Source organism: Pseudoduganella sp. R-43, assembly GCF_049913255.1.
Classification (GTDB): Bacteria; Pseudomonadota; Gammaproteobacteria; order Burkholderiales; family Burkholderiaceae_D; genus Rugamonas.
On sequence record NZ_CP183988.1, the window covers coordinates 2821076 to 2877924 of the forward strand.

The 56849-nt window shown below is 62.1% G+C and carries 53 protein-coding genes (3 of these 53 only partly in view); 29 read left to right on the forward strand and 24 right to left on the reverse strand.

Annotated features, from left to right (window positions below):
• Positions 1-10, forward strand: partial view of a hypothetical protein gene (locus ACN9M3_RS12975; protein WP_426322916.1) — the end only. The gene continues 629 nt to the left of window position 1, outside the view; only the last 10 of its 639 coding nucleotides appear in the window; the start codon falls outside the window, past its left edge; it ends in the stop codon at positions 8-10.
• Here the strand turns inward: ACN9M3_RS12975 and ACN9M3_RS12980 are convergent.
• The 3 genes from ACN9M3_RS12980 to senB all read right to left on the reverse strand — a co-directional run.
• Positions 1-656, reverse strand: partial view of a flagellar brake protein gene (locus ACN9M3_RS12980; RefSeq protein ID WP_426322918.1) — the 5' portion only. 13 nt of this gene lie to the left of the window's left edge; 656 of the gene's 669 nt are visible here — the first part of the coding sequence; the start codon lies at positions 654-656; the stop codon falls past the left edge of the window. The two genes, ACN9M3_RS12975 and ACN9M3_RS12980, sit on opposite strands and share 23 nt — an antisense overlap.
• A 212-nt stretch (positions 657-868) precedes the next feature.
• Positions 869-1918 carry a selenide, water dikinase SelD gene (gene selD / locus ACN9M3_RS12985; protein ID WP_426322920.1) on the reverse strand — a complete coding sequence of 350 codons (1050 nt, stop codon included), beginning with the start codon at positions 1916-1918 and terminating at the stop codon, positions 869-871.
• An 11-nt stretch (positions 1919-1929) separates the two neighbouring features.
• Positions 1930-2901 carry a selenoneine biosynthesis selenosugar synthase SenB gene (gene senB / locus ACN9M3_RS12990; RefSeq protein ID WP_426171268.1) on the reverse strand — a complete coding sequence of 324 codons (972 nt, stop codon included), beginning with the start codon at positions 2899-2901 and terminating at the stop codon, positions 1930-1932.
• A 36-nt stretch (positions 2902-2937) separates the two neighbouring features.
• Between senB and senA the strand changes: the two genes are divergently transcribed.
• Entirely contained in the window at positions 2938-4140 is a 1203-nt protein-coding gene (senA, locus tag ACN9M3_RS12995) for a selenoneine synthase SenA (RefSeq protein ID WP_426322922.1), read from the forward strand.
• 65 nt (positions 4141-4205) lie between these two features.
• On the opposite strand, the gene ACN9M3_RS13000 is transcribed toward senA, so the two are convergent.
• Positions 4206-6269: a prolyl oligopeptidase family serine peptidase gene (locus ACN9M3_RS13000; protein WP_426322924.1), complete on the reverse strand. Its 2064-nt coding sequence runs from the start codon at positions 6267-6269 to the stop codon at positions 4206-4208.
• Positions 6270-6345: 76 nt separating this feature from the next.
• On the opposite strand from ACN9M3_RS13000, the gene ACN9M3_RS13005 reads away from it, so the two are divergent.
• A complete protein-coding gene (locus ACN9M3_RS13005) occupies positions 6346-8172 on the forward strand; it encodes a DUF885 domain-containing protein (RefSeq protein ID WP_426322926.1) in 1827 nt (608 codons plus the stop codon).
• Positions 8173-8256: 84 nt separating this feature from the next.
• Here ACN9M3_RS13005 and ACN9M3_RS13010 read toward each other — a convergent pair whose 3' ends face one another.
• From ACN9M3_RS13010 to ACN9M3_RS13030, 5 genes are all read right to left on the reverse strand, one after another.
• The gene (locus ACN9M3_RS13010) at positions 8257-9489 is read right to left on the reverse strand and encodes a malic enzyme-like NAD(P)-binding protein (protein WP_426171274.1); all 1233 of its coding nucleotides are present in this window, start codon (positions 9487-9489) and stop codon (positions 8257-8259) included.
• Positions 9490-9595: 106 nt separating this feature from the next.
• Positions 9596-10879, reverse strand: coding sequence for a Glu/Leu/Phe/Val family dehydrogenase (locus tag ACN9M3_RS13015; RefSeq protein WP_426322928.1), 1284 nt, complete (start codon positions 10877-10879; stop codon positions 9596-9598).
• Positions 10880-11117: 238 nt separating this feature from the next.
• A complete protein-coding gene (locus tag ACN9M3_RS13020; RefSeq protein ID WP_426171276.1) occupies positions 11118-12080 on the reverse strand; it encodes a LysR substrate-binding domain-containing protein in 963 nt (320 codons plus the stop codon).
• A 10-nt stretch (positions 12081-12090) separates the two neighbouring features.
• Positions 12091-13344, reverse strand: coding sequence for an MFS transporter (locus tag ACN9M3_RS13025; protein ID WP_426322930.1), 1254 nt, complete (start codon positions 13342-13344; stop codon positions 12091-12093).
• 2 nt (positions 13345-13346) lie between these two features.
• Positions 13347-13769, reverse strand: a complete 423-nt coding sequence (locus tag ACN9M3_RS13030) for a MarR family winged helix-turn-helix transcriptional regulator (protein WP_426322932.1) — start codon at positions 13767-13769, stop codon at positions 13347-13349.
• 98 nt (positions 13770-13867) lie between these two features.
• Here ACN9M3_RS13030 and ACN9M3_RS13035 point away from each other — a divergent pair, with 98 nt between their 5' ends.
• A complete protein-coding gene (locus ACN9M3_RS13035) occupies positions 13868-14404 on the forward strand; it encodes a DUF882 domain-containing protein (protein WP_426171281.1) in 537 nt (178 codons plus the stop codon).
• A gap of 1 nt (position 14405) precedes the next feature.
• On the opposite strand, the gene ACN9M3_RS13040 is transcribed toward ACN9M3_RS13035, so the two are convergent.
• From ACN9M3_RS13040 to ACN9M3_RS13080, 9 genes are all read right to left on the reverse strand, one after another.
• On the reverse strand, positions 14406-15170 hold the full coding sequence (locus ACN9M3_RS13040; protein ID WP_426322934.1) for a M23 family metallopeptidase: 765 nt from the start codon (positions 15168-15170) through the stop codon (positions 14406-14408).
• Positions 15171-15180: 10 nt separating this feature from the next.
• A complete protein-coding gene (locus tag ACN9M3_RS13045) occupies positions 15181-16080 on the reverse strand; it encodes a L,D-transpeptidase family protein (protein WP_426322936.1) in 900 nt (299 codons plus the stop codon).
• Between the two features lie 103 nt (positions 16081-16183).
• Positions 16184-17905: a DEAD/DEAH box helicase gene (locus ACN9M3_RS13050; protein WP_426322938.1), complete on the reverse strand. Its 1722-nt coding sequence runs from the start codon at positions 17903-17905 to the stop codon at positions 16184-16186.
• 383 nt (positions 17906-18288) lie between these two features.
• On the reverse strand, positions 18289-18708 hold the full coding sequence (locus ACN9M3_RS13055; RefSeq protein WP_426322940.1) for a hypothetical protein: 420 nt from the start codon (positions 18706-18708) through the stop codon (positions 18289-18291).
• Positions 18709-18908: 200 nt separating this feature from the next.
• Positions 18909-19100: a hypothetical protein gene (locus ACN9M3_RS13060; RefSeq protein ID WP_426322942.1), complete on the reverse strand. Its 192-nt coding sequence runs from the start codon at positions 19098-19100 to the stop codon at positions 18909-18911.
• A gap of 6 nt (positions 19101-19106) precedes the next feature.
• The gene (locus tag ACN9M3_RS13065; protein WP_426322944.1) at positions 19107-19967 is read right to left on the reverse strand and encodes an SPFH domain-containing protein; all 861 of its coding nucleotides are present in this window, start codon (positions 19965-19967) and stop codon (positions 19107-19109) included.
• A gap of 205 nt (positions 19968-20172) precedes the next feature.
• The gene (locus ACN9M3_RS13070) at positions 20173-22491 is read right to left on the reverse strand and encodes a hypothetical protein (protein ID WP_426322946.1); all 2319 of its coding nucleotides are present in this window, start codon (positions 22489-22491) and stop codon (positions 20173-20175) included.
• 241 nt (positions 22492-22732) lie between these two features.
• Positions 22733-23524: an enoyl-ACP reductase FabI gene (fabI, locus tag ACN9M3_RS13075; RefSeq protein ID WP_426171296.1), complete on the reverse strand. Its 792-nt coding sequence runs from the start codon at positions 23522-23524 to the stop codon at positions 22733-22735.
• A gap of 96 nt (positions 23525-23620) precedes the next feature.
• Positions 23621-24934 carry a transglycosylase SLT domain-containing protein gene (locus tag ACN9M3_RS13080; protein WP_426322948.1) on the reverse strand — a complete coding sequence of 438 codons (1314 nt, stop codon included), beginning with the start codon at positions 24932-24934 and terminating at the stop codon, positions 23621-23623.
• Between the two features lie 172 nt (positions 24935-25106).
• Between ACN9M3_RS13080 and ACN9M3_RS13085 the strand changes: the two genes are divergently transcribed.
• Positions 25107-25667: a DUF1415 domain-containing protein gene (locus tag ACN9M3_RS13085; protein ID WP_426322950.1), complete on the forward strand. Its 561-nt coding sequence runs from the start codon at positions 25107-25109 to the stop codon at positions 25665-25667.
• On the forward strand, positions 25667-25861 hold the full coding sequence (locus ACN9M3_RS13090; RefSeq protein ID WP_426171300.1) for a DUF1289 domain-containing protein: 195 nt from the start codon (positions 25667-25669) through the stop codon (positions 25859-25861). Before ACN9M3_RS13085 ends, ACN9M3_RS13090 begins: the two co-directional genes overlap by 1 nt.
• Before the next feature lie 172 nt (positions 25862-26033).
• On the opposite strand, the gene ACN9M3_RS13095 is transcribed toward ACN9M3_RS13090, so the two are convergent.
• Positions 26034-26549: a DUF1993 domain-containing protein gene (locus ACN9M3_RS13095; RefSeq protein WP_426322952.1), complete on the reverse strand. Its 516-nt coding sequence runs from the start codon at positions 26547-26549 to the stop codon at positions 26034-26036.
• 87 nt (positions 26550-26636) lie between these two features.
• Here ACN9M3_RS13095 and ACN9M3_RS13100 point away from each other — a divergent pair, with 87 nt between their 5' ends.
• Together ACN9M3_RS13100 and ACN9M3_RS13105 are read left to right on the forward strand one after the other, a co-directional pair.
• The gene (locus tag ACN9M3_RS13100; protein WP_426171302.1) at positions 26637-29753 is read left to right on the forward strand and encodes an EAL domain-containing protein; all 3117 of its coding nucleotides are present in this window, start codon (positions 26637-26639) and stop codon (positions 29751-29753) included.
• Positions 29754-29763: 10 nt separating this feature from the next.
• Positions 29764-32031 carry a molybdopterin cofactor-binding domain-containing protein gene (locus tag ACN9M3_RS13105; protein WP_426171304.1) on the forward strand — a complete coding sequence of 756 codons (2268 nt, stop codon included), beginning with the start codon at positions 29764-29766 and terminating at the stop codon, positions 32029-32031.
• On the opposite strand, the gene ACN9M3_RS13110 is transcribed toward ACN9M3_RS13105, so the two are convergent.
• Positions 32017-32439 carry a thioredoxin family protein gene (locus ACN9M3_RS13110; RefSeq protein ID WP_426322955.1) on the reverse strand — a complete coding sequence of 141 codons (423 nt, stop codon included), beginning with the start codon at positions 32437-32439 and terminating at the stop codon, positions 32017-32019. The genes ACN9M3_RS13105 and ACN9M3_RS13110 overlap by 15 nt on opposite strands.
• Before the next feature lie 40 nt (positions 32440-32479).
• On the opposite strand from ACN9M3_RS13110, the gene tsaB reads away from it, so the two are divergent.
• The 4 genes from tsaB to ACN9M3_RS13130 are packed head-to-tail and all read left to right on the forward strand — an operon-like array spanning position 32480 to position 35862.
• Complete coding sequence (tsaB, locus tag ACN9M3_RS13115; protein ID WP_426322957.1) at positions 32480-33178, forward strand: tRNA (adenosine(37)-N6)-threonylcarbamoyltransferase complex dimerization subunit type 1 TsaB; 699 nt, start codon at positions 32480-32482, stop codon at positions 33176-33178.
• The gene (gene rimI / locus ACN9M3_RS13120; protein WP_426323748.1) at positions 33178-33648 is read left to right on the forward strand and encodes a ribosomal protein S18-alanine N-acetyltransferase; all 471 of its coding nucleotides are present in this window, start codon (positions 33178-33180) and stop codon (positions 33646-33648) included. The genes tsaB and rimI overlap by 1 nt, the downstream gene beginning before the upstream one ends.
• Entirely contained in the window at positions 33645-34901 is a 1257-nt protein-coding gene (locus ACN9M3_RS13125) for a uracil-DNA glycosylase (protein WP_426322959.1), read from the forward strand. The genes rimI and ACN9M3_RS13125 overlap by 4 nt, the downstream gene beginning before the upstream one ends.
• Positions 34885-35862 carry a DUF1853 family protein gene (locus ACN9M3_RS13130; RefSeq protein ID WP_426322961.1) on the forward strand — a complete coding sequence of 326 codons (978 nt, stop codon included), beginning with the start codon at positions 34885-34887 and terminating at the stop codon, positions 35860-35862. The genes ACN9M3_RS13125 and ACN9M3_RS13130 overlap by 17 nt, the downstream gene beginning before the upstream one ends.
• On the opposite strand, the gene lplT (ACN9M3_RS13135) is transcribed toward ACN9M3_RS13130, so the two are convergent.
• Both lplT (ACN9M3_RS13135) and lplT (ACN9M3_RS13140) read right to left on the reverse strand, forming a co-directional pair.
• On the reverse strand, positions 35859-37118 hold the full coding sequence (gene lplT / locus ACN9M3_RS13135; protein ID WP_426171313.1) for a lysophospholipid transporter LplT: 1260 nt from the start codon (positions 37116-37118) through the stop codon (positions 35859-35861). The two genes, ACN9M3_RS13130 and lplT (ACN9M3_RS13135), sit on opposite strands and share 4 nt — an antisense overlap.
• Positions 37119-37122: 4 nt before the next feature.
• Positions 37123-38385, reverse strand: a complete 1263-nt coding sequence (lplT, locus tag ACN9M3_RS13140) for a lysophospholipid transporter LplT (protein ID WP_426322963.1) — start codon at positions 38383-38385, stop codon at positions 37123-37125.
• 126 nt (positions 38386-38511) lie between these two features.
• On the opposite strand from lplT (ACN9M3_RS13140), the gene alr reads away from it, so the two are divergent.
• The 4 genes from alr to fliD all read left to right on the forward strand — a co-directional run bounded on the left by alr (position 38512) and on the right by fliD (position 42688).
• The gene (alr, locus tag ACN9M3_RS13145) at positions 38512-39600 is read left to right on the forward strand and encodes an alanine racemase (protein WP_426171316.1); all 1089 of its coding nucleotides are present in this window, start codon (positions 38512-38514) and stop codon (positions 39598-39600) included.
• 4 nt (positions 39601-39604) lie between these two features.
• Positions 39605-40981, forward strand: coding sequence for a DNA repair protein RadA (radA, locus tag ACN9M3_RS13150; RefSeq protein WP_130313671.1), 1377 nt, complete (start codon positions 39605-39607; stop codon positions 40979-40981).
• A gap of 66 nt (positions 40982-41047) precedes the next feature.
• Positions 41048-41368, forward strand: a complete 321-nt coding sequence (locus tag ACN9M3_RS13155) for a PilZ domain-containing protein (protein WP_426171317.1) — start codon at positions 41048-41050, stop codon at positions 41366-41368.
• 27 nt (positions 41369-41395) lie between these two features.
• Positions 41396-42688, forward strand: a complete 1293-nt coding sequence (gene fliD, locus ACN9M3_RS13160) for a flagellar filament capping protein FliD (protein WP_426322966.1) — start codon at positions 41396-41398, stop codon at positions 42686-42688.
• Positions 42689-42978: 290 nt separating this feature from the next.
• Here the strand turns inward: fliD and sixA are convergent, their stop codons facing one another.
• Together sixA and ppk1 are read right to left on the reverse strand one after the other, a co-directional pair.
• Positions 42979-43446, reverse strand: a complete 468-nt coding sequence (gene sixA / locus ACN9M3_RS13165; protein WP_426171320.1) for a phosphohistidine phosphatase SixA — start codon at positions 43444-43446, stop codon at positions 42979-42981.
• A 21-nt stretch (positions 43447-43467) separates the two neighbouring features.
• Complete coding sequence (gene ppk1 / locus ACN9M3_RS13170) at positions 43468-45534, reverse strand: polyphosphate kinase 1 (protein WP_426322968.1); 2067 nt, start codon at positions 45532-45534, stop codon at positions 43468-43470.
• Positions 45535-45669: 135 nt separating this feature from the next.
• Between ppk1 and pstS the strand changes: the two genes are divergently transcribed.
• The 13 genes from pstS to carB all read left to right on the forward strand — a co-directional run.
• A complete protein-coding gene (gene pstS / locus ACN9M3_RS13175; protein WP_426322970.1) occupies positions 45670-46713 on the forward strand; it encodes a phosphate ABC transporter substrate-binding protein PstS in 1044 nt (347 codons plus the stop codon).
• 248 nt (positions 46714-46961) lie between these two features.
• Entirely contained in the window at positions 46962-47927 is a 966-nt protein-coding gene (pstC, locus tag ACN9M3_RS13180; protein ID WP_426171326.1) for a phosphate ABC transporter permease subunit PstC, read from the forward strand.
• The gene (gene pstA, locus ACN9M3_RS13185; RefSeq protein WP_426171327.1) at positions 47924-48781 is read left to right on the forward strand and encodes a phosphate ABC transporter permease PstA; all 858 of its coding nucleotides are present in this window, start codon (positions 47924-47926) and stop codon (positions 48779-48781) included. Before pstC ends, pstA begins: the two co-directional genes overlap by 4 nt.
• 12 nt (positions 48782-48793) lie before the next feature.
• The gene (gene pstB, locus ACN9M3_RS13190) at positions 48794-49558 is read left to right on the forward strand and encodes a phosphate ABC transporter ATP-binding protein PstB (RefSeq protein WP_426171328.1); all 765 of its coding nucleotides are present in this window, start codon (positions 48794-48796) and stop codon (positions 49556-49558) included.
• A 24-nt stretch (positions 49559-49582) separates the two neighbouring features.
• Positions 49583-50281, forward strand: coding sequence for a phosphate signaling complex protein PhoU (gene phoU, locus ACN9M3_RS13195; RefSeq protein WP_426171329.1), 699 nt, complete (start codon positions 49583-49585; stop codon positions 50279-50281).
• Positions 50282-50974 carry a phosphate regulon transcriptional regulator PhoB gene (gene phoB / locus ACN9M3_RS13200; RefSeq protein ID WP_426322974.1) on the forward strand — a complete coding sequence of 231 codons (693 nt, stop codon included), beginning with the start codon at positions 50282-50284 and terminating at the stop codon, positions 50972-50974.
• The gene (gene phoR / locus ACN9M3_RS13205; RefSeq protein WP_426171332.1) at positions 50971-52284 is read left to right on the forward strand and encodes a phosphate regulon sensor histidine kinase PhoR; all 1314 of its coding nucleotides are present in this window, start codon (positions 50971-50973) and stop codon (positions 52282-52284) included. The genes phoB and phoR overlap by 4 nt, the downstream gene beginning before the upstream one ends.
• Before the next feature lie 75 nt (positions 52285-52359).
• Positions 52360-53340 (forward strand): patatin-like phospholipase family protein, encoded by a 981-nt coding sequence (locus ACN9M3_RS13210; protein WP_426322976.1) that lies wholly within the window; start codon positions 52360-52362, stop codon positions 53338-53340.
• Between the two features lie 18 nt (positions 53341-53358).
• Positions 53359-53763 (forward strand): heme-binding protein, encoded by a 405-nt coding sequence (locus ACN9M3_RS13215; protein WP_426171335.1) that lies wholly within the window; start codon positions 53359-53361, stop codon positions 53761-53763.
• A 49-nt stretch (positions 53764-53812) separates the two neighbouring features.
• Positions 53813-54499 (forward strand): substrate-binding periplasmic protein, encoded by a 687-nt coding sequence (locus ACN9M3_RS13220; RefSeq protein ID WP_426171337.1) that lies wholly within the window; start codon positions 53813-53815, stop codon positions 54497-54499.
• A 2-nt stretch (positions 54500-54501) separates the two neighbouring features.
• On the forward strand, positions 54502-55143 hold the full coding sequence (locus tag ACN9M3_RS13225; protein WP_426171339.1) for a hypothetical protein: 642 nt from the start codon (positions 54502-54504) through the stop codon (positions 55141-55143).
• A gap of 187 nt (positions 55144-55330) precedes the next feature.
• A complete protein-coding gene (gene carA / locus ACN9M3_RS13230) occupies positions 55331-56494 on the forward strand; it encodes a glutamine-hydrolyzing carbamoyl-phosphate synthase small subunit (RefSeq protein WP_426322979.1) in 1164 nt (387 codons plus the stop codon).
• On the forward strand, positions 56495-56849 hold the 5' end (the start) of the coding sequence (gene carB, locus ACN9M3_RS13235) for a carbamoyl-phosphate synthase large subunit (protein ID WP_426171342.1). 2864 nt of this gene lie beyond the right edge of the window; only the first 355 of its 3219 coding nucleotides appear in the window; the start codon lies at positions 56495-56497; its stop codon lies off the right edge, out of view. It begins immediately after the preceding gene.

The window sequence follows — 56849 nt, forward strand, 5'->3', positions numbered from 1 at the left end:
CCTGAAATAAGCGGCAACTGCTCGACGAGTTGCGCTGTGGCCTCTGGCGTCATGTTGATGAATTTGCAGCCTATATGAAGCTGTTCGCCCAACAGGAAGGAGCGGAAACCTCGCGTGAAGCGCACTTCCAGCTCGGTGGGAATCTCAATGTCCGGCCCCAGCTCCAGTACCACGTCAGGAATCTTGCGGCCCTTGAGCAAACCCTTCGCTTCGATCTTCGAGCAGCGCAGCCCGATGCCGCCTAGCGAAAAATCGTAGATCGGCAGCTCATATGTGTGGCCGTTCAAGACGAACGACGCCATGAAGTTGGCGCCCAGCGGCGTTTCCACCCGCTCGGAGGCACGCCGGTCCAGCACCGCACAGGTCTCCGGGAATGTCATTGGAATCAGATGCGGCTTGCCGGGCACCGGACTCCATTCCTGGTTGGACAGGCGGAATTGCAGCTTGGCGGTACGCAGCCAGCTGACAAAAGTGACCTTGCCAGGCTGGAGGACGCCGCCTTCATTCAACTCCATCACGAAATGCGGCAATTCGGGATCGACCGACAGGATGCGCCCCAGCACCGCGTCACGGCTGCCGGCCGCGTACATCGAGATCGCATCGCCGCTCGCCGCCAAGAGGGTCAAGGCATCGCCGATATCATCCTCGCTCGTCATTTCGTACGAGCTTGCCGTAGCCAGGAAGGGGGCTAGCGCGTCTTGTGGCCGCGGTGGTCCCTTGCGAACCGGGACGGCATGGTGCTCATGGAGCTGCATAGCGCACGTTTATGAGGATGGCATGAATCCATCATAGGATGCGAATTGCCAAATAGCAACCTCTTTTGAATCCCTGAAAAGAGCCTTGAACCATCCTGTCATTCGAAGCGTTATCAGGCTGCGACTTGCACGCGCGCTTCGCCGGCGGCCATTTCGCCGATGACGGCGGCATGCTCGAAGCCGTGGCTGCGGAACAGGGCCAGTACTTCGTCGACGCTCGCCGGATCGCAGGAGACCAGCAGGCCGCCGGAAGTCTGCGGGTCGGTCAGCAGGGTATGCTGCGGCTGGGTGATGTTCGGCGACAGCAGCACGTCCTTGCCGTAAGCATCCCAGTTGCGGCCCGAAGCGCCGGTGAAGAAACCGTCGTGCGCCAGCTTCTCAACCCCTGGCAGCAGCGGTATTTGCGACATATTCAGCTTGGCGGTCAGCTTGGCGCCTCGCGCCAGTTCCAGCAGGTGGCCAAGCAGGCCAAATCCGGTGACGTCGGTCAACGCATGCACGCCCGGCAGTTCGGACAAGGCCTTGCCCGGCTTGTTCAACTTGGTGGTGTTGTCGATCATGGCCTGGTAGCCTTCATCGCCGAGGACGCCTTTTTTCAGCGCTGCGGACAGCACGCCCACGCCCAGCGGCTTGCCCAGCACCAGCACGTCGCCGGCCTTGGCATCCGCATTGCGTTTCACTTTGGATGGATGCACCAGGCCCAGGACCACTAGGCCGTAGATCGGCTCCACGGAATCGATGGTATGGCCGCCGGCAATCGGGATGCCGGCTTCGTTGCAGATCGATTCGCCGCCCTTGATGATCTTGCCGATCACCTCGATCGGCAGTTTGTTGACAGGCATGCCGACCAGGGCTAGCGCCATGATCGGAGTGCCACCCATGGCGTAGACGTCGGAGATGGCGTTGGTAGCGGCGATGCGGCCGAAGTCGAACGGATCGTCGACGATCGGCATGAAGAAGTCGGTGGTGGCGATCAGGGCCTGCTCGTCGTTCAGTTTGTAGACGGCAGCGTCGTCGGCCGTTTCGATGCCGACCATCAGTTCCTTCGGCACTGGGAAGCCGTTGGTGTTCTTCAGGATCTCGGACAGCACGCCGGGCGCGATCTTGCAGCCGCAGCCGCCGCCGTGGGAGAAGGAGGTGAGTTTGATTGGTTCAGTGCTCATGATGGGGTCTTTCAGTTCGTATGGAGCAGATTATCCACCAAGTCGAGCAGGGCTGCCTGCTCGGCTTCGGGAGTGAAAAGCCTGGCGCGGCGGGCGCATTGCTCTTGCAGCCTGGCGTACCAGCCGGCGTCGTCGATGCTTTTGTCAACCAGGGCTGCCAGCGCTCGCGCGTCGCCCAGCGGGAAGTAGCCGAGGTAGTCGTCGCCCAGCATGCCGCGGTTGCCGCTGATATCGCTGGCCAGCACGGGCACGCCGCTGGTGACCGCTTCGATGATGACGTTGGCGCCCCCCTCCATGCGCGAGCAGATGGCCATGGCGTGGGCAGCTTTGAGCCGCTGGCGCGTTTCGGCATGGGGCAGGGGACCAAGCCAATGGTAGCGTCCTGGCCAGGCCGCATTGGCTGCGGTGGCAGCCTCGCCTAGCGCGGGATCAAGCACGCCGCCGATATGCACCAGGCGCGCGCTGCGGGCGGTGACGTGCGAGGCGGCCAGCATGAACGTGCGCGGGTCTTTTTCCTCGCGCAGGTGGCCGACCATCAGGATGTCGTGGTGATGCGGCGCCGCGGCACGGGCGGCCGGCTGGAGCGAGGGCGCGGATTGATAGATGACGCGGGCCTTGGCGCGCAGGTGCGGCGGCAGCTCGTCCAGGCCGGCCGGCTGCAGCAGGACCAGCGCGCTGGCGCGCTGCAGCGAAGCTTGCGCGTCGGCGTCGACGCGGATGTCGCGATACAGGTCGGTGCCGGTCAATACCAGGACCGTTGGACGCTCGGGATGCGCTGCGCAAAAATGCGCCAGCGGCGCCGCCGAGCGGCGCGCATGAAGGGCGATCAGCAGGTCCGGCGCGGCCTCGGCAGGCCAATCGGAAGCGATGTCGGCCTGGTAGCGCGGGCGCAGGAATTGCGCCCAGCGGCGCGCTGTTTGCCAGTTGCCGTTGTTGGCCTGTGCCAGCGCCGGGCTGACGATGCAGATTGTCTGCTTGCTCACTGGTGTAATTCGCTCAAATATCGCTACAATCGACCCATGAATGCCATCCATGCCTCGTTCCGCGCCGCCCGAACACAGCAACTTGCCGATGCCTTGCAGGCTGCGCGCAATTATACGCTGAGCCTTTTCGAATGCTTTGCCGCCACCGGCATGGATGTATCGATGCGCGTGCCGCAGATGCGCATCGTCAATCCGCCGTTGTGGGAACTGGGCCATACCGCCTGGTTCGCCGAATGGTTCGTCTTGCGCGAAGCGATTTCCAGCCATCCGGCCGACGCTTTGTACATGTCCTTGCTGCGCAAGGGCGATGACTGGTTCGATTCCAACATGGTGCCGCACCGCAGCCGCTGGAGCCTTGACCTGCCCAGCACGGGCGGCGTGAAGACCTACTGCCACGAGGTCCTGGACCGCGTCCTGGACAAGCTGTCGCGCGAACCGAACACGGACGAAGCGCTGTACCCATACCGGCTGGCGCTGGCCCACGAAGACATGCATGGCGAGGCCTTCCTCTACACCTTGCAGACGCTGGGCTTGCAGGCGCCGGCGCACCTGACCCACGACGAACGTGCATCCGGCGCTCCCGGCGATATTGCTTTCCCAGGCGGCACGCTGCAACTGGGAAGCGCGCCGGAGACGGGCGGCTTCATCTTCGACAACGAAAAGTTTGCGCATCCCTGCTACGTGGCGCCATTCCGGATGGATGCCACGCTGGTCACCAACGCCCAGTATGCCGACTTCGTGGAAGATGGCGGCTACGAACGACGCGAGTTCTGGAGCAATTCGGGCGCCGACTGGCTGCTGCGGCAGGAGCGCTCGGCGCCGCGCTACTGGCGCCGCGACAACGGCCAGTGGCGCACGATGCGTTTCGGCCGGCTCACGACGCTGGCCGCGCACGAGCCTGTGCGGCACGTGTCCCTGTACGAAGCGCAGGCCTATTGCGCCTGGGCCAATCGCCGCCTGCCGACCGAGATGGAGTGGGAGTACGCGGCCTTGCACGGCCATCCTGCTTTCCGCTGGGGCCAGTTGTGGGAATGGACGGCATCGCCGTTCGAACCGTATCCCGGTTTTGTGGCAGACCGCTACCGCGAATATTCGGCTCCGTGGTTCAGTACCCACCAGGTACTGCGCGGCGCATCGTTCGCCACGCCATCCCGGCTTGGCTCCGCCAAGTTCCGCAACTTCTACCTGCCGGAACGGGACGACATCTTCAACGGCTTCCGCACTTGCGCATTTGAATAAGAAAGTCGGGGTCGGCAATTAAAATGGGGACGTACCCTTTGAACGGGTACGTCCCCATTTAATTGTTACTTCTTCAGGTGGTCATCCAGCCAGCCGATCACGGTGTGGTGCCACAGGATCGAGTTGGCGGGCTTCAGGACCCAGTGGTTTTCGTCCGGGAACACCAGCAGCTTGGACTCGATGCCCTGGCGCTGCAGCGCCGTGAAGGTGCCCAGTGCCTGCGCGGTCGGGATGCGGAAGTCCAGGTCGCCCTGTACCACCAGCATCGGGGTCTTCCACTTGGCCACGTGGTGAACCGGGTTGAACTTTTCGTAGCCGTTCGGGTTGGCGTAGTAGGTACCGCCATTGTCCCATTCAGTGAACCACAGTTCTTCGGTGGAGTAGGCCATGCCGCGCTGGTCGAACACGCCGTCGTGGTTGACGATGCACTTGAAGCCGTCGCTCCAGTTACCTTCGATCCAGTTCATCATGAAGCCGCCGTACGAAGCGCCCAGTGCGCAGGCGTTCTGGCCGTCCAGGAAGTCATACTTTGCCACGGCTGCCGCCAGGCCTTTCTGCAGGTCTTCCAGCGGCTTGCCGCCCCAGTCGCCGCTGATCGAATCGGTGAAGCCCTGGCCGTAGCCGGTCGAACCGTGGAAGTCGATGAACACCGAGGCGTAGCCTGCGCCGGCATACACCTGCGGATTCCAGCGGTAGCTCCAGCTATTGCCGAAGCTGCCCTGCGGGCCGCCGTGCACCAGGAAGGCGACCGGATATTTCTTGCCCGGCTCGTAGTTCCATGGCTTCATCACGTGGCCGTACACGGTCTCGCCGTTTGCGCCCTTGAAGGAGAACTGTTCGTACTCCGCCATCTTCACGTCTTTCAGGCGTTCGGCATTGGCCCAGGTCAGCTGCGTGCCTTTCTGCTCGGCGCCATCGGCCTTCAGCTTGACCAGTTGTGCGCCGCCGCCCAGCGAGGCTTGCGCGGAGATCACGGTGTCTTTCTGCACGTCGAACTCGCCGGCGTAGCCTTTGCCGGTCAGCGCGGTGACCTTGCCCGAGGCGACGTCCAGCGAGAACAGGCGGTGGTTGCCGATATCGTCGGCATTGGCCAGCAGGGCCTTGCCGTCAGGGCGCCATTTGTAGTCGGCGATGGAACGATCCCATTCCTGGGCCAGCACGCGCTTCTTGCCGGTGGCGACATCCATCAGCACCATATGGAAGCGGTCGGCTTCAAAGTTTGGGCGCTTCATCATCAGGTACGCGAGGGTCTTGCCGTCCGGGGAGAAGGATGGTTTGGCGTCCCATGCCGGGTTTTCGCCAGTCAGGTTGCGCGGGGCAGTGCCGCCGGCCGCAGGAACTTCGTACAGGTCGAAGTTGGTGGACCAGGATTCGGCCTTGCCGGCCACGCGTGCCGAGAACACGACCTTCTGGCCGTCCGGCGAGAACTGGTAGTCGGCGTTGTCGCCGAAAGGCTTGGAATGGACGTCGCCGTCCAGCGCGCCGCTCAGGCTGACCGGTGCACCAGCCTTGCCGCCGGCGTCGATCGGTGCCGAGTACAGCACATTGCGGCGGCCGTCGGCCCAGGTATCCCAGTGGCGCACGAACATTTCGCTGTACAGCATGCCGGTGGCCTTGTTCCTGGACTTGTCGTCCAGGCGCTTTTTGGTGCAGGCCAGGTCGGCGCAATCGCGGAACACTTCGAAGGCCATGGCCAGGCGGTCACCTTTTGGCGACAGGCGGAAGCTCTCCACGCCCAGCGGGTAATCGGTGACGCGCACAGCTTCACCGCCGGCGTTCATTGGCAGGCGCCACACTTGCGCGGAGCCCGAACGGCCGCTCACGAAATAGAGCGCGTCGCCCGAAGGGGACCATTGCGGCTGGCTGCTGCTGGCATCGTGCTGGGTCAGTTGGACCGGGGCCGGCTTGGCGGCCTTCAGGTCGATCATCCACAGTTGCGTGATGCCGCGGTTCTTTTCCATATTGGTGGCGCGGACGGTATACACCACGCGGCTTGCGTCCGGCGACAGCACAGGGCTGCCAACACGGTCCATGCTCGCCAGGTCTTCGATGGTCAGGCCGCGCGGGGCGGCAACGGCATTGGTTGCCGCTGCGATGGCGGCGCCCAGTACCAGCAGGCGTAAGGTCATTCGGGATCTCCGGTCTGTTATCAAATCTGCCAGCGGGTGGCTGGCCAAGCGGGCATGATACTGTAATATTTCGCGCATGGAGATCAACACTAAGAAAATCGCGGTCTGGGGATTGACCGGCGCGACGGCTGTTTTGTGCGCCGGCGCCGTGCTGTTGACGCAAACGTGGTATTCGAAACCGCTCAAGCTCGAATGGTTTTACATGCGCGGTTTTGCAGCGGCCGCGCTGAAAAGCCCGGAGATGATGTCGCGGCTTCACGTGCTGCCGGGCTGGCTGGATTTTTCCAGCTCGCGGCTGGACGACGAATCGCCCCGGCGCCGGCATGAGTTTTACCAGGACATGAAAGGTAACCTGGCCATGCTGGAGCGCTACGACCGCAATGAGCTGGGGCGCGAGGCCCAACTGTCCTACGATACGCTGCACTATTACCTGAACACCGTGACGGAAGGCGAGCGCTTCCAGCTTCATGAATTCCCTGTCAATCAGGTGCACGGCCTGCAAAGCGCGCTACCTGAATTCATGGCCGACGTGCACAGCGTGAGCTCCCGCAGCGAGGCCGAGAGCTATATCGCCCGCCTGCAGAAGTTCCCGCTCAAGTTCGAGCAGTTGATCGAGAGCCTGCGTGCGCAGGAAGCTGCCGGCATCTTGCCGCCGCAATTCCTCGTCGAGAAAGTGCTGCTGCAGATGCACGGCTTCGCGGGACGCCCGGCGCGCGAGAACATGCTGTACACCACCTTCAAAGCCAAGCTGGATGCGATCCCGCTGTCCGGCATGAGTGAGAAGGTGCGCAGCGAATTATTGCAAGGCGTGGGCGACGCAATCCAGAAAAGCGTCTATCCGGCTTATGCTGAACTGATCCGCCACTTCGTCGAATTGCAGGGGCGCGTTCGTTCCAACGACGGCGCCTGGTCGCTGCCAAACGGCGATGAATACTACGCCTGGTGCGTGCGCTATCACACCTCGACCAACCTGACGCCGCAGCGCGTGCACGACCTGGGACTGGCCGATGTCGATCGCCTCACCGGCATCATGGACCGCCTGCTGCGCCAGATCGGGTTGGAAGATGGGAGTATTGGCGAGCGGATGCAGCAACTGCAGCGCGATCCGAAATACCGTTACCCAGACACTGAGGAAGGCCGCAAGGAAATGCTGGCCGACTACCGCGCCATCATGAAAGAAGCCGATGAAAAGTTGACCGGGGCCTTCCTCAAGCACCCCAAGGCTGCGATCGAAGTGCGTCCGGCGCCTGCCGAATCGGCCGCCACCGCGCCGACCGCCTATTACATGCCGGGAGCGATGGATGGCTCGCGTCCTGGCGTGTTCTATGCAAACATGCGCTCACTGAAAGACACGCCGAAGTACGGCATGCGCAGCACGGTATTCCACGAAGTCATGCCGGGCCATCATTTCCAGATATCGCTGGCGCAGGAGATGAAGGGTGTGCCGTTTTTCCGCCGGGTGATCGGTTTTTCTGCATACCAGGAAGGCTGGGGGTTGTACGCGGAACGGTTGGCGTCTGAAATGGGCCTGACGCCCGATCCGGTCGACCAATTAGGCCGCCTGCGCGACGACATGATGCGCGCCGCAAGACTGGTGGTCGATACCGGCATCCATTACAAACGCTGGTCGCGCGAAGAGGCCATCGACTACATGATGGACAACACCGGCATGGGCGAACAGGAAGCGACGGCGGAAGTGGAGCGCTACATCGTCTCGCCGGGCCAGGCGCTGGCATACAAAGTTGGCATGCTGTCGATCCTAGGCTTGCGCGAGAAGGCGCGCGCCGAATTGGGCGACAAATTCGACCTCAAGGAATTCCACAACGAAGTCCTGGGCCACGGCGCATTGCCGATGACCGTGCTGGAGCGTGTGGTGGACGACTGGATCGCCCTGCGCAAATGAAAGTCGGGGTCAGGTCTGGCAATCCGCCACATTTTTCGCCATGCGAAAAATGTGGCGGATTGCCAGACCTGACCCCGACTTTAATTACAGGAGCTGCTTGCCGAGCGCTTCCAGGCGCTCGAAGTAGGCGGTCATGTCCAGCTCTTTACGGGCTACGCCGCTGCGCATTGCTGCTTGCGCGATTTTCGGGGTGACGGTTGGCAGCAGGCGGTCGTCCAGCAGGCCGGGGACCACGTAGTCCTTGCCGAAGCGGGCGTCGCTATGCGCCAAGCCGGCCAGGGCGGTTACGCAGGCGCGCTTCATTTCCTGGTTGATCGTGGTGGCGCCGGTGTCCAGCGCGGCGCGGAACAGGTATGGGAAGCACAGTGCGTTGTTGATCTGGTTCGGGTAGTCGGAGCGGCCTGTGGCGATGATCGCATCCGGCGCCACTTCGCGTACCAGTTCAGGGCGCAGTTCAGGCTCGGGATTGGCCAGGGTGAACACGATCGGCTGCTTCTTCATGCGCTGGACGTCGGCTTGCGACAGCACGCCAGGGCCGGATACGCCGAGGAATACGTCGGCGCCTTCCATCACGTCGGACAATGTGGTGGCAGTGGTGTCCTGCGCCCAGTCGGCTTTTTCGCCGGTCAGGTTGCGGGCCTTGGTCAGCACGCCTTTGGAGTCGCACACGAAGATGTTCTCGCGGCGCGCGCCGATGTCCACCAGCAGTTCCAGGCAGGCGATGGCTGCGGCGCCGGCGCCGGAGCAGACGATCTTCACGTCGGCGATGTCGCGGCCAGTCATTTCAACGGCGTTCAGCATGCCGGCGCCGACCACAATCGCGGTGCCGTGCTGGTCGTCGTGGAATACCGGGATCGACAGGCGTTCGCGCAGCTTGCGTTCAATGTAGAAGCACTCCGGCGCCTTGATGTCTTCCAGGTTGATGCCGCCGAAAGTAGGGTGCATGGCGGCGATGATGTCGACCAGCTTGTCCGGATTGGTTTCGTCCAGTTCGATGTCAAAGGAATCGATGCCGGCGAATTTCTTGAACAGGATGGACTTGCCTTCCATGACCGGCTTGCCGGCCAGTGCGCCGATATTGCCCAGGCCCAGCACCGCGGTGCCATTGGTGATGACTGCCACCAGGTTGCCCTTGGCCGTGTATTCGTAGGCCAGTGCCGGGTCACGCGCGATTTCCACGCAAGGCGCCGCTACGCCCGGCGAGTAGGCCAGGGCCAGGTCGTCCTGGCTGCCAACGCTCTTGGTCACTGCAATGGCCACTTTGCCGGGCGTGCCGGCTTTATGGTATTCCAGTGCCTTTTGTTCAAGACTGCTCATTCTGTGCTTCTCCTTTAGTTCTGCGAAAAACGCCCGCTACAGGCCAGTTTAGCCTGTGCGGGCGTGCTTTGCAGGGCGCTACGCGGGCGCCCGGCTCAGTATTTGATTATGGATACAGGCCACGTACTTCGCGGGCAGCCAGCACGCGGGTGCATGCCAGGATGAAGGTTGCGGTGCGCAGCGATACCTTCTTCTCTTGCGAGACTTCCCACACGGAGTTGAACGCGTCCTGCATGATGCGGGTCAGGCGTGCATTGATTTCTTCCTCGCTCCAGAAGAAGGAGGAGAAGTCCTGCACCCATTCGAAGTAGGACACGGTCACGCCGCCGGCGTTACACAGCACGTCCGGAACGATCAGGATGTCTTTGTCGTTCAGGATGTCGTCCGCTTCAGGAGTGGTTGGGCCGTTGGCGCCTTCCAGGATGATCTTGGTGCGGATCTGGCCTGCGTTCTTGGCGGTGATCTGCTGTTCCAGCGCTGCCGGTACCAGGATGTCGGACTCGATGCCCCAGAAGGAATCGCGGTCCTGGGTCGCTTCTGCGCCTGGGAAGCCGGCCACGCCGCCGGTTTCGGCTACGTGCTTGTGCAGTTCAGCCACGTTCAGGCCGCCCTGGTGCACCACGGTGCCGGTGTGATCCTGCACGGCGATGATCTTGGAACCCGCTTCAGCGAACATGTTGGCAGCGATGCCGCCCACGTTGCCGAAGCCCTGGATTGCAATGCGTGCGCCCTGGATTGCTACGCCGCGCTGTGCAGCCGCTTCACGGCCGGTCACGAACACGCCGCGGCCGGTTGCTTCGCGACGGCCCAGCGAGCCGCCCATCGAAATTGGCTTGCCGGTGACAACGCCGGTCGACAGGTTACCTTCGATCATGGCGTAGGAGTCCATCATCCATGCCATCACCTGTTCGTTGGTGTTGACGTCTGGTGCAGGGATATCCTTGGTCGGGCCGATGATCAGGCTGATCTCGCTGGTGTAGCGGCGGGTCAGGCGCTGCAGTTCACCTTTGGACAGGGTCTTTGGATCGACACGGATACCACCTTTTGCGCCACCGTATGGCACGTTGACGGCGGCGTTTTTCACCGTCATCCATGCCGAAAGGGCCATCACTTCCGACAGGGTGACATCCTGGTGGAAGCGCACGCCGCCCTTGCCTGGGCCGCGAGACATATTGTGTTGAACGCGATAGCCTTCGTAGTGGGCGATCGAGCCGTCGTCACGTTCGATCGGAACGTCGACAACGAGGATGCGCTTAGGGCGCTTCAGGGTTTCAACCCAGCGGGACAGGCCGCCCAGGTGAGGGGTGACGCGATCAATTTGTTTCAGGTACTGGCCCCAAGGACCGAGATCTTCAGCGTTGAGGTAAGACGGCAAGGCGTGGTTGGTCATTGTGTGACTCGCTCAGGTTGTTCGGTAACGCGGCGAATCTTATTCCTGTGCAATTGCCGAGGCCAATGCCGAGTGCGCATCCGGTTATGCAAAATTTGCATAACCTGTCTTTTTGGTATCGCTTGGTAGGCAAACTACAAACCCGTGCCCCAGTGTCTGACCCGCGGGGTCAGACACTGATACGCGGCCGCTGCAGGCTAGTGTCAGACCCTGTGGGTCGGACACTGGTTTACCGGTTCTATCGGTCCGAAGCCGGCACGCGCCGCTTCGCCGAAGCCGGCTTTTGTTTTTCCGCCAAATGCTCCCAAAGCCGCGCCACCACGGCCTTCCCAGGCCGCGCCGTGCTGGGCCGCTCGCGATAGAGCCGAATCTCCATCTCGATTTCCCACTCCGCCCGCCCGCCATCGGCCGGTGCCAGCAGCTTCTGTTTCACCTCGCGCGTCACCGCCGATTCGGGCAGGAACGCGATCCCGCGCCCCTCCAATGCCATCATCTTCAACCCTTCCGCCATATCGGTCTCGTAATGGGTCTCAAGGTGCAAAGCCTGCTTGGCATCGGACATGATCAGGTCGACCATGCGACCCAGGTAGGCATTGGTCGTGTAGGAAAGGAAGGGCAGGGGCGACGTCTTCCGCCCCGGCAGCACGAACTCCGGCTGCCTGGCCTTGTCGCAACGCGCATAGGCACGCAAAGCCTCGCGCCCCAGCACCAGCATGTCGTAGCGCCCCGGATCAAGCTGCACCGGCTGGCGCGGATGGTGGTAGCAAAGCAGCAGGTCGCAGCCGCCTTCCACCAGCTGCAGCACCGCATCGTGCACGTTCAGCGCCATCAGGCGCGAATTGATCGGCGCGAATTCCTCCTCAAGCTGCGCGATCCATTTCGGGATGAAGGTCAGCGACAGCGTGTGCGGCACGGCGAGATCGATGCTGTTCTGCGTCGCCGCCCGCTTGCCGCGCAACAGCTCGCGCACGCCGTTGATCTGGCTGAGCATTTCCAGCGCCTGTTCGTAGAACACCAGCCCCGCCGGCGTCACGCGCGTCGGGTAGGAGGTGCGGTCGATCAGGTCCATGCCCAGCCAGTTTTCCAGTGACTGGATGCGCCGCGAGAACGCAGGCTGCGTGACGTGGCGCAGTTGTGCGGAGCGGCTGAAGCTATTCGTTTCAACCAGGGAGATAAAGTCTTCCAGCCATTTTGTTTCCATGAACGAGATCCTAAGCAGCGGTTGCGATGCGGCGCATTGGCGTGAACAGCAGCGCAAGCGTAGCGCATACCACCAGGATGACGCCACCTCCAAAGAACATCTGCGGCAAGGTCGCGCTCTGCATGATCCAGCCGGTTGCGGCGGATGACAGCGGCGCCAGGCCGAACATGATGAACATGAAGATGCTCATCACACGTCCCATCATCTGCGGCGGCACACGCTTCTGGATCCAGGTGAACACGGCCACCTGCACCAGCCCGACCAGCGCGCCAAGCGAGAGCAGCAGCAAGCCGCCTTGCCACGCCGTGGTAATCAGGCCGAGCGGCATGATCAGCAGGCCGGCCATCGCATCGACCGACAAGGCGAGCAGGCCAATGCGCACCGGCTTGCCGGCATTGTACTTGGCCGTCATGCCGGAGAAGGCCATGCCCGCCAGCATGCCTGCGCCATGGGCTGCCATCAGCATGCCAAAGGCCGAGCCGTCGTGCAGGCGCTCCTTGGCCAGCACCGGCAAGGCCACCTGCATGGTGCCGCCGATCAGTACCGATACCAGGCCCCAATAGGCGAAGCAGGTGCGCATCTCCACGTCGCGCCATACTGCCAGCAGGCCTTCGCCGACAGCATGCAGCACGTTTTGCGGCACCGCAGGTGCGCCGCCTGGCAGCGGCACCACGCGCGACAGGGTCCACGCGGAGACCACGAAGCTCAGGCTGTCGAACGCGAAGGCCATGCCCAGTGCGCGCATGCCGCCATCGGAGCCGCCGGCGTCGCCGATCGCCAGCAGCAAAGCGGCCAGCAAAGGACCCGCAAGCATGCCGACCTGGCGCACGCCCATGATGGCGCCGTTCGCTGCCTGCAGCAGGTCCGGAGGAATGGCGCGCGGCATGATCGAACTGCCGGATGGATAAGCAAACGCCTGCGCCAGCCCGATGCCTAGCGAGAGCGCATACACCAGCGGCAGCGTAGCTGCGCCGGCCAACGTCAGCACAGCCAATGCGCCTACCAGCAGCGCGCTGGCGTGCTTGGTCAGCATCAGTACGCGCTGGGGCGAATGGCGGTCCACCACGGCGCCGCCAATCAGGATGAAGATGGCGCGTGGTGTGCCCAGCAGGGCGAGTACCAGTCCGAGCGACAGCGGATCGCCGGTCAGTTTAAGCACGAGCCAGGGCAGGGCGATCAGGGTGAACTGGTCGCCTAGCATGGACAGGATGCCGCCGCTGAGCAGCCAGCGGAAATTGGCATTGTTTTTAAGGGTGGGTGTCATTATCAGGGGCCGATCAAGTTGGCGAGGACGGCGTTCAGCGGCGCCAATTCTTCATCCTTTGAATGGCGCAGCAGGTCCGCAGCGTATTCGGCGGCGGTGCGCTGGGCGTTATCCAGCAGTGCGTGGCCGGGCGCAGTGATGACGGCATAGCCGACGCGCGCATCACGTTCGTCAGCCTGGCGTGCCACCCAGCCGGTCTTTTCCAGCGGCAGCAGGGTACGGGTGACCCCTGATGCGGTCAGTCCCAAGCGGTCGGCCAGGTCGACGCGGCGCAGGCGGCCGCCTGGTGCGTTGGCCAGGCTTTGCAGCAGCATGAAGTCGCTGAAGCTCAGGCCGTGGTGGCCGCCCAGCACGGTGTCGAGGCGGCGGATAATGGTGGCGTGGGCGCGCGCAAGGCGCAGGCAGAATTCGAGTGCGTTATCCATGACTATTCATTGAAAAGTGCTTGAGTAATCAAGTATATAGAAACTTCTTGCTGCGCGCCATAAAAACTTCGAATCGGCGTCAGCGGTAGACTAGAGCCATGAATAAGCGCAGATCATTCCTCAAGAGTTCAGTCGCGGTGGCATCGGCTTTGGCGCTGCCGGCAATGGCTCGCGCTGCCATCGCTGCGCCGCACGAACGCAGCCTGCGCTTCTACAACACGCACACCGGCGAAACCTTGCGCACGATGTTCTGGGCCGAGGGGCAGTTCATTCCCGAGGCGCTGCAGGACATCAACCACCTGCTGCGCGACCATCGCAACGACAAGGTCGCAACCATCGATCCCGAACTGATCCTGCTGCTCGACCGCGTCAGTTCGCAATTCAGCAACCACGAAGTGATCCATGTGATTTCCGGCTATCGCTCGCCTGAAACCAACCAGATGCTGGCCGAAGCCAGCGGCGGCGTGGCGAAACACAGCATGCATATCGAAGGGAAGGCGATCGATGTGCGCCTCCCCGGACGCGACCTGGAACGCCTGCACAAGGCGGCGCTGGCGCTGAAGGGCGGCGGCGTTGGCTACTATCCAACCTCACAGTTCGTGCACATGGACACGGGACGCGTGCGTCACTGGTGAACTACTGGCGGCCCAGCAGCGGATAGGGATTGATTGGCTTGCCCTGCCACCAGTTCTTCTCCGGACCCAGTTCAAACATGGCGAAATGCAGGTGCGGCGCGGTGGGATCGGCATTGCCCGTGGCGCCTACATAGCCGATCAGGTCACCGCGCTTGACCTGCTGGCCTTCTTTCAGCGCCGTGGCGTAGTGGTCGAGGTGGGCGTAGTAATACGAATACTTTTCATTCGGATCGAACTGATAAATCGTCAGGCCGCCGGGCTTGCTGGTAAACAGCTTGGCGATCTTGCCGTCGGCTACTGCGTAGACCGGGGTCCCGACCGGTGCAGGGATGTCCAGCGCTTCATGCATTCGCTCCGAGCCGCGCGGCTGGGCGTAGGTGTCCTGGATCTGCTCCGGCTTCACGCCAGCCACGGGGATAAACAGGGAAGTGCCGCTGCCGCTGGCAACCAGCCCGCCGGTGCCGCTGGTGTCGCCCGCGCGCATGCCGGCCAGCGAGTCGCCGGCCTTGCCGGCACCGGCGACATGCGGCGGATCGATCGGCGCCGCCTGGGCTGGCGTGAGCACCGGGGCTGCTGTTGTTGCTGGCTCGATGACTGGCGCGGATGCCGGCACGGTCTGCGGTACAGGCGCCGGCCGGTCGCCGGGAATCGTAATGGCAGCGGTCTCTCGGTTGTCCAGTGGCACGCGGCTAATCAGCAGCAGTGTGCCGCCGGCGCCAAGGACAATCCCGGCAATCAGGGTGCCGAATGCGCCTATGGGTCTCATGGCAGCCTCCTTATTCCTGTAGCACGGCTGGCGTCCCCGGCCCTACTGCATCGGCGACGCGTGCGGCGTCCCAGTTGGCGAGCCGGATGCAGCCATGCGACTGCGTTTGGCCGATCTTGCCCGGTTCGGGCGTCCCGTGGATGCCGTAATGGTCTTTCGACAAGTCTATCCACACGACGCCAACCGGATTGTTCGGTCCGGGCGGGATGGTGGCCTTGCCGTCGCCCGGCTTCGCATCCCAGAATAGTTTCGGGTTGTAATGGAAGGGAGGATTCCGTGCCACGCCATTTATCTTCCAGTGACCGACCGGTAGCGGATCATGTTCGCTGCCGGAAGTGACGGGCATTTGTGCGATCACCTTGCCGCCGGCATCGAGCAGCGAAAGCGTGCGGTCGCTGCCGTCCACCACGATGCTGGCCGCTTTCGGCAGGGGCGGCGCGGCGCCCACGTTCGGCACCATGATTTGCGCGCCTGCCTGTTCGATGTCCCTGCCGGAGTTGAGCTTGCGCAGCAGCGCCGGGCTGGCGTGGAAGCGCTCTCCCAAGGCTTCGGCGGCGCTCGAGTAGCTCAGTGCCTGAAGCTTGGCCTTGTCGGCCATTTCTTCCGGTACCGGCACGAACGGTCCGGCGACGTCGGCATCGGTGACCGTGTAGGCAGCCAGCACTGGCTGGCCATCATCAAGCGCCGCCAGCGTAGCGTCATCTGCCTTGCCGGTCTGGGGCAGGCCGCGTGCACGCTGGAAGCCAAGCAAGGCTTGCCGCGTATTGCCGCCTGCGGTGCCGTCGATCTCTCCGACGGAAAAATTGGCCCGGTCCAGCAGCACCTGGGCGCGCACGGTTGGGGAGGGCGAGTCCTGGGCCGCATGCGCGCCCGTGCTGGCTAACAACAGGGCAATCAGGATTGTTCTCATGGGCGCAGTGTCGCGCTGATTTTGCGGCCGCTCCGTTCGGTAACGTACAAAAGAAAAAGGCCGCCAGGTTGCCCGGGCGGCCTTGCTTATTGCACGCTAATGATTAGCGATCGCCCCAAGGACGACGCGGCGCATCGGTGCGCGGACCCTTGAAGCCGCCGGCATCACGATCGCGGTTGCGGAAGTTGCTCTCGCCGCGCTCGCGGAAACCGCCTTCTTTGCGGACGCCGCCTTCAGGGCGCTCAGCGCGGAAGCCGCCTTCGGAACGGAAACCGCCGCCATCAGCGCGATTGCGGAAACCGCCTTCGGCTGGACGCTCGGAGCGGAAGCCGCCTTCATTGCGGTTGCGGAAGCCACCTTCAGGACGCTCGTTGCGGAAACCGCCTTCAGCACGGAAGCCGCCTTCGTTGCGATTGCGGTAGCCGCCCTCGCTGCGTTCACGGAAACCGCCTTCGTTACGATAGCCACCTTCCTTGCGCTCGCCCGCAAACGGATTGCCTTCGCTGCGATAGTGGCCGCCTTCCGAGCGCGGGTTGGAGAAGGAGCGCTGGCCCGGCTTGCTGTTGCGGCCATCGCCTGGCTTCCAGCCTGGGCGCGATGCGGAGCGCGAAGGCGCTGCACGCTTAGGCTCGAAGCCTTCGATCACTTCGACCGGAATCGGCTGGCGGGTCAGGCGCTCAATACGGCGCACCAGCATGTTTTCAGCGTGGTTCACCAGCGATACTGCGATACCGTTGCGGCCGGCGCGGCCGGTACGGCCGATGCGGTGCACGTAATCTTCAGGGAATTTAGGCAGGTCGTAGTTGAACACGTGAGTGATGTTCGGCACGTCGATGCCGCGTGCTGCCACGTCGGTTGCAACCAGCACTTTCACGTTACCGCGGCGCAGGCCGTCCAGGGTGCGGTTGCGCGCGCCCTGGTGCATGTCGCCATGCAGCGCAGCGGCGGAAAAACCGGCGATGTTCAGGCGGTCTGCGATGGTGTCTGCGTCACGCTTGGTGGCGGTGAAGACCACTGCCTGGTCCATGGTTTCGTCGCGCAGCAGGTGGTCCAGCAGGCGGTTCTTGTGCGACAGGTCGTCCACGAAGTGCACGCGCTGTGCAATGTTTTCGTGCTTGGTGGTCGCGGTGTTGATCTGGATGACCAGCGGGTCCTTGGTGATGCGGCGGGCCATATTGCCCACCACGCCGTCCAGGGTTGCCGAGAACAGCATGGTCTGGCGCGAATCAGGGGTGGCGGCAACGATCTTCTCGATGTCCTCGATGAAGCCCATGTCCAGCATGCGGTCGGCTTCGTCCAGCACCAGCACTTGCAATTGCGAGAAGTCGATCTTGCCCTGTTCCATGTGGTCGATCAGGCGGCCTGGAGTCGCAACCAGGATTTCCGGATTCTTCGCCAGCAGTTGCATCTGTTTAGGGTAAGGCATGCCGCCCAGGATCGCCACGGACTTGATGTGGCGCAGGTTGGCGCAGTACTTGGTGGTGTTGGTGGTGACCTGCAGGGCCAGTTCACGAGTAGGAGTCAGCACCAGCATCTTTGGCTGGGCAGGGCGGAAGCGCGGGCGCTCGCCGCGGGCACGCGCGGACTGGGCTTCCTGCGCTGGAGTCTTGCCGGTGCCGGTGAAAGGCGCGCTGGCCAGGCGGTGCAGCGATGGCAGCATGAAGGCCGCGGTCTTGCCGGAGCCGGTTTGCGAGGAAACCAGCAGGTCCTTACCCTCGATCGCGGCAGGAACGGCCTGCTGCTGGACTGCGGTCGGCGCGGTGTAGCCGGCTTCGGTCAGTGCGGAGAGGATGGACGCGTGGAGACCAAGTGCTTCAAAAGTCATGTAAATCTTTCGTAAAAAGCGAGAAAATAGCTACGCTAAACCAGAACGAAACGACTCTATTTGTATAGAAATTTCGGCACAAAAGCTTTGCGCCGGGACGGTGTCATTTGACTACGACACACAGGGCGGAGGGCTTTTTAGGCGGCATCCAATGTTCAGGATGCGGCAGATAGTTTCGCGAAGCTGCTATTTGTGTTGTTATTTTCAGCTGCGTTATATGTGTTGCAGCGCACAAGCGATGAATTATACACGGAATCTCGGCTGCGCGGTAGCTTTCCATTCGGTTTGCGGCAGAGCAATATTGCTTAGTTTGGGGCGGACATGGGTAGCCCAACCATATGCAGATTGCAGTTGCATGGCCCGGCATGCGGCGCCGGGCAATATCATTTGTCGACGACGTTAAAACTGTCAATCACGCCTGCGACTCCAAGAAGATCAAAGCCATCTTCATAGTATGACTTTCCCCATTCAATAAACTCGACCGCGTTCATCTGAACCATGCTTAAAAGCCAGGCCGAGCCATCGTCGACTCCTGCAGGGAACAAGGCGGTTCCAGTTTCCCACGTTTTACCGTCAGTACTCCAGAAGCAAAATGTAACGTCTTCATGTTCTACCGCATCGTCCTTTAGCAGATCCAAAAGATCCGAAGGTAGACCGTCGTACATACCGGGCCAGACTGCGTATTCCTCGCGCGCGTATGGGCTAGCCTCTGATTCATGGTCAAAACCCTTGATCAGTGCTTTTCCGTCTTGCGTAAAAAATACAAATACATGGTCCCCTGCACCGTTGTCGTACTTCGCCATGGCAGTTCCATTTGACCAGTCTTCGTCATACCAAAAGGCTCTGAGCCAATCTTCAGACGTAATGATGGCATCGCAACACGCAGCTGACCGCAGCGCATGCCGAAGTTCGATAGGGGAGAGCTTAGGAATATTCATTGCGGGAGGCAGTTTAATTCAGCAGTAGGCAGTTTGAAGTCAATCCGATTTGAATCTTGTGGAACTTACTCGTCATCGTTCGCCGCCGAGTCGCGCGTCGTTCTCGGCTTGATGCCCCGGCGCGCCAGCGCCTCGCGCAGCAGGAACTCGATCTCCGCGTTCACGCTGCGCAGGTCCTGGGCAGCCAGACGTTGCAGTTCGTCCCACAACGCCGGGTCTATCCTTAGAGGGAAAGCTTTTTTGCCGGGGCTTGCCATCTTGACTCAGTTATACAGGGTGCCTGTGTTGACGATAGGCTGGGTCTCTTTGTCGGAGCACAGTACCACCAGCAGGTTGCTGACCATCGCCGCCTTGCGTTCCGCATCCAGTTCAACGATTTCGCGCTCGGCCAGCGCGTTCAGGGCCGATTCAACCATACTGACTGCGCCGTGCACGATGCGTGAGCGGGCGCTGACGATGGCTTCGGCCTGCTGGCGCCGCAGCATGACTTGTGCGATTTCGGGAGCGTAGGCGAGGTGGGTCAGCTTGGCATCCACGGTTTCCACGCCGGCGGCCTTGAAGCGTTCCTGCAGTTCGCTGCGCAGCGCAAGCGAAACTTCATCCATGCCGGAGCGCAGCGTCATTTCGCCCTTGGCGAGGTCTTCGCCGTCATCGTAGGCATAGCGCGAGGCGAGGTGGCGAATTGCGGCCTCCGCTTGCACCGCGACGTAGCGCTCGAAATCATCCACATCGAAGATGGCCTGCGCCGTGTCCTGCACGCGCCAGACGATGGCAGCTGAAATTTCGACCGGGTTGCCGCGCTTGTCGTTCACCTTCAGTGTTGGCGCGTTCAGGTTGCGGGCGCGCAGCGACAGGCGCTGTTTGCGATACAGCGGGAAGGCCCAGCGCAGGCCTTCGTTGCGGTCGGTGCCGATGTACTGGCCGAACAGGGTCAGGATGGCGCTTTCGTTTGGCTGCAGCATGTACAGCCCCGGCGCCAGGAAAACCGCCACGATGACGCAGGCTGCTGCCAGCAGCGGCTGGAATCCGCGCGCCAGAAGGAATGCGAAAATCGCCAGCAAAACGACGACGGTCAGCGCCAGGTAACCACTGTGAGACGAGAAGGGCTTTTCGGTTCGGTTCATGATCAATCCAGAGGGGGTTAAATCAAAGTGATATCACTTTAGTCTCACCTTTCCAAGTTGTCAATTTGATTCTGCATGAAGGCTTAATGGTGGGCCGCAGCGTTTTGAGCGTGCCAAACAGGTTGAGGTTGGCGTCCGCTGCAGCGGATTCGCAAGTGCGATAAAGAAAAAGCCGCCCGGATCAATCGGGGCGGCTTTGGCAGGCTTAATTGCCGAGATTGAGGCGGGTGGCGGTTGGAGTTTGCTGCACCAGGTCACGCGGGATTGGGATCGCGGCGATCTTTTTATTCCCTGCCCAAATGATGGTGTTACTGGATGGTGTGATGCTGAGCGCGCCGCGATAATCGCAGTTGGTGTTCGTTGGGCATTCGGACACGCCAGTCGGCAACGGAATCTCTCCGATCTTGGTCATGTCCGAGGTGCGGATCACGTCCAGGCGCACCAATCGGTTGGTGCCTGTATTTTGACTGTATTGCATTGCCGATGCATAGATCAGGCTGCCGTCGTAGGAGACCAGCGCTGGTTGGTAATAGCCGCCCGTCCCGCTTGGCAGGCGGCCGATCCGGCGGTAGTCCGCCACTTCGAAATAATCCGTGGCGCCGGTCAGCAAGTATTTGCCGTTACCGGACAGGGCAATGCCAGCGCCATAGTTGTACGGCGGTGCATTGTTCGGCATGACCATTTGGCCGTCCAGCGGATCGTAGCGGTAGGATTCACCATGGCCACCGGACCCGGTCGAGACGATCATGCGGCTGCCATCGCTGGAGACAGTGAATTTCGGATCGCTCAGGCTGACCCGGGCTGGGTTGAACGTGATAAACGTTTTGGTGCGCGGGTCAAAGTACATCAGATCGGACCATTGCGAAGACGTCAGCCATACTCGGCCATCGGCCGTGATTGGCAGTTCGAGGCCGTTCCACATGTAATCCTGGTACATCTGGGTGCATTTCTCGCACTTGTAGGTCGCCGTCACTTCCAGCGTGTCCGGACTGCGTGCCTCCAGCACGCCGGAGCCGTTGGTGGTGTATAGGATCTGTTGGTCGGCCGTCAAGCCGAGGCGTGCGCCGCTGCTGACTGGCATCGACTTAGCCAGGCTCCAGGCGCCATTGCTGGCGACGTATTGCTGCAGGACTGCGCGGTCGGCATTGACTACGTAGAAGGCATTACGCGGCGGGCTGAATGCGATCGACTTCTTGTCGCCTACGTTATCCAACATGGCGGCCGGCAAAGCCTCGGCGCTAGCCACAAAAATGCCGGGGTAGCCGGCAGTCAGGTTGGAAGCGAGCTCAAATGTGATCGGGTAACGTCCGATGGCAAGGCCCGGCAAGTTCAGCACGATCTCGGTATCGGAGACGATGGTGCCGGATGTAATCTGCGCGCCTTGCATCTTGACGCGCGCAATACTGCCCAGTTGCAGGAAGCCGCGGCCACGCAGGCGCACTTCTCCCGCTACCGATGGATGCAAGAGGTAAGGGCTGGAGGCAATTACCTCGGGCAGTTTCTTGCTCAGGGTAATGCTATACACAATGTCGTCCAGGCCTGCCGACTTGAACGTCAGCTTTGCAGTATCGCTGGTGAAATTCGGCACGTCGGCGAGTTTGCTGCCGTCGATGCGGTAAGCGACATTGCTGCTGCCCTGGCCGCTGAGCGAGCCAAGTGTCAGCCATGGCTTGTCGCTATATGCGGTCCATGCAGGCGACTGGCCGCCTTGGTAGGTCAGGTCGAACGTGCTATCGATGACGGACGGCGAACTAGCGTCAAAATCAAGCGAGCGATTGGCTGGTAGAGCTGCGCCCGCTCCTATATCAGCAATGACCTGGATTTGAAGACTGATACCAGGCATCGATTTCGCTCCAACCCACACCGTGCCGTTGAAGCGGCCTCGGGGCATGCCGGCGCCGTCAACATAAACCTGCAACCGGCCTTCGCTATCGATTTGTGAGCTCAACCATTTGCTGCCATTGTCTGCATAAGCCCTGACAGTCAAATCGGATGCTGCCTCTTTATAGCCCAGGTTGCGCAGCAGGATGGCTTGCCCTCCCTGGAAAGCGGTGATGCTGATTGGCGAAGCATCGATCTTGTAAGTACGGATCGAATAAGGGATGGTGCGCGACCATGCAACAGATCCGCAGTTGGCATCGTTGCATAGCTTGAACACGAACTTTCCATCGACATTTCCTGTCACGTTGGTGGTGCTAATGTTTACGGTCACCGACGTCAGGTTTTGCGATGCCGAAGTGTTAAAAACCGCCTGATTGTCCGATTCCACCTTCGCATAATAGGTTGCGTTGGCTGGAGCGCCGTTGAGCGAGAAGCGGATGACGTCACTTGTCGCGGATGGAGTGCCATTTAAGGTAACAAAAGCCAATGACGATTTATCGGCGGCGATTGAGAGTCCGGCTGTATTGACGTCGGCGCCGCTGCTTGAGCCACCGCCAGTGTTGCTACCCCCGCCGCCGCAAGATGCAAGAACCGCACAAGCCGCAATCAGCAGGAGTTTTTTAAATGAATAGAAATATTGCACAATATTTACAGTTGTATCAAAACAGTAATTGTAACAAATGCTACGCATGTTCGTGACAAGTAACTATCTACTTGGATGTCCGTGGCGTCGATTGCGCCTAGCTGTCCTGTTCGGTTCCATAAGTGTGTGGACAATATGCATAAACGCCCTGACCTTGCAGCAAGAGCAGGACGGACTGGCTGCGCAATCTTCGCGAGTAAAAAAAAACCGCCCGAAGGCGGCTTTTTTCCGAAGCGGGAGATTATTCGTAATCGCTCGAGTTCAGGCCCATCACATGGGAGAAGCCGCCGTCGACGTACATGATGTCGCCGGTGATGCCGGACGACAGGTCCGACAGCAGGAAGGCTGCGGCATTACCCACTTCTTCGATGGTCACATTGCGGCGCAGCGGGGCGTGGCCGGCGGCAAAGCCGAGCAGCTTGCCGAAGTCCTTGATGCCGGAGGCTGCCAGGGTCTTGATCGGGCCGGCGGAAATGCCGTTGGAGCGGATGCCGTGCTGGCCCAGGTTCTCTGCCAGGTAACGCACGGAGGCTTCCAGCGATGCCTTGGCCAGGCCCATGGTGTTGTAGTAAGGGATCGCACGAACCGCGCCCAGGTAGGACAGGGTCAGCACGGAGGAGCCTGGCTTCAGCAGCGGCAGGGCGGCTTTCACCATCGCTGGGAAGCTGTACGCCGAAATATCGTGGGCTACGCGGAAGTTTTCGCGGGTCAGGCCATCCAGGAATTCGCCGGCAATCGCTTCGCGTGGGGCAAAGCCGATGGCGTGCACGAAACCGTCCAGGCGGTCCCAGCTCTTGGCCAGGTCGGTGAACAGGTTGGCGATTTGTTCGTCGCTGGTCACGTCGCAGTCGAAGACCAGATTGCTGCCGAATTCGGCGGCGAATTCAGTGATGCGGTCTTTGAAGCGCTCGCCAACGTAGGTGAAAGCCAGTTCGGCGCCTTCGCGGTGGGCTGCCTTAGCAATGCCGTAAGCGATGGAACGGTTGGACAGGACGCCAGTAATCAGGATTTTTTTGCCTTGCAAGAAAGCCATATCTACTCCAATGGGGTTATACCGCAAGAACGGGATTGTAAACGTGCTGACGCCACCCCTGCAAGTTTGGCAAGGGGTAGCGTGTTGGCAACACGGTTAATTGCTGCGGCGGGACTTCGATTTGCCGGCTTCGTCACGCTTCACGCGTGCCTTTACCATGCTGACCGCTGGCTTGGAATCGCCGCGCGATGAGGAGGCTTGACGGTAGTTGCTGCGTTTTGGGCCGGAGCGTTCGTTTTCCACGGCCATCACGGCGTTTTCAATCACGTCGGTCGAAATGTCCGGGCCGGCGGCGGAGGCGGAAATATTCGGCACCAGGATGGTCGAGCCAGCCTTCAGCACCGACCGTTGCGGCATATTATTGGCCTGGCGGATGGCATCCGGGGTGGTGCCGAACTTGCGGGCCAGGGAGGCAATGCTCTCACGGGCGCTGGAAATCTTGTGGGTGGTCCAGCTCGACAGGGCGTGGGTCCACGAGGCCAGGTTGGCGGCGAACTTGGCGGCATTCTCGGTCGGCAGCAGGATCTTGGTCTGCTCGTTGCCGGTAATGACGGGCTTCTTGAACTGCGGGTTCAGGGCCTTGAACTCGTCGACCGAGATTTCGGCCAGCTTGGCAGCCAGCGCCATGTCGATGTCGCGGGTCTTGTCGATCGCGGTGAAATACGGCTCGTTGTCGATCACCGGCAGGTGGACGGCGTATTGCGACGGGTTGGCGACGATATTCTTCACCGCCTGCAGCTTCGGCACGTAGTTGCGGGTCTCGGCCGGCATGAGTTCGGCCAGGCTTTCGAAATTGGTCGGCTTGCCGGCGGCGCGGTTGCGCTGGACGGCTTTCTGCACATTGCCTTCGCCCCAGTTGTAGGCGGCCAGGGCCAGGTGCCAGTCGCCGAACATGGTGTACAGGCGCTGCAGGTAGCTTAGGGCGGCATCGGTGGAAGCCAGCACGGAGCGGCGGTCATCCTTGAAGGCGTTCTGCTTCAGGTCGTAGTCGCGGCCGGTGCCCGGCACGAACTGCCACAGGCCGGCGGCATTGGCGGTCGACAGGGCTTGCGGATTGAAGGCGGATTCGATGAAGGGCAGCAGGGCCAGTTCGGTCGGCATGCCGCGCTTTTCCAGCTCTTCCACCACGTGGTAGAGATAGAGCGAGGCGCGGGCGGTAGTGCGGTCGAGGTAATCCTGGCGGTCGGCGTACCACTTCACATGCTTGGCGACCAGCTCGTTGTTCACGTCGGGAATGGCGTAGCCGGAGCGGATGCGGCCCCAGACGTCGGTTTCCTTGTATTCTTCCACGGCAGGCACCTGCATCACCACGGATTTCGCGGCGTCGGTGGAGGCCAGGGAGGAGGCTGCCGGGAGCGCGGCGCTCAGCGCCAAAGCGATCAGGACAGCACTTTTGATTCGTTCTTGCATAGCGTTTCGCAGTTGTCTTGTGGAAACAAAGGGCGGACTATCTAATGGCGGAGTGTAGGGTTGAAACCTTGTCGAGTCAAGGAAAAATTCGCTATGTGCCTGATTTTCTTGGATAATTATGTCGATCAAGCTATATAATTGGTGTCTTGGATAACGACTTTTGGATGTATAAATGAGCAACACCCCAGTGGATTACGAAGCCGTTATCGCGGCAACCGAGCAGTGGCTGGAGAAGGCGGTCATCGGTTTGAACCTGTGCCCCTTCGCCAAGGCCGTGCACGTGAAAAAGCAGGTGCGCTATGTCGTGTCGGAGGCTTCCTCGCCTGAGGAATTGCTGGAAGACCTGATCAAGGAGCTGGAATTCCTGGCTGAGGAAGATCCGGAAGTGGTCGACACGACCTTGCTGATCCACCCGCTGGTGCTGCAGGATTTTGGGGATTACAACGAATTCCTGGATGTGGCGGACGCAGCTTTGGAAGAGCTGAAGCTGGATGGCGAACTGCAGGTGGCGAGCTTCCATCCCGAATACCAGTTCGCGGATACCGACAAGAACGATATTTCGAACTATACGAACCGTTCGCCTTATCCGACCTTGCACCTGCTGCGCGAGGCTTCGATCGACAAGGCGGTGGAGGCTTTCCCGGAGGCGGCCGATATTTTCGAGAAGAATATCGACACCATGGAAAAACTCGGCCATGAGGGTTGGGACAAGCTGGGCTTGCAGGTGAAGTGATGGCGGAAGAGAAATTACCTGAGCGGCCGGATACGCCTTGCGTGGCGGTTTGCTCGACGACCTTTGATGAGATCTGCCGCGGTTGCGGGCGCACTTATATCGAGGTGGCGCACTGGGTGGCCATGAGTGCGGAGGAGAAGGAGAAGGTTTGGCAGCGGATTCTGGCGCAGGGGTATCCGCGGCGGAATTCCTGAAACCGGTAATTCAGGGTCTGACCCGCAGGGTCAGACCCTTAACGGTTTCGCGGCCAGGGGTTAAGGTTGTCCGCCTTTGATCTTCGACGAACGTCAAAGGCCCAGAACCTACGCCCGAGGCCGACAATCTGACAGGGTCTGACCCTGCGGGTCAGACCCGGGTTTGCCGGTTTTACTCAGCCTTCCACGACCCAATAAAATCCTTCTTCCCAATCTCCAGCCCATTATGGCGCAGGATGTTGTACGCAGTGGTCGCATGGAAGGTGAAATGCGGCAACGCATAATGCATCAAATACTCCTGGCCAACCCACTGCTTGGCCTTTTCTCCGCTACCAGTAGTCACTGAACGTTGCGCAGAATCCTCAATCGCCTGGCGCGGCAGCGAGTCCAGGAAAGTCAGCGTGCGCTGGATGCGCAGTTTTAATTCACCAATGGTCTTTTCAGTATCTTCGTAAACCGGCACATCCGCGCCGGCCAGTCTTGCGCCTGCGCCCTTGGCAAAGTCAGTAGCAATCTGGATTTGACGGGTAAAAGGCAGCATGTCCGGGAACAAGCGGAACTGCAGCAGGGCATTCGGATCAATCTTCTTTTCCTCGATGTGGGCCTCGGTCTTGTCCAGGATGGCCAACAGGCTGCCGAGGATCTGGCGGAACACCGGAATCGAAGCGGAATACATGGAAAACGACATGGGTAAACTCCTCTGATATAGAGTAGCGATGATAGCGCGTTACGTGCATAATTGCTGCTGGATAATCTTTTCCACCAGACCCGCTGAATGGCTCGGAATTTTTATAACAAATTAAGGTCCCGCCTGAGCGCTCTGTATGGGCTGTCGATTTATGGCGCCTTGTTACTGGTGGTATTCGGCGGCCTGGTGATTCCTGCCATTATCGGCTCTTACCTGCTGATCGGGGTGCACGAACAGAAGTCCGCCCAGACCGCCCTCAACGAATCGCTGCAGCGCAACGCCGACATCCTGGCCCTGGGCATGCAGGAATCCCTGTGGAACATGAATGCGGAATCGGCTCACTCGCTGGTCGAATCCGTCATGCGCGACCGCTCGGTGCTGCAGGTGCAGGTCACCGGCCAGGCCGACACCCAGTTCATGCACGTCGAAGCGCCCAAGCGCGCCATCGGCAACGTGGTGCGGGCCGAGCGTGAAATCACGGTGCGCGGCGAAAAGATCGGCAAGATCATGGTCGAGATGGACGACGCCCGCAGCCAGCAGGAATTGCGCGAGAAGCAGCTTTCCTATGTCTTCGTGCTGGCGGCCCAGCTCACGGTGTCGCTGTTGCTGATCGTGCTGTTCCTGAACCAGCGCCTGCTGAAGCCCTTGCGCAAGCTGATGCGCTTCTCCGACCGCCTGTCGCATGGCGATTTCGAAACACGCATGGAGTTGAGCGGCAGCGATGAACTGGGGCGCCTGGCAGGCCAGCTGGACCAGATGCGAGTGGCGATCAAGCACCTGTTTGAAGATATTGCCCAGCGCGAGGAGCGCTTCCGCACCATCGTGACCCAGGTGCCGGGCGCCGTGTTCCGCTTCCGTCCCGACGGCCCGATCGATTTCGTATCGGACGCCATCGAGGAGATCTCCGGCTATTCGGCGTCGCAGTTCATGCGCAGCACCACGCACGCCTGGGCCAACCTGATTTGTCCTGAAGACCGCAAACGCCAGCGCCGCGTGGTGGTGCAGGCGATCCAGGACGGCAAGCCCTACGAAATCGAATATCGCATCATGGACTCCACCGGCACCGAGCGCTGGGTGGCCGAGAATGGCCAGCCGCAGGCGGTGGAGGCGGGCGGGGCGCCTTGGGTGGACGGCATCATCTCCGACATCAGCCAGCGCAAGCACAACGAAATGCGCATCGAAGCCCTGCTGGCCGAGCAGAGTGCGATCCTGGATAACGTGATGTTCGGCGTGATGTTCGTGCGCCACCGGACCATCGTCTCGGTCAACCGCCGCTGCGAAGAGCTATTCGGCTATGAGCCCGGCCAGATGATCGGCGCTTCCACCGCCATCGTGTTCCCCACCACCTTCGATTTCGAATCGGCCGGCGCGCGCCAGTATTCCACCCTGGGCAGCGGCGAGTACTTCAGCGAAGAGCGCAACTACCGGCGCCAGGATGGCTCGCTGTTCTGGTGCATGGTGTCCGGCTGCGCCATCGACCAGAACCGCCCGAACGAAGGTTCGATCTGGGTCTATGCCGACATCAGCGCCCGCAAGGAAGCGGAAGAAAAACTGCGCCTGTCGGCCACCGTGCTGGAACACATCGCCGACGGCGTGATGGTGATCGACGACAAGGGCACCATCGTGGCGGTCAACCCGGCCTTCACCCAGATTACGGGCTACACCGAAGCGGAAGCCTTGGGCCACGACGTTGGCCTTACGCGCTCCGGCCGCCACGACGAAGGCTTCCACGCCGAGTTGTGGAAAGAGCTGGTGGAGCATGGCTATTGGCGCGGCGAAATCTGGAGCATGCGCAAGAGCGGCGAGTTGTTCCTGGAGTGGCTGACGCTGACCGCGGTGCGCGATACGCGCGGCGTGACGACCCACTATGTCGGCGTGTTCAGCGACATTACCCTGGTCAAGCAATCGCAGGAAAAGCTGGACCACCTGGCCCACCACGACGCCCTGACCCAGTTGCCGAACCGCCTGCTGTTCCACGACCGCCTGCAGCACGCCATCCAGCGCGCCACGCGTGGCAACGAGCAGCTGGCGCTGCTGTTCATCGACCTGGACCGCTTCAAGAACGTCAACGACACCCTGGGCCACCACATCGGCGACGAGCTGCTGAAGCAGGTGGCGCATGCGCTGTCGGAAAAACTGCGCGAAGGCGACACCCTGGCGCGCCTTGGCGGCGATGAGTTCATCGTGCTGCTCGAGGATGTGGAAGGCCAGTATGGCGCCGGCCAGGTGGCTGAAAAGCTGGTGACGATGTTCGAACATCCTTTCATGGTGGCGGGCCACGAACTGTTCGTGACCTGCTCGATCGGCGTCTCGGTGTTCCCGACCGATGCGAGCGACCTGAATATGCTGATCCGTAATGCCGACGTGGCCATGTACCAGGCCAAGGCGCGCGGCCGCAACGGCTACCGTTTCTACCAGCCTTCCATGTCGGGCGAGGGCGTCGAGCGCCTGCGCCTGGAAACCTATTTGCGCCGCGCCATCGAGAAAGAGGAAGTGTTCCTGAACTTCCAGCCGCAGGTGGAAATCGATACCGGCAAGCTGCTGGGCGTGGAAGCCCTGGTGCGCTGGAACCATCCGGAACTGGGGCTGGTGCCGCCGAATCGATTCATCCCCCTGGCCGAGGATACGGGCTTCATCAGCCAGCTGGGCCAGTGGGTGCTGTACGAAGCTTGCCGGCAGATGGTGCGCTGGCAGGAGGCCGGCCTGCACGTGCCGAAGATCGCGGTCAACCTGTCCGCCAAGCAGTTCGAGCGCGGCAGCATGGTCACCACCGTGGCCGACATCCTGCGTGAAACCGGCCTGGAGCCGCATCGCCTGCAACTTGAAGTGACCGAGTCGGTAATCATGAATACCGGCGATGCGCTGGGCTTCATCAACGATCTGCACGCGGTTGGCGTGTCGCTGGCGATCGATGATTTCGGCACCGGCTATTCGTCCCTGGCTTACCTGAAGCAGATGCCGGTGCAGACTCTGAAGATCGACCGCTCCTTCATCAAGGACATTTCGACCGACGTCAACGACGAGGCGATCGCAATTGCCATTATCCAGCTGGGGCGCAGCATGAACCTGTCCGTTATCGCCGAAGGCGTGGAGACGGAGCAGCAGGCGGCCTTCCTGCTGCGCCACGGCTGCAACCAGGCGCAGGGATTCTATTACAGCCGTCCGGTCATGCCGGAGGATTTGCTGCAGCGCTGGCTGCCTTAACGAGAGTGCCATGCTCAAACCGAAGAAATTTTCCCGTCGCCGTTTCCTGCTGAGCGGCGTTGCCGTCGCCGGGGCGATGGTGGTGGGCTGGGGCGTGATGCCGCCGCGCCAGCGCGTGCGCGGGCAGGCGCCGCTGCCGCTTGAAAACGGCGCTGTCGCCCTGAATGGCTGGATCGCCATTGCCCCCGACGGCAGCGTACAACTGGCCATGCCGCGTGCGGAAATGGGGCAGGGCGTGCACACGGCGCTGTCCATGCTGGTGGCGGAGGAGCTGGATGTGAGCCTGGACGCGATCAAGGTCATCCAGGCGCCGGCCGACAAGATCTACGCCAACCTGGCGGTGATGCGTGAAACCCTGCCGTTCCATCCGGACGATACCGGCCGCTCGCGCGAGCTGGCGAGCTGGATGCTGGGCAAGGTGGCGCGCGAGATGGGCATTGTGATTACCGGCGGCTCGTCCAGCGTGAAAGATGCCTGGACTTCGATGCGCGAGGCCGGCGCCACGGCGCGTGCCATGCTGGTTGCCGAAGTGTCCCAGCAATGGAAGGTGCCGCCGGAGCAGGTGCGTGCCGAGAACGGCGTACTGTATCACGACATCAGCAAGAAATCGGTCGGCTATGGCGTGGTCGCCGCGCGCGCTGCGCTTGGCCAGCCGGGCAAGGTGACCCTGAAAGACCCGCACAGCTTCCGCCTGATCGGCACCAGCGTGCCGCGCCGCGATTCGCGCAGCAAGTCGGAGGGTACGGCGCTGTATGGCATCGATGTGCGCCCCGAGGGCATGGTGTATGCAGCGGTGCGCATGTCGCCCGTGGTGGGCGGCAAGGTCGCAGGCGTGACGCCGGGCGAGGTGGTGAAGATGTCGGGCGTGCTGTCGGTGATCGACTTTTCCAATGCCATCGAAGAGAACTATGGCGCCGGGGCCGGCGTTGCCGTCCTTGCGCGCAGCTACTGGCAGGCCAGGCAGGCAGCCGCCGCGCTGCCGATCCGCTGGGACGAAGGCCCGAACGCCAAGCTCTCCAGCGAGGAAATCTATGCATCGCTGACCAACGCCCTGGAGGCGGAGGACGGCGACAACTACCACAAGCGCGGCGACATGGCGCAGGCATCCAGCGCACTGCGCACCATCAAGTCGGTGTACCGCGTGCCTTACCTGGCGCATGCCTGCATGGAGCCGATCAACTGCACTGCGCAGGTCAAGGACGGCAAGGTCACGGTATGGGTCGGCACGCAGGCGCCGACTTTTGCCCGCGCCGCTGCCGCGCGCGTCGGCGGCGTCAGTGAAGCCAATGTGATCCTGCACGAATACCTGCTGGGAGGCGGCTTTGGCCGCCGCCTGGAAATGGACATGGTGGCGCAGGCGGTTGCCATTGCGCGTGAAGCCAAGGGCCTGCCGGTGCAGGTGATCTGGAGCCGCGAAGACGACACCACGCACGACGTGTACCGTCCGGCCGCGGTGGCGCGCATGACCGCGGGCCTCGATGCGGCCGGCAATATCATTGCCTGGGAAGCCAAGACGGCCGGCGGCGCGCTGACCCACCAGTTCACCAGGCGCAACCTGCGCATGCCCGCGGCAGGGCCGGATCGCTCGACTGCCGAGGGCGTGTACGACATGCAGTACGAAATCCCGAACCAGCAGATCAACCACGTCGTGGCGGACAGCGCCGTCCCGCTGGGCAACTGGCGTTCGGTAGGCCATTCGCAAAACGCCTTCTTCAAGGAGAGCTTTGTCGACGAAATGGCCAGTGCGGCCGGCAAGGACCCGGTGGAATTCCGCCGCACCATGCTGCTTGGCCACCCGCGCCACCTGGCGGTGCTGAACGCGGCCATCTCCAAGGCGGGCAAGGCGCCGGAAGGGCGCGCGTATGGCGTGGCGCTGCACCAGTCCTTCGGTACCATCGTCGCGCAGGTGGCCGAGGTGTCGGTGCAAGACAAGCAGATCCGCGTGCATCGCGTGGTGTGCGCGATCGACTGCGGCATCGCCGTCAATCCGAACATCATTGCGCAGCAGGTGGAATCGGGCGTGGTCTATGGACTGTCGGCGGCCCTGGGCGGTGAAATCACCATCAAGGACGGCAAGGTCGTGCAAAGCAATTTCGCCGACTATCCGGTGCTGCGCATGAACGAGGTGCCGCTGGTGGAAACGGTGATCGTGCTGAGCGCCGAGCCGCCGGAAGGCGTCGGCGAACCTGCTACCCCGCCGATCGCGCCGGCCGTGGCAAACGCGGTGTTCGCGCTGACGGGGCAGCGCCTGCGCAGCCTTCCCTTACGTTTGGCCTAACAGGGCGCGCAGGTTGCATTCCTGCTGCCATTGGCGGCGTTCCGGGGTGGACGCCGCCTGGCGTTCCAGTTCTTCGTCGGAGAGTTCGGCCTGGGTTTCGATCAGGCGGTGTGCTACCTTCGGATCGGGCAGCATGGTGCCGAAGAAGGCCACGTGCTCGTGGCGCTGGATCAGCAGGGTAGGGAAGTTTTCGACATCAAGGTCGCCGACCAGGTCGGCGTGGTCTTCGATATCGACCCACAGGAAGTATTTGTCCGGGTGGCGGCTTGCCAGTTCCTCGAAGACCGCGCGGTAGGATGCGCAGGTGCCGCACCAGGCGGCGCACAGGCAGGCCACGACCAGGTGGTTCTGCGCCAGCGCGGCGGCTACTTCGGCGCGGTTGTCGGCATGTAGGGTAGTGCTGTGCATGGGGTGCTATTGTACATGCCCACAGGGTAAAATACCGGCCATGGCTACCATTCTTGCAATCGAAACATCCTCTGAAATGGCTTCCTGCGCCCTGTTGCGCGGGGAGCGCGTGACTTTCCGCGAATCGTCCGGCGTGCGCACCCACTCGCAGGCAGTGCTGCCCATGGTCCAGGAATTGCTCGCCGAGGCAGGCATTGTCCTGCGCGATTGCGATGCCATAGCCTATGGCGCGGGCCCCGGTTCGTTTACCGGAGTGCGCACCGCTTGCGGCATCGCCCAGGGGCTTGGTTTTGGCGCCGGCTTGCCGTTGCTGCCCGTCGTCACGCTGGACGCCATGGCGCTGGCTTGCCGCGAACGCCACGGCTCCGGCGAAGTCCTCACGGTGCTCGATGCGCGCATGAACGAGGTCTATTGGGCCCTATACCGTTTTGAAGGCGGCCTGCCGGTTGCGATCCTGCCTCCGGCATTGTCGGCTCCTTCCGGTGTCGCTCCGGCCGGCCCGGCGCGCGCCTGCGGCAATGGCTTCGCCGCCTATGCCGAGGCGTTTGTCGGCCAGGCCTTTGCCGATGGCGCCGACGGCGAAGTGATGCCGCATGCGGTGCAGGTTGCGCAGCTCGGGCGTGCTGCTTTCGCCGCCGGCCACGCCGTGCCTGCGGCACAGGCGCAGCCGCTGTACTTGCGCAATAAGGTTGCCTATACCAAGGCGGAACGTGAAGAGATGAAGGCGTCGCAGGCATGATGCATCAGTTATGGGACCTGGCCCGGCTAATCTACGAGCCAATGCAGGAAAGCGACCTCGATGAGGTGGTGGCGGTGGAGCAGGAGGTTTACCCCTACCCATGGAGCCGCGCCAATTTTTCCGATTCGCTGTCGCAGGGCTATCACGCCTGGATTCTGCGCGCGCAGGATCGCCAGTTGATGGGATATTTCCTGGTGATGGGAATTGTCGACGAGGCGCATCTGCTGAATGTGGCCGTGTCGCGCAATTGGCAAGGCCGCGGCGTGGGACGGCTGCTGGTGAACCAGGCGGTCGCCTTGTCGCGCGGCCTTGGCATGGAGTCGATCTTGCTGGAAGTGCGGCCTTCCAACGTGCGCGCCCTGGAGATCTACCAGCGCTACGGATTTGCCGAAATCGGCCGCCGCAAAGGCTATTATCCCGCTGCCGATTCAACCCGCGAGGACGCTATCGTGATGCGTTTTGGCCTATGAGCGATCGCCGGTCTGCCGTGTTCCTGGAGGAGATGGGCGTGGGGCCGCAGTGGCGCCTGCGCAATCGCCCGGTTGCGGCTGATGCAGCCGGCGCCGGTGAAGTGGATGACGCGTTCGCCGACGCACAACCTGCGCCGGCCGCGGTGCAATTCGCTCCCGCTGCCGGCCAGCAATTGCCTGCCGCACAGCAGGAAGCCGCCGCCCTTGACCCTGCGCCGGCCGCAGGACTCGCTCCCGCCGCGCCACCGCGCCCGCCCGCCAACGCCCAATCGCCGGCCGCCGCCGCTGCCGCGCGCGCAGCTTCCACGGCGCCAGGGGCGGCAACAGGCGCGCGCCAGGCGCCGCCGATCCCGCCTGCGCCTGATGCGCAGGCCGCTCCGGCTCCGGCCGCACCGGTTCGCGTGCCCGGCACGCCAAGCATTGCATCGACAGGCGAGGACATGTCCTGGTTTGACGACGCCCCAACGCCGGAATACAAGCCGCAGCGCAAGAAAGTGGCGGCTCCGGAGCAGCCCGCCGAAACGCCGCCACAGCGTCCTGCGCCGGCAGCAAGGCCCGCGCCAACGCCGCCGCGCACTGCCGGCGTCCCAGCCTACGACGATATCCCGATGGACGAGCCGCCATCCTGGTTCGACGAGGAGCAAACGCCGCGCGGCGCTGCCACGGCCGTCGCCAGCGCCCCGGCGCCCGGCGGTGCAACGGATGAACAAATCGCCCAGATGGACTGGCCTGCACTGCAAGCAGCAATCGCCTCCTGCACCCGCTGCGGCCGCTGCCAGACCCGCCAGCAAGCCGTCCCGGGCCGCGGCGACGAGCAGGCGACCTGGATCGCCCTCGACACCGCGCCAGGCCAGGCTGAGGATGCGGAAGGTTACCAGTTCGCCGGCGATCCCGGCTACCTGCTCGACAACATGCTGAAGGCCGTCGGCCAGGTAGCGGAAAAGGGCGCCTACCTCACCAGCCTGGTGAAATGCCACGCCCCGCACGCGCCAGGCGCCGAAGAGTTGCAGGCCTGCCGCCCATACCTCCAGCGCGAACTGGAACTGACGCAGGCAAAAGTCATTGTCGCCTTCGGCCACAGCACCGGCAAAGGCCTGCTTGGCGGCGCCGCGCGCGGCCGCATCATGCTGCACGGCGCCGTGCCGGTCGTCGCTACTTACCACCCGGCCGACCTGCTGAAAAAGCCGGAAGAGAAGGCCAAGGCATGGCAGGACCTGTGTCTGGCCAAAGCCGCGCATGCCGGCCGACGCTAGGACATTCCACCGCAAATGGGGCCATCTCGCGCGGCCCCACGTCCGCGCGCTGGCCTGGCTGCTCGACTCGCCCGACCTGCTCGACCCGAACAGCCCGCACTGGCAGGGCAAGATCGCCACGCTCGGCCCCATGACGGCCGCGGTGGCAAACTGGCTGGACGACCTTGACGCCGATCCTGCGCCGCTCGAGGACGCCCTTGGCAACCGTTTTTACTCGCGCCTTGGCCTGTATGCCGAGAAGCTGATGGCCTTCTACTTCGCCCAGCACGGCGCGCTGGCTGCCCACGGCCTGCAAGTCCGCGACGGCAGGAACGGCACCATTGGCGAATTCGATTTCCTCCTGCGCGAGAAGGGCAGCGAAAGCTTGCGCCACATCGAGTTCGCCACCAAGTTCTACCTGCTGGACGGCGACCCGGATTCCGGGAATTACAATCGCCTGGTCGGCCCCAACCTGGCCGACACGCTGGGCCTGAAGATGCACAAGATCTTCAACGCCCAGTTGCAGCTATCACAGCACCCGATCGCGCAAAAAGTCGCACCCGCGCCCGTCACCCGGGCCCAGGCCCTGGTCAAGGGCTGGCTGTTCTACCATGCCACCGAAGCTGCGCCGCAGATCGAAGGCATTTCGCCTGAACACTGCCGCGGCTATTGGCGCACCCACAGCGAACAAGCCGCCGCGCAAGGCGAGCAATTCATCGTCATGCCGCGCCTGCAATGGCTGGCGCCGCTGCGCACGCCAGTCCAGCGCAGCGAAAGCACGCCCACGCCGGCTCCGCTCACGCGCGCTGCGTTGCTGGACGTACTGGCGGAAAAGTTCGTCGCCGATCCAGGCCCCGTGCTGGTGGCAACGGTGCGGGAAGAGGGCGGTTGGCTGGAAGAAGTGGAGCGCGGCTTTGTGGTGCCGGATGATTGGCGCGCCCGTGCCCAGGCGCGCCGCAGCGACGGAGGCCTGCCGTCCTAGTGGTGCTCGCCGATCAGGCCGAGCGAATCTTTCTTGCGCTGGTTGGCGGCATGCAGCGCCATGATGGCCAGCATCGATCCCGCCAGGAACAAGCCAAACAGTACGATGATGGTGTTCAGGCCCAGGCCAAGCTTCACCATCGTGGCATACACGGCCAGCATGGTAAGGATGGACAGGTTCTCATTGAAGTTCTGCACCGCGATCGAGTGGCCGGCGCTCATCAGCACGTGGCCCCGGTGCTGCAGCAAGGCATTCATCGGCACCACGAAGAAGCCCGACAAAGCGCCGACCACCAGCAGCAATACATAGGCGATGCGCAAGTCGTGCACGAAAATCATCGACATCACGATCACACCCATCGCGATCCCGAGCGGAATCACCGAAAGCGCCTTGCGCAAGGTAATGAAGCGCGCAGACAGCACGGCGCCCAGCGCCACGCCGACCACCACGATGGCAACGGTGGTGGTGGCCTTGTTCAGCGGCATGCCCAGCGACTGCTTGGCCCATTCCAGAACGATGAACTGCAAGGTCGCGCCGGCGCCCCAGAACAGGGTGGTAACCGCCAGGGAAATCTGGCCCAGCTTGTCGCGCCACAGGATGCCGCAGCAGTCCGCGAAATCGCGCACCAGGCGGAACGGGTTGCGCTCTTGCCGCTCATAGACATAACCGGTGTCCGGTATGCGCAAGTTGAAAACGGTCGCCAGCAGGTAGACCACGCCCACCCAGGCCAGCGCTATCTCGCCGACCGTGTCGAAGCCGGTGTCGATGCCAGGCACGTCGAAGGCCAGCAGGCCCGCCGAGACCGGGCCGCCGATCAGGGCGCCGCCCAGCGCGGTGCCAAGGATGATCGAGCTGACGGTCAAGCCTTCGATCCAGCCGTTGGCTGCGACCAGCTTTTCGGGCGGCAGCAGTTCCGTGAGGATGCCGTACTTGGCCGGCGAATAGATCGCAGCGCCCAGGCCTGCGACAGCATAGGCGGCCAATGGGTGCACGTTGTAGAAGAACAGGGCGCAGCCGAAAATCTTTATCATGTTCCCGATCAGCATGACGCGGCCCTTGGGCAGGGCATCGGCAAAGGCACCGACAAAAGCAGCCAGCAGCACGTAGAACAGGACGAAGGTCTCCTTCAGCATCGGCGTCATCCACGCCGGCGCTTTCATGGCTCCCAACATATAGATTGCGATGATCAGCAACGCCGAATCGGCCAGCGACGAGAAGAACTGCGCCGCCATGATGGTATAGAAACCTCGTTTCATCGCCTTAGTGCTTATGCTCTCCGATCAGGCTGAGCGAGTCGTGCTCACGCTGGTTAGCCGCATGCAGCCGCATGATGCCAAGCATGGAGCCGGCGACGAACAGGCCAAACAGCACGATGATGGTATTCAGGCTCAGGTGCAGCTTCACCATCAGCGAGTACACCGCAAGCATGGTCAGGATCGACAGGTTCTCGTTGAAGTTCTGGACCGCGATGGAGTGGCCTGCGCTCATCAGCACATGGCCGCGATGCTGCAGCAGCGCATTCATCGGCACCACGAAGAAGCCCGACAGCAGTCCGACGACCAGCAGCAGGGGATAGGCCAGGCGCACGTCATGCACGAAGATCATGCCCATCACGATGATGCCCATGGCAATTCCCAGCGGGATCACCGTCAGCGATTTGCGCAGCGTGATGAAGCGCGCCGACATGCCGGCGCCCACTGCCACGCCCACGGCAACGATGGCGATGGTGCTGGTCGCCTTGTTCAAAGGCATGCCCAGCGATTGCTTGGCCCATTCCAGCACGATGAATTGGAGGGTCGCGCCGGCGCCCCAGAACAGGGTGGTCACGGCCAGCGAAATCTGGCCCAGCTTGTCGCGCCACAGGATGCTGCAGCAGCCGGCGAACTCGGTGATCAGGCGCAGCGGGTGGCGCTCCTGGTGCTCGTAGACATAGCCCGTATCCGGAATGCGCAGGTTGAACAGCGCCGCCAGCAGGTAAGTGACGCCGACCACTGCCAGCGCGATTTCGGCCGTCGTGTCCAGGCCCGTTTCGATGCCCGGCAAATCGAAGTGGAGCAGCGCCGCAGCAACGGGCCCGCCGATCAGGGCGCCGCCCATGGCAATGCCGAAGATGATGGAGCTCACGGTCAGGCCCTCGATCCAGCCATTGGCTACCACCAGCTTTTCCGGCGGCAGCAGTTCGGTCAGGATGCCGTATTTGGCCGGCGAGTACACAGCCGCGCCAAAACCGACCACCGCATAGGCGGCCAGCGGGTGCACATGATAGAAAATCAGTGCGCAGCCGAAGATCTTGATCAGGTTGGAAATGAACATGACCCGGCCCTTCGGCAAGGCATCAGCGAAAGCGCCTACAAATGCTGCCAACAGCACGTAAAACAGCACAAAAGTCAGCTTCAGCAATGGGGTGACCCACGCCGGAGCTTGCATGGTCACCAGCAGGTCGATTGCCACGATGAGCAGCGCATTGTCTGCCAGCGACGAAAAGAACTGCGCGGCCATGATGGTATAGAAACCACGATTCATTCAGGACGCCAGATAATAATCTCGGCATGCTTTATACCATGGAAAGTAAGGTTTCCCAAGAATTCGGCCAGCATCCGGCAGGTACAAAAGGTAGAATGCTGCTTTCTTATTCTGCCGGTTTTAGACATGCCAAGGCCCATCGTCGCGCACATCCATCTCGCTGCAATGCAACATAACCTGGAGCGCGCCAAGGCCTGTGCGCCGGGCGCCAAGGCCTGGGGAGTGGTCAAGGCCAACGCCTACGGGCATGGGCTTGAGCGTGGCATGCGCGGTTTCGCCGCCGCAGACGGCCTGGCGCTGATCGAACCGGACAACGCGGTGCGACTGCGCGAGATGGGCTGGAGCAAGCCTGTTCTTCTTTTAGAGGGATGGTTCGACACCGCGGACTTGCTGGCAATGGCGGAACATAGTATCGAAGGCGCCGTTCACTGCATCGAACAGCTTGAAATGCTCGAGCGCACACCGCTGGGGCGCCCGCTCAATGTGCACCTGAAAATGAACACCGGCATGAACCGCCTCGGCTTCAAGCCAGGCGAATATGCCGCCGCCCACGCCCGCCTGCGCGCCATCCCGCACGTTGGCACCATTACCCTGATGACCCACTTCGCCAACGCCGACGAACTGCACCACCCGTGCATGCCGCTGGCGGAACAGGTGCGCCGCTTCAATGAGGGCACTGCCGGCTTGCCGGGCCCGCGCAGTTTGTGCAATTCGGCCGGCATCCTGCATATGCCGGAGCTGGGCGCCAGCCTGGCGACCGACTGGATCCGTCCGGGCATCATGCTGTACGGCGGCACCCCCGGCGGCCAGACGGCGGAAGAATTCGGCCTGCAGCCGACCATGACCCTCTCCAGCGAATTGATCGGCGTGCAGGAAATCGGCCCCGGCGACTATGTCGGCTACGGCAGCCGCTTCAAGGCCGAGCGCGCCATGCGCATCGGCGTGGTGGCCTGCGGCTATGCCGATGGCTACCCGCGCCACGCGCCGGTCGATACGCCGGTCCTGGTGGACGGCGTGCGCACCCGTCTCGTAGGCCGCGTCTCGATGGACATGCTGACGGTCGACCTGGGCAATATTCCAGATGCGCGCGTCGGCAGCAAGGTGGTGCTGTGGGGCGAAGGCATGCCGATCGATGACGTGGCGACGGCTGCCGGCACCATCGGCTATGAGTTGATGTGCGCCCTGGCGCAACGCGTGCGTGTGATCGAGGCGTAAGCAGATGGCCAAGGCAAAGACCAACTACACCTGCAGCGAATGCGGTGGCATCAGCAGCAAGTGGACCGGCCAGTGCTCGTCCTGCCAGCAGTGGAACACCATGGTGGAGACGGTGATCGAAGCCGCCGGCGCCAACCGCTTCTCGCAGGCCCAGCACCAGTCGCTGGCGCAGACCGCGCCCGTGCTGTCGCTGCAGGATATCGAAGCGCTGGACGTGCCGCGCTTTGGCACCGGCATTGAAGAATTCGACCGCGTGCTGGGCGGCGGCCTGGTGGCGGGCGGCGTGGTGCTGATCGGTGGCGACCCCGGCATCGGCAAATCGACACTGCTGCTGCAGGCGCTGGCCAATATGTCCAAGGTTAAGAGCGTGCTGTATGTCAGCGGCGAGGAATCCGGCGCCCAGATCGCGCTGCGCGCCAAGCGCCTGGCGGTCGATGCCAAGGACCTCAAGCTGCAAGCCGAAATCCAGCTGGAGAAAATCCTCGGCACGCTGGCCGACCTGAAGCCGCAGGTGGCGGTGATCGACTCGATCCAGACCCTGTATTCGGATGCGCTGGCCTCGGCGCCCGGCTCGGTGGCCCAGGTGCGCGAATGTGCGGCCCAGCTGACCCGCGTGGCCAAGATGAGCGGCACCACCATCATCCTGGTCGGCCACGTCACCAAGGAGGGCTCGCTGGCCGGTCCGCGCGTGCTGGAACACATTGTGGACTGCGTGCTGTATTTCGAGGGCGACAACCACTCCAGCTTCCGCCTGGTGCGCGCCATCAAGAACCGCTTTGGAGCGGTCAATGAACTGGGCGTGTTTGCGATGACGGAAAAGGGCCTGAAGGGCGTATCGAATCCTTCTGCGCTGTTCCTGTCCTCGCATGAAAACCAGGTGCCCGGTTCCTGCGTCATGGTGACGCAAGAGGGCACGCGCCCGCTGCTGGTGGAAGTGCAGGCCCTGGTCGATACCAGCCACCTGCCCAACGCACGCCGGCTGTCGGTCGGCCTGGAGCAGAACCGCCTGGCCATGCTGCTGGCCGTGCTGCACCGGCACGCCGGCATTGCGGCCTTCGACCAGGACGTATTCATCAACGCCGTGGGCGGGGTAAAGATCACCGAACCGGCCGCCGACCTGGCGGTCCTGATGGCGATCAATTCTTCGATGCGCAACAAGGCGCTGCCGAATGGCTTCGTGGTATTCGGCGAGGTGGGCCTGGCCGGCGAGATCCGGCCGGCGCCGCGCGGGCAGGAGCGCTTGCGCGAGGCGGCCAAGCTCGGCTTCTCGATCGCCATGATTCCCAAGGCGAATGCGCCCAAGCAGCCGATCGAAGGCATGACCATCATTGCGGTCGAGCGCATCGACGACGCATTCAATCGCTTGCGCGAGCTGCAGTAATGTAGATTTTTACGAAATATTGGCTACAATAACAGGCTCGATTCCAACCAGAAACCGGACAAGAAATTGTTAGTAGATTCAAGGCAAGGCGCCCGTAAAATCCTGCGCGTACGGGCAATGATCGTGATGGACGGCGGCGCGCCGATGGCGGCACGTACCTTCGACCTCGGCCTGGCGGGCATTTCCCTGACTTCCGAACATAAGGTGCAAGTCGGGGCCAGCGGCCAGATCGTGTTCGAAATGCTGGTCGATGGCAAGCCGCAAATCGTCAATACGCGTGGCAAGGTCAACAATTGCATTTTCAGCGGCGACGAATTCAAGATCGGTTTCACTTTTGCGCCACTCGACAACGAAGCAGCCGGAGCAATAACCAAGTTCATGCGCTAATATTAGGTTATGGACTATGTGAGCAGCTTGCTAAGCACAATGTACGGGACCTCGCTGGGCTTGGGGAATGCCAGCGTCATTGGTACGCCGTCGGAGGCAGTGCTAGCCCGGGTCGAACAGACGCTGGCGCCGCAGCGCAGTGCCGCGGCCAAGCTCAACGCAAGCATCAGCCTGACCCAGGCGCGTTTTTCCGGCCTGGGACAGCTGCAATCGGCTCTGTCGGTGTTCCAGGATATTGCAGAAAGCCTCGCCGGTACCGGCCTTAGCACGCGCGGCAGCAGTTCGGCGAGCGGCGTGCTGGGCGTGACGACTAGCGCCTCGGCGGCGGCCGGTTCGCATGATGTCAAGGTCAGCCAACTGGCCCAGCAGCAAATCCTCATCAGCCCCGAAGCGCAGACCGCTGATACGCGGCTCGGTACCGGCTCGCCGGCCGTGATCCGGATCGGCACCGGCGACAGCAGCAAGACCATCACGATTGATAGCCGCAACAACACCTTGCAGGGCATCGCCGATGCGCTCAAGGAGGCGGGCGTCGATGCCAGCCTGGTGCGCTCCAGCACCGGCACGGCGCTGCAATTGCGCAGTGCCAGCGGTGAAGCGAGCAAGCTCAGCATTTCAGTAGCAGGCGACACCACGATCCGCAGCCTGTTCAGCCAGGCGACCCAGACCCAGGCGGCGCAGGACGCCGTCCTGACCGTTGACGGCAAGACCATCAAGAGCGCCGACAACACTGTGGAGTCGGCCATCGAGGGCGTCACGTTCAAGCTGACCGACGAAGGCGACACCACGGTCACCATCGCGCGCGACAACAGCCAGGTTGCCAAGAACGTGGAAGCTTTCGTCAAGGGCTTCAACGCGCTGCAGGACCGGCTGGACAACCTGGGCAGAGGCGCGCTGCGCGGCAATCCGGCGCTGGGCCAGGTACGCACCCAGCTCGATCAGTTGCTGCGTTCAGCGGGCGGCAGCAGCGAGGCGCTGGCCAATGTCGGCCTGTCGGTCGACACGAATGGCCGCCTCAAGCTGGATAATGGAATCCTGAATGCCGCGATGAACGCCAACCCAGATGCGGTGACCAAGGTCTTCACCAACGAGGGCAGGGGCTTGGCCGATGCCCTTGGTTCGCGCCTTGAAAGCCTCGGTGGCGAACGCAGCGTGGTATCGCGAGCCCTGGCGCAGGCCGACCGCGAAGTCGATACCCTGCAAAGCCGCAAATCCTCCATGGCCCAAATGCTCACGGTGCAAGCACAGGCACTGGTGCGCCTCTATACGCAGGACGAGCAACTGGGCGGCGCCTCGTCGCTCTTCGACCTGTTTGCCTGACCCCATAAAGACTGAAGGCCCCGACACCAGAATCCCGGAGGATCTGTTGCGGAGCCTCGCTTCTGCAGAAGCGCAAAGCTACTCGTGGTAGCGGTCGACCAACCTATGATGTCCGCCGCGATATTCAGCGACAATTTCGAACGCGATTAACGCGATCATGGCGCCGAAGATGCCCATGGTGAACAATACCCACATAACAAACCAGCCGACGTTTCCGGAGGCTGCTCCCTAGAGTTGATACAATTAAACTCTAGCATCCATTTAAGCAATTACAAGCCCAGCAGAAAGATCTATTTCGTCACGAGGTCAGGCTGCATCACTGCCTTGAGGTAAAAGCTCGATGGATCGCCCGCTTCACGCTGCACAAACCACCACGCAGCGCCTTTTTTCATCTCCCAATCGCTATCGTCGCCTGTCATCAACAGGGCTGCAGCCTGGCCAAGCGTAGGCTGGTGGCCAACAATGAGCACCGATTCCTTCGACGACGGCCAGTTGGCCGCCTTCAGGATATCGCCGGCGTCCGCCCCCGGCGCCAGGTCGGGGTGGACCTTGTACTTGCGTCCCAATCCCGCCACAGTCTGCACCGTGCGCGTGGCCGGGCTGACCAGGATGCGGCAATTTTCCGGCAATACGGAATCCAGCCACTGGCCCATGCGCCGCGCCTGCTTATGTCCTTTGGGCGTGAGCGTGCGTTCCAGGTCTTCCAGGCCGGGCTGGGATGGTTCGGCTTCTGCGTGGCGCCACAAGATCAAGTCCATGCTTCCTCCCGTGACCAGGCTTCAATCCGCCGGCGCATCGGCCGGCGTACCTAGTAACTCCATCAAATGCTGCTGGGCGCTGAAGGCCTTCTGCTTGCCGCGTGCTTTGCGGCGGTGATACTGGCCGTGCGAATCCAGCTCCCATGCGTTGGAGTTGTCCTTCAGGTAAGGCGTCAAACCTTCCGCAATGACACGCCGTTTCAGGCCCCGGTCCAGCACCGGGAACGCCACTTCAATGCGGCGCAGCAGGTTGCGGTTCATCCAGTCCGCGCTGGCCAGCATGACGTCATGGGCCAGGTCGTTGCGGAAGTAATAGATGCGGCTATGTTCAAGGAAGCGGCCGATGATGGAGCGCACCCGGATGTTTTCGGACAATCCCGGCACGCCCGGCATCAGGGTGCAGGCGCCGCGCACGATCAGGTCGATCTTGACCCCGTCCTTCGAGGCGGCATACAGCGCCCGGATGACCGGTTCATCGGTTAATGCATTGATTTTAGCGATAATCCGGCCCGGACGCCCGGATTTCGCGATTTTGGCTTCGTTCCGTATCGCTTTGATGATCTGGTCTTGCAGCGAGAACGGCGCCAGCCAGATGTGGTTCATGCGCTGCGGCTTGGTCAGGCTGGTCAGGTGCATGAAGACTTCGTTGACGTCGCGGCCCAGTTGCGGCCCGCAGGTCAGGATGCCGAAGTCGGTATAGAACTTGGTCGTGGTGGGGTGGTAGTTGCCGGTGCCGAGGTGGGCGTAGTAGCCGAGGCCGCCTTCATCGCGGCGGATCACCAGGGCGATCTTGGCGTGGGTCTTCAGGCCCACCACGCCGTACACCACCTGGGCGCCGGCCTGTTCCAGCTTGTCGGCCCAGTTGATATTGGCTTCTTCGTCGAAACGCGCCATCAGTTCCACCACTACCGTGACTTCCTTGCCGCTGCGGGCGGCTGCAATCAGCGCTTCCATCAGGTCGGAGTTCATGCCTGTGCGGTAGACGGTCTGCTTGATCGCCACCACCGCCGGATCGAAGGCCGCGCTGCGGATGAAGTCGATCACGGTCTGGAAGCTCTGGTATGGGTGGTGCAGCAGGATGTCATGCTTGCGGATGGTGGCGAAGATGTCATTGTTGACGGTCTTTGCTTGCACGCCCGCGATGAAAGGCGGGAAGCGCAGCTCGGGGCGGCGCGCCTGTTCCACGATTTCGTTCAGGCGCACCATATTCACCGGGCCGTCGACGCGGTACAGGCGGCTCTGGTCCAGGCTGAACTGGTCGAGCAGGAATTGCGACAGTTCGGGCGGACAGTTCTTGGCCACCTCGATCCGCACCGAGCGGCCATAGGCGCGACCTTGCAGCTCGCCTTTCAGCGCCTGGCGCAGGTTTTTCACTTCATCTTCATCCACCCACAAGTCGGAGTCGCGCGTGACCCGGAACTGGGAATACGCCATCACATCGCGCCCGGCGAACATTTCGGAAATATGGGCGTGGATGACGGAGGACAGCAGGCAGAATGACACGCCGCCCTCTTTAGATAGATGGTCGGGCAGGCGGATCACGCGCGGCAGCACGCGCGGCGCCTTGACAATAGCAATGGCGGTGCCGCGCCCGAAGGCATCCTTGCCGCTCAGCGCGACGATGAAATTGAGGCTCTTGTTTACTACTTGCGGGAAAGGGTGGGCCGGGTCGAGGCCGATCGGGGTCAGCAGGGGGCGTACTTCGCGGTCAAAATAATCCTTGACCCAGGCCCGTTGGGCTTCGTTGCGCTGGCTGTGGCGCACGATGTGGATGCCCTGGGCTTTCATTTCTGGCAACACTGCCGTATTAAATATTTCGTACTGGCGCTTGACCAGTTCATGACACTCGTGGCTGACCCGTTCCAGCGTGGCCGCGAGGGCAGGGTGATCGCCCAGGTCGCCATCGACGCTGGCGGCGGCCAGCAGGCTGGCGACCCTTACTTCAAAGAACTCGTCCAGGTTGCTGCTGACAATGCACAGGTAGCGCAATCGTTCGAGCACAGGGATGGTGGCGTCTTCTGCCTGGGCCATCACGCGGCGGTTGAACGCCAGCTGTGACAGCTCCCGATCAAGGAATGCTGTTTTCATAACTAATAGTATATTTGAGAAATATGACAAGTTTGTGACCTTGTCCTAGACTTAATTTTGACGTGTCATAAAGCTGTCATATTGACGTCATACACTGCGCAGCATTCAACCCAACCCCTGAAAAGGACCTTTGATATGCGCATGAAACAGTTGTTGACCTCCTTCGTTGTTGGCGCTTCGGCGGCAATGGCATTCTCGACCGCTTTCGCAGCGGACATGACCGGTGCAGGCGCAACTTTCCCTTATCCGATCTACGCCAAGTGGGCTGAAGCCTACAAAGCATCCACCGGCAATGGCCTGAACTATCAGTCCGTCGGTTCCGGCGCAGGTATCAAGCAGATCAAAGCCAAGACCGTCGATTTCGGCGCTTCCGACATGCCGCTGAAAGCGGAAGAGCTGGACGCTGACGGCCTGATGCAGTTCCCGGCCATCATGGGTGGCGTGGTGACCGTGGTGAACCTGGACGGCATCGCTCCAGGTCAGCTGAAACTGACCGGCCCGGTTGTGGCTGACATCTACCTGGGCAAGATCACCCAGTGGAACGACGCAGCGATCGCTGCCCTGAACCCAGGCGTGAAGCTGCCAGCTGCTGAAATCACCGTGGTGCACCGCGCTGACGGCTCCGGCACCTCCTTCCTGTTCACCGACTACCTGTCGAAAGTGAACCCAGAGTTCAAGACCAAGATCGGTGCCGGCACCGCCGTGAAATGGGTAACCGGCGTGGGCGGCAAGGGCAACGACGGTGTTGCCGCCAACGTGCAGCGTATCAAGGGCGCCATCGGCTACGTGGAATGGGCCTACGCCAAGAAAAACAAGATCGCGCACACCCAGCTGAAGAACAAGGACGGCAACTTCCTGCAACCTGACGACGACAACTTCAAGGCCGCTGCTGCCAACGCGGAATGGACCAAGACCCCAGGCTTCGGCGTGGTGCTGACCGACCAGGCCGGCAAGACTTCGTGGCCAATCACCGGCGTGTCCTACATCCTGATGCACAAGCAGCAGGCTGACGCGAACAAGGGCAAGGAAGTCATCAAGTTCTTCGACTGGGCTTTCAAGAACGGCGATGCGGCTGCTGTCGAACTGGACTATGTGCCGCTGCCTGACACTGTTGTGAAGCTGGTGCAGGGTTCGTGGAAGGCTAACCTGAAGGATGCTTCGGGCAAGCCGCTGAACTGATCTTCTGAAACCGGCACCCCGGTGTCAGACCCGCAGGGTCTGACACCTAGGCCCGCGGCAGCCGCAGGCCAGGTGTCTGACCCTGTGGGTCAGACGGGGCGGCCATCCGATCGGGGTGCCGGTTTAAAGAGGAAGCTAAGCGGGGTGGCTTGAACAGAAGGCCTCCCCGGTTAGCTAAACCAAAAAACTAAATCATGAGTGCAGAAATCACCTCACCAGCTCCCCTCCAGTTATCGGAACCCGCCACCATGAGTGCCTCCGTTGCTGCCATGCAGTCCGTGGTGCGCAAGCAGCGCATCCAGGATTGGTTCTTCCACAAGATCACGATGGTCTTTGCGCTGACCGTACTGTTTGTACTGGTCGGCATTATCATTTCCCTGATCAATGGCGCCTTGCCTGCCCTGAAAGAGTTCGGGCCTGGCTTCATCACCACCGTTGAATGGGACCCGGTCAACGACCAGTTCGGCGCCGCGATTGCCATCGTCGGCACGCTGGCCAGCGCCGGTATCGCCTTGCTGATCGCCTTCCCGGTCAGCTTCGGCATCGCGCTGTTCCTGACCGAGGTATGCCCGGTCTGGCTGCGCCGCCCGCTAGGCACCGCCATCGAGCTACTGGCTGGCGTGCCATCGATTATCTACGGCATGTGGGGCCTGTTCGTGTTCGCCCCGATGTTCAGCGAATACGTGCAGCCGCTGCTGAAGTCCACCCTCGGCGCCTTGCCTTTTATCGGTGCGCTGTTCAAAGGCCCGACCATGGGCATCGGCATCCTGACCGCAGGCCTGATCCTGGCCGTGATGATCATTCCGTTCATCGCTTCCGTGATGCGCGATGTCTTCGAGATCGTGCCTGCCGTGCTGAAGGAATCGGCTTACGGCCTGGGTTGCACCCGTTGGGAAGTGGTGCGCAAGGTTGTGCTGCCGTACACCAAGACTGGCGTAGTGGGCGGCGTCATGCTGGGCCTGGGCCGCGCCCTGGGCGAAACCATGGCGGTCACCTTCGTGATCGGTAACGCGGCCAAGCTGCCTACCTCCCTGTTCTCGCCGGGCAGCTCGATCGCTTCGACGCTGGCCAATGAATTCGCCGAAGCGTCCAGCAAGCTGCACGTGTCCTCGCTGTTCGCGCTGGGCCTGCTGCTGTTCATCATTACCTTTATTGTCCTGTCCGGCGCCAAGCTGATGCTGATGGGCCTGTCGCGCAAGGAGGGCGTCAAATGATCCAGACCAAGAATCCTGTCTACCGCAAGCGCCTGTTCTTCCATCGCGTCGGCATGGCGCTGTCGGTCGGCGCCATGTCGGTCGGCCTGGTCGCACTGCTGTGGATCCTGGCGACGCTGCTGATCAACGGCTTCTCCGCCCTGAACGTGCTGATCTTCACCGGCGACACGCCTGCTCCAGGCAGTGATGGCGGCGGCCTGCGTAATGCGATCGTCGGCTCGCTGATGATGGTGGGCCTGTCGACGGCCGTGTCGACCCCGATCGGCATCCTGGCCGGCATCTACCTGGCTGAATACGGCGAAGAGAACAAGGTGGCGCAGTTGACCCGCTTCGTGACCGACATCATGCTGTCGGCGCCGTCGATCGTGATCGGCCTGTTCGTGTATGCGCTGTACGTGGCGAACGTGCAGCACTTCTCGGGCTACGCCGGCTCCATCGCGCTGTCGCTGATCGCGATCCCGGTGGTGGTGCGCACGACCGACAATATGTTGAAACTGGTGCCGAACTCGCTGCTGGAAGCGGCCTACGCCCTTGGCGCACCGCGCTGGAAAGTGTCCGTGATGGTGCGCCTGCGCGCCGTCAAGGCCGGCGTGATGACCGGCGTGCTGCTGGCCGTGGCCCGTGTCGCCGGCGAAACCGCGCCGCTGCTGTTCACCGCCTTGAACAACCAGTTCTTCAGCGCCGACATGAACCAGCCGCTGGCGAACCTGCCGGTCGTGATCTACCAGTTCGCCATGAGCCCATACGACAACTGGCGCGAGCTGGCCTGGGGCGGCGCGCTGATCGTGACCTTCAGCGTCCTGGCACTGAACATCCTGTCGCGCACCGTGTTTGCGCAAAAAGCACCAAAATAACGAGTACAGATCATGACCCAAGCTAGCAAAATCATTGAAATCTCCGGCCTGAACTTCTACTACGGTAAGACGCGCAGCCTGCACAACGTCAACCTCGACATCCACGAGAAGAAGGTGACCGCCTTCATCGGCCCGTCCGGCTGCGGCAAATCGACCCTGCTGCGCACCCTGAACCGCATGTACGACCTGTACCCGGGCCAGCGCGCCGAAGGCGCCATCCGCTACCGCGGCCACAACATCCTGGAAGCGGGCCTGGACGTGAACATGCTGCGCGCCAAAGTGGGCATGGTGTTCCAGAAGCCGACCCCGTTCCCGATGTCGATCTACGACAATATCGCTTTCGGCGTGCGCCTGTACGAAGACCTGTCGAAAGGCGAGATGGACGAGCGCGTCGAATGGGCGCTGAAAAAAGCCGCCCTGTGGGGCGAAGTGAAGGACAAGCTGGCCAAGAGCGGCCTGTCGCTGTCCGGCGGCCAGCAGCAGCGCCTGTGCATCGCGCGTGGCGTGGCGGTGAAGCCGGATGTCCTGCTGCTGGACGAACCGACTTCCGCGCTGGACCCGATTTCCACCTCCAAGATCGAAGAACTGATCTCCGAGCTGAAAGAGGACTACACGATCGCCATCGTGACCCACAATATGCAGCAGGCGGCGCGCTGCTCCGACTACACCGCCTATATGTACCTGGGCGAGCTGGTGGAATTCGGCGAAACCGACCAGATTTTCATGAATCCTGTGCGCAAAGAGACCCAGGACTACATCACCGGCCGTTTTGGCTAACCAGAAGAAGAGAGAGAAGAGATTATGATGGGCGAACATTCCTCCAAAGCTTACGACACCGAACTCGAAGGCATCCGCTCCAAAGTGCTGCTGATGGGCGGCATGGTCGAGACCATGTTCCTGGACGCGATGACCTGCTTCCGCATCGGCAACCTGGAGCGCGCCGAACGCGTGGTGGCCGAAGACGCCAACGTCAACCAGCTGGAAGTGCAGCTGGATGACCAGTGCAGCCACCTGATCGTCAAACGCCAGCCAACCGCAAACGACCTGCGCACCGTGATGGCCACCCTGAAGGTGATCACCGACCTGGAACGCATCGGCGACGAAGCCGCCAAGATCGCGCGCATCGCCAAAGCCCTGCACGGGCGCGGCGCCGTGACCCTGAACCACTATGAAATGGTGCGCACCATCGCCACCGCCACCAGCGACCTGCTGCACGATGCGCTGGACGCCTTTGCGCGCAGCGACGAAAAGGCCGCGCTGGACCTGATCGCCCAGGATGCCGTGATCGACCACGAATACCGCTCCATCATGCGCAACCTGATCACCTTCATGATGGAAGATCCGCGTACAATCTCGGCAGCGCTGGACACGATGTGGGTGGCCAAGGCCATCGAGCGCATCGGCGACCACGCCAAGAATATCGCCGAATACGTGATCTACGTGGTGGAAGGCAGGGATATCCGCCATTCCCACGGAGCGACCCAAGAAGCAAGCAAATAAATGGCATCCGACAAAACGACTGTACTGATTGTTGAAGATGAACCGGCGATCGTGGAGCTGGTGAGGTTCTCGCTGCGCGAAGCTGGCTGGAACTGCGTGGTGGCACAATCCACGCAGGAAGCCTGGGAAGTCATGCAGACCCGCACGCCGCAACTGGTGTTGCTGGACTGGATGCTGCCGGACCAGAGCGGCCTGCGCCTGCTGGCCCGCATCCGCGGCGACCGCCACTTCGCCGCCGTTCCTGTGATCATGCTGACGGCCAAGAGCATGGAAGAGGACAAGCTGGCAGGCCTGAATGGCGGCGCCGACGACTACATCACCAAGCCGTTTTCACCGCGCGAGCTGCTGGCCCGTGCTCGCGCACTGTTGCGGCGCAAGAGCCCCGAACTGGCCGAAACCCAGCTCAAGGCCGGTCCGGTGGTGCTCGATCCGGTCAGCTGCACCGTGTCGATGAACGACAACAAGATCGACATCGGGCACGCCGAATACAAGCTGCTCAAGTTCTTCATGGCCCACCCGGAGCGCGTGTTCTCACGCAGCCAGCTGCTGGACAAGGTGTGGGGCGACCATGTGGTGATCGAGGAGCGCACGGTGGACGTCCACGTGCTGCGACTGCGCAAGGCGCTGAAGGATGCCGAGCACCTGATCAAGACCGTGCGCAGCGTGGGATATATGCTGACCGAGAGGCCATGAATCCAAAAGTCGTGTTCTGGGTACCTGTCGCCATCCGGCTTGGCTTCCTGCTGGCAGGCGCGGGCCTGATGTGGTGGTGGTTTGGCCTGGCGGCCGGCATTGTCACCGCCTTTGCCGGCGTGCTGGCTGCCGTGTTCATCCAGCTCAAGTACCTCTATCAGCTGAGCGAATGGCTGGACAAGCCCGAGTCGGGCCGCCTGCCTGATGGCTGGGGCGAGTGGACCAATATTTTCTCGCGCCTGTACCGCCTGCGCCGCGACGACGAAAAGAACCAGGCCGAGTTGACCGAATGGCTGGCGCGCTTCCGCCAGGCCATGCACCTGCTGCCGGACGGCGTCGTGATCATGGACGACGTGCTGTTCCTCGAATGGTGCAATCCGGCGGCGGAAGAGCACCTGGGCCTGCAGCAAGCGCGCGACAAGGGCATGCGCGTGACCAACCTGGTGCGCAGCCCGGACTTCATGGATTACCTGATCCTGGGCCGCTACGACCAGCCGCTGACGCTGAACTTCCGCGGCCGCAAGCTGGTCGTGCACATCATCCCGTTTGAAAACCGGCGCCAGATCCTGGTCACGCACGACATCACCGAGACCCAGCGCGCGGAAATGATGCGCCGCGACTTCATCGCCAACGCCTCGCACGAGCTGCGCACCCCGCTGACCGTGATCGCCGGTTTCCTGGAAATCGCCGCTTCGATGGAGCTGGACGCGGAGACCCGCGCCGCCCACCTCAAGCTGATGACCGAGCAAAGCCACCGCATGCAGCACCTGATCGAGGACATGCTGACCTTGTCGCGCCTGGAATCGGTCGACCACCCGATGCGCCCGGAGCACGTCAACATCCCGGCCCTGCTGGAGCAGGTGCTGCACGAAGCGCGCGCGCTGTCCGGCGGCAAGCATGAAATTTCGCTGGAACTGCATGGCGGCGATGTCATGGGCAATATGGACGAATTGCACAGCGCCTTCGGCAACCTGGCCTCCAATGCCGTGCGCTACACGCCTGCGGGCGGCACCATCAAGCTGCGTTGGGAAGACACGCCGACCGGCGTGCAGTTCCAGGTGCAGGACACCGGCATCGGCATCAATCCGGAGCATATTTCCCGCCTGACCGAGCGCTTCTACCGCGTCGACAAGAGCCGCTCGCGAGAGACGCAGGGCACCGGCCTGGGCCTGGCCATCGTCAAGCACGTACTGCTGCGCCACAGCGGCAAGCTGAATATCAGCTCCGAGGCAGGGCAGGGCAGCACCTTCACGGTCAGCCTGCCAAAATCGCTGGTTTCCACTACCGTCGAACCGGCGCAAGCTGCCTGAGAAGAAAAATGGGGACGTACCCCATTTATTAGGTAAAATCTGCTCGCCTAAAAAAACGAGCAGATTAACCACTACATGCACTTGAAACGTTTCGCTTTTGCCATCCTGGCCGCCGCAGCGCTTGCCGGGTGCCAGACCAATCCCAATACCGTTACCACCGAACTCGATCCGCCGATCAAATCGACCGACGTGCCGCTGGTCTCCGTTGAACCGCCGGTGCCGCCCCCTGTGGTACCGCCGGTTGCGCCAGTGCAGCGCAAGGTGAAGATCGGCCTTGCCCTCGGTGGCGGCGCCGCCCGCGGTTTCGCCCACATCGGCGTGATCAAGGCGCTGGAAGCGCAGGGCATCGTGCCGGATATCGTGGTCGGCACCAGTGCCGGCTCCGTGGTCGGCGCCCTGTATGCGGCCGGCAACGATGCCAAGGCCCTGCAGAAGATGGCCGTCGACCTCGATGAATCGGCCATTTCTGACTGGGCGCTGCCCTTGTTCGGCAAGTCTTCCGGCGTGCTGAAGGGCGAGGCCCTGCAATCCTTCGTCAACAAGGCTGTCGGCAACCGCGTCATCGAGAAGCTGAAAATGCCGTTCGGCGCCGTGGCGTCGGACCTGAAGACCGGCCAGCCCATCCTGTTCCAGCGCGGGAATACCGGCATGGCGGTTCGCGCCAGTTCCGCTGTTCCTGGCGTATTCCAGCCGGTGAAGATCGGCGACCACACCTACGTCGATGGCGGCTTGGTGGCGCCGGTGCCGGTGCGCTTTGCGCGTGAAATGGGCGCGGAATTTATCATCGCGGTGAATATTTCGACCCAGGCCGAGGCGCAGGCCACCAATTCTTCGCTGGAGGTCATCATGCAGACCTTCTCCATCATGGGCCAGCGTATCAACCAGCTTGAACTGCGTGATGCCGACATCGTGATCCAGCCGCCGCTGGGCAAGATGGGTTCCGCGGAATTCACCAACCGCTCGGGCGCCATGCAGGCGGGCGAGCGTGCAACCCTGGCCGTCATGCCGCAACTGAAGCAAAAGCTGAAGGCGCGCCGCGAAACGCCGGCCCCATAATTATCAGGAAACGAGAGAATGATCACCAAGCCAGTGCTGTCCCTGGACGACATCAAGAAAATCGCCGCTGCCGCCGAGGCCGAAGCAAGCAAGAACAACTGGGCGGTCACCATCGCCATCGTCGACGACGGCGGCCACCTGCTGTGGCTCCAGCGCCTGGATGGCGCGGCGCCGCTGTCGTCGCACATCGCGCCTGCCAAGGCACGCCTGTCGGCCTTGGGCCGCCGCGAAACCAAGATCTATGAAGACATGATCAACGGCGGCCGAACTTCCTTCGTCGGCGTGCCGATGGTGGAAGCGCCGCTGGAAGGCGGCGTCAATATCGTGGTCGATGGCCACACCATCGGCGCGGTGGGCGTGTCGGGTGTGAAATCGAGCGAAGATGCACAAATCGCCAAGGCGGGTATTGCTGCACTGGCTTAAGTCTTGCAATTGAGGCAATGACTTCCTAGAATACAGGCAAGGGGGAGTTATGAGACTGCCGTTTGCCTTGCTGCTTTGTCCAATCATCCTGTCGGCGCCGCTGCGCGCTGAAGAGCTGCAGCTGTCCGTCATCTCGCGCAGCACCACTCATGCCGATTTGTGGAAGGCGGCGGAAGTCGCTTTCCAGCGCGCCGGCATCAATGCGGTGGTGCGCGAGGTGTCGCCCGAGCGCTCGGCGGTGCTGGCTAATGAAGGCACGACCGATGGCGACGTCGGACGTTCCTCCGGCCTCGAAAAAAACTACCCCAACCTGGTCCAGGTACCTGAGCCGATCTACCAATACGCGCCAACGGCGTTCTCTTATAAACGCTTCGACGTGACGGGCGGCTGGGAGTCCCTGCGCGCGCACACGGTCTGCATTCGCCGCGGCCTGCGCCAGACCGACCAGCGCACCAAGGACCTGGCGCGCCAGGTGCTTGCCGACGAGGCGACCATGCTGCGCATGCTGGCAGCCGGCGGTTGCGATGTCGCGGTCATGGAGCGCAATAATGCGCTGGCGCGCGCCGCCATGACGGCGGACCCGCCGCTCCAGCGCCTGCTGCCGCCGATGGAAATCATGCCCCTCTATATCTACCTGCACAAGAGCCATGCGGCGCTGGTGCCCAAGGTTGCCGCCGCCCTGAAGCAGATGCGGGCCGACGGCACCATGCATAAGCTGCTTGGCGAAGGGGAGTAGCGATGAAAGTCCTGGTCGCCTTGCTGTGCGCGCTGGCTTCAGCGCCCGTGCCAAGCCAGGACCTGCAGCTCTTCGTGATCCCCGATACGCCGGCCCATCTCGAGGCGTGGAAAACCGTTGAAGCCGCAGCCCACCGTGCCGGGCTGGGCGTCAAGGTGAGCGCCTTGTCCGCTGAACGCGGCATGGTGCTTGTCAATGAAGGCAAGCTGGATGGCGCGATCGGACGCACGATGCTGGCCGCCAGCAGCTATCCCCAGCTGGTGGCGGTTCCAGAGCCGATCTATATGTACGCGCCAACTGCCTATTCCTACAAGAAGATCGATGTGTCGCGCGGCTGGAAGTCGCTGCGCGGCCATACACTCTGCATGCGGCGGGGCTATAACTTCACGGAAGAGCGCACGGCCGGCATGCCGCGCCAGCGCCTGGACAACGATGCGTCCTTATTGCGCATGCTGAAGGCCGGCGGTTGCGATATCGCCATCATGGGCCGCAGCAACAAGGAGGTGCTGGCGATGCAGGGGCACGACCCGGACCTGCTGCAATTGCTGCCGCCACTGGAAGAAGTGCCGCTTTACCTGTTCCTGCACAAACGCCATGCGGCGCTGGTGCCGCGCCTGGCCGAGGGCCTCCGCCAAGGCCGGTGATGCTCCGGCAGGGGCTTGCCGTTGAAGGAACTTTGGGTTATAATTCAAAGGTTTAGCCAATTACCATTCGACCGTAGCGCCTACCTCACACATCCATCATCATCTGACCCGCGAGCCCGGCATTGCGCCCGTACACCCGTGGGTTGTCTGAGTGGCGTCGCTACGGTAACTTAATCAGGAGTTGCCCTTGCCGCCATTTTTTTCTGGCCCAGCCGTTCCAGCCATCCTGGCACTAGCCGACGGAACAATCTTTAAAGGTATTTCCATTGGCGCTGCCGGTCACACGACGGGCGAAGTCGTTTTCAATACCTCCATGACGGGTTATCAGGAAATCCTGACCGATCCATCGTATTCCCGCCAGATCGTCACCCTGACTTACCCCCACATCGGCAACTACGGTATCAATACCGAAGACGTCGAAGCTTCCAAAGTCCACGCCGCAGGCCTGATCATCCGCGACCTGCCGCTGATCCACTCGAATTTCCGCTCCAGCCAATCGCTGACCGACTACCTGAAGGCCGAGAACATCGTCGCCATCGCCGGTATCGACACCCGCAAGCTGACCCGCGTGCTGCGCGAGAAGGGCGCCCAGGCCGGCGCCATCGTGACCGGCGTGCAGGGCAACGAGCCGTCCGTGCAGCAGGCACTGGAACTGGCACGCAGCTTCCCTGGCCTGGCGGGCATGGACCTGGCAAAAGTCGTGACCGTGCCGGAAGTGTACGAGTGGACCGAGACCGAATGGGAACTGGGCAAAGGCTATGGCAAGGTAGCTGACCCTAAATTCCACGTTGTCGCCTACGACTTCGGCGTCAAGCGCAACATCTTGCGCATGCTCGCTTCGCGCGGCTGCAAGGTGACCGTGGTGCCGGCGCAGACTTCCGCCGCCTACGTGCTGTCGCTGAACCCGGACGGCGTGTTCCTGTCCAACGGTCCCGGCGACCCTGAGCCATGCGACTACGCGATCGAAGCGACCAAAGTCTTCATGGAGAAGAAGATCCCGGTGTTCGGCATCTGCCTGGGCCATCAGATCATGGCACTGGCGTCCGGCGCCAAGACCCTGAAGATGAAGTTCGGCCACCACGGCGCCAACCACCCGGTGCAGGACCTGGACAGCAAGAAGGTGATGATCACCTCGCAGAACCACGGTTTCGCCGTGGATGCGGACACGCTGCCGGCCAACTGCCGCGTGACCCACGTGTCGCTGTTCGACGGTTCGCTGCAGGGCTTCGCCCGCACCGACGTGCCGGCCTTCTGCTTCCAGGGCCACCCTGAAGCATCGCCTGGCCCGACCGACGTCGCCTACCTGTTTGACCGCTTCATCAACATGATGAATGCCGCGGAGAAGAAATAAATGCCAAAACGTTCTGACATTAAAAGCATCCTGATTATTGGCGCCGGCCCGATCATCATCGGCCAGGCCTGCGAATTCGACTACTCCGGCGCGCAAGCCTGCAAAGCGCTGCGCGAAGAGGGCTACAAGGTCATCCTGGTGAACTCCAACCCGGCGACCATCATGACCGACCCGGAAATGGCCGACGTGACCTACATCGAGCCGATCACCTGGCAGGTTGTGGAGCGCATCATCGACAAGGAGCGTCCTGACGCGATCCTGCCGACCATGGGCGGCCAGACGGCGCTGAACTGCGCGCTGGACCTGCACCGCAACGGCGTGCTGGACAAGTACAAGGTCGAACTGATCGGCGCGA

Excerpts from the sequence above, each read along its gene's own strand:
- selD (WP_426322920.1), bottom strand. The coding sequence starts at position 1,918 with ATGAGCACTGAACCAATCAAACTCACCTCCTTCTCCCACGGCGGCGGC.
- senA (WP_426322922.1), top strand. The coding sequence starts at position 2,938 with ATGAATGCCATCCATGCCTCGTTCCGCGCCGCCCGAACACAGCAACTT.
- ACN9M3_RS13000 (WP_426322924.1), bottom strand. The coding sequence starts at position 6,269 with ATGACCTTACGCCTGCTGGTACTGGGCGCCGCCATCGCAGCGGCAACC.
- ACN9M3_RS13005 (WP_426322926.1), top strand. The coding sequence starts at position 6,346 with ATGGAGATCAACACTAAGAAAATCGCGGTCTGGGGATTGACCGGCGCG.
- ACN9M3_RS13010 (WP_426171274.1), bottom strand. The coding sequence starts at position 9,489 with ATGAGCAGTCTTGAACAAAAGGCACTGGAATACCATAAAGCCGGCACG.
- ACN9M3_RS13015 (WP_426322928.1), bottom strand. The coding sequence starts at position 10,879 with ATGACCAACCACGCCTTGCCGTCTTACCTCAACGCTGAAGATCTCGGT.
- ACN9M3_RS13020 (WP_426171276.1), bottom strand. The coding sequence starts at position 12,080 with ATGGAAACAAAATGGCTGGAAGACTTTATCTCCCTGGTTGAAACGAAT.
- ACN9M3_RS13025 (WP_426322930.1), bottom strand. The coding sequence starts at position 13,344 with ATGACACCCACCCTTAAAAACAATGCCAATTTCCGCTGGCTGCTCAGC.
- ACN9M3_RS13030 (WP_426322932.1), bottom strand. The coding sequence starts at position 13,769 with ATGGATAACGCACTCGAATTCTGCCTGCGCCTTGCGCGCGCCCACGCC.
- ACN9M3_RS13035 (WP_426171281.1), top strand. The coding sequence starts at position 13,868 with ATGAATAAGCGCAGATCATTCCTCAAGAGTTCAGTCGCGGTGGCATCG.
- ACN9M3_RS13040 (WP_426322934.1), bottom strand. The coding sequence starts at position 15,170 with ATGAGACCCATAGGCGCATTCGGCACCCTGATTGCCGGGATTGTCCTT.
- ACN9M3_RS13045 (WP_426322936.1), bottom strand. The coding sequence starts at position 16,080 with ATGAGAACAATCCTGATTGCCCTGTTGTTAGCCAGCACGGGCGCGCAT.
- ACN9M3_RS13050 (WP_426322938.1), bottom strand. The coding sequence starts at position 17,905 with ATGACTTTTGAAGCACTTGGTCTCCACGCGTCCATCCTCTCCGCACTG.
- ACN9M3_RS13055 (WP_426322940.1), bottom strand. The coding sequence starts at position 18,708 with ATGGCGAAGTACGACAACGGTGCAGGGGACCATGTATTTGTATTTTTT.
- ACN9M3_RS13060 (WP_426322942.1), bottom strand. The coding sequence starts at position 19,100 with ATGGCAAGCCCCGGCAAAAAAGCTTTCCCTCTAAGGATAGACCCGGCG.
- ACN9M3_RS13065 (WP_426322944.1), bottom strand. The coding sequence starts at position 19,967 with ATGAACCGAACCGAAAAGCCCTTCTCGTCTCACAGTGGTTACCTGGCG.
- fabI (WP_426171296.1), bottom strand. The coding sequence starts at position 23,524 with ATGGCTTTCTTGCAAGGCAAAAAAATCCTGATTACTGGCGTCCTGTCC.
- ACN9M3_RS13080 (WP_426322948.1), bottom strand. The coding sequence starts at position 24,934 with ATGCAAGAACGAATCAAAAGTGCTGTCCTGATCGCTTTGGCGCTGAGC.
- ACN9M3_RS13085 (WP_426322950.1), top strand. The coding sequence starts at position 25,107 with ATGAGCAACACCCCAGTGGATTACGAAGCCGTTATCGCGGCAACCGAG.
- ACN9M3_RS13090 (WP_426171300.1), top strand. The coding sequence starts at position 25,667 with ATGGCGGAAGAGAAATTACCTGAGCGGCCGGATACGCCTTGCGTGGCG.
- ACN9M3_RS13095 (WP_426322952.1), bottom strand. The coding sequence starts at position 26,549 with ATGTCGTTTTCCATGTATTCCGCTTCGATTCCGGTGTTCCGCCAGATC.
- ACN9M3_RS13100 (WP_426171302.1), top strand. The coding sequence starts at position 26,637 with ATGGCTCGGAATTTTTATAACAAATTAAGGTCCCGCCTGAGCGCTCTG.
- ACN9M3_RS13105 (WP_426171304.1), top strand. The coding sequence starts at position 29,764 with ATGCTCAAACCGAAGAAATTTTCCCGTCGCCGTTTCCTGCTGAGCGGC.
- ACN9M3_RS13110 (WP_426322955.1), bottom strand. The coding sequence starts at position 32,439 with ATGCACAGCACTACCCTACATGCCGACAACCGCGCCGAAGTAGCCGCC.
- tsaB (WP_426322957.1), top strand. The coding sequence starts at position 32,480 with ATGGCTACCATTCTTGCAATCGAAACATCCTCTGAAATGGCTTCCTGC.
- rimI (WP_426323748.1), top strand. The coding sequence starts at position 33,178 with ATGCATCAGTTATGGGACCTGGCCCGGCTAATCTACGAGCCAATGCAG.
- ACN9M3_RS13125 (WP_426322959.1), top strand. The coding sequence starts at position 33,645 with ATGAGCGATCGCCGGTCTGCCGTGTTCCTGGAGGAGATGGGCGTGGGG.
- ACN9M3_RS13130 (WP_426322961.1), top strand. The coding sequence starts at position 34,885 with ATGCCGGCCGACGCTAGGACATTCCACCGCAAATGGGGCCATCTCGCG.
- lplT (WP_426171313.1), bottom strand. The coding sequence starts at position 37,118 with ATGAAACGAGGTTTCTATACCATCATGGCGGCGCAGTTCTTCTCGTCG.
- lplT (WP_426322963.1), bottom strand. The coding sequence starts at position 38,385 with ATGAATCGTGGTTTCTATACCATCATGGCCGCGCAGTTCTTTTCGTCG.
- alr (WP_426171316.1), top strand. The coding sequence starts at position 38,512 with ATGCCAAGGCCCATCGTCGCGCACATCCATCTCGCTGCAATGCAACAT.
- radA (WP_130313671.1), top strand. The coding sequence starts at position 39,605 with ATGGCCAAGGCAAAGACCAACTACACCTGCAGCGAATGCGGTGGCATC.
- sixA (WP_426171320.1), bottom strand. The coding sequence starts at position 43,446 with ATGGACTTGATCTTGTGGCGCCACGCAGAAGCCGAACCATCCCAGCCC.
- ppk1 (WP_426322968.1), bottom strand. The coding sequence starts at position 45,534 with ATGAAAACAGCATTCCTTGATCGGGAGCTGTCACAGCTGGCGTTCAAC.
- pstS (WP_426322970.1), top strand. The coding sequence starts at position 45,670 with ATGCGCATGAAACAGTTGTTGACCTCCTTCGTTGTTGGCGCTTCGGCG.
- pstC (WP_426171326.1), top strand. The coding sequence starts at position 46,962 with ATGAGTGCCTCCGTTGCTGCCATGCAGTCCGTGGTGCGCAAGCAGCGC.
- pstA (WP_426171327.1), top strand. The coding sequence starts at position 47,924 with ATGATCCAGACCAAGAATCCTGTCTACCGCAAGCGCCTGTTCTTCCAT.
- pstB (WP_426171328.1), top strand. The coding sequence starts at position 48,794 with ATGACCCAAGCTAGCAAAATCATTGAAATCTCCGGCCTGAACTTCTAC.
- phoU (WP_426171329.1), top strand. The coding sequence starts at position 49,583 with ATGATGGGCGAACATTCCTCCAAAGCTTACGACACCGAACTCGAAGGC.
- phoB (WP_426322974.1), top strand. The coding sequence starts at position 50,282 with ATGGCATCCGACAAAACGACTGTACTGATTGTTGAAGATGAACCGGCG.
- phoR (WP_426171332.1), top strand. The coding sequence starts at position 50,971 with ATGAATCCAAAAGTCGTGTTCTGGGTACCTGTCGCCATCCGGCTTGGC.
- ACN9M3_RS13210 (WP_426322976.1), top strand. The coding sequence starts at position 52,360 with ATGCACTTGAAACGTTTCGCTTTTGCCATCCTGGCCGCCGCAGCGCTT.
- ACN9M3_RS13215 (WP_426171335.1), top strand. The coding sequence starts at position 53,359 with ATGATCACCAAGCCAGTGCTGTCCCTGGACGACATCAAGAAAATCGCC.
- ACN9M3_RS13220 (WP_426171337.1), top strand. The coding sequence starts at position 53,813 with ATGAGACTGCCGTTTGCCTTGCTGCTTTGTCCAATCATCCTGTCGGCG.
- ACN9M3_RS13225 (WP_426171339.1), top strand. The coding sequence starts at position 54,502 with ATGAAAGTCCTGGTCGCCTTGCTGTGCGCGCTGGCTTCAGCGCCCGTG.